46 protein-coding genes, 1 tRNA gene and 3 pseudogenes (1 of these 50 running past the window's edge) are annotated in these 57,671 nt (G+C 70.6%); 30 read left to right on the top strand and 20 right to left on the bottom strand.

The genetic code is table 11. The features are described 5' to 3' along the window. Window positions 1-827, bottom strand: the 5' portion of a protein-coding gene (locus tag GGG17_RS02355; RefSeq protein WP_154592190.1) for a glucose PTS transporter subunit IIA. It extends 1,459 nt beyond the left edge of the window; only the first 827 of its 2,286 coding nucleotides appear in the window; its start codon is at window positions 825-827; the stop codon falls past the left edge of the window. 134 nt (window positions 828-961) lie between these two features. Further along, window positions 962-2,245 (bottom strand): oligosaccharide flippase family protein, encoded by a 1,284-nt coding sequence (locus tag GGG17_RS02350; protein ID WP_154592189.1) that lies wholly within the window; start codon window positions 2,243-2,245, stop codon window positions 962-964. A 77-nt stretch (window positions 2,246-2,322) separates the two neighbouring features. Between GGG17_RS02350 and GGG17_RS02345 the strand changes: the two genes are divergently transcribed. From GGG17_RS02345 to GGG17_RS17410, 5 genes and pseudogenes are all read left to right on the top strand, one after another. Next, window positions 2,323-3,957: an MmpA family trehalose lipid delivery protein gene (locus tag GGG17_RS02345; protein WP_154592188.1), complete on the top strand. Its 1,635-nt coding sequence runs from the start codon at window positions 2,323-2,325 to the stop codon at window positions 3,955-3,957. A 167-nt stretch (window positions 3,958-4,124) separates the two neighbouring features. Continuing rightward, window positions 4,125-4,310, top strand: a complete 186-nt coding sequence (locus tag GGG17_RS02340; RefSeq protein ID WP_154592187.1) for a hypothetical protein — start codon at window positions 4,125-4,127, stop codon at window positions 4,308-4,310. A 51-nt stretch (window positions 4,311-4,361) separates the two neighbouring features. Beyond that, window positions 4,362-5,546, top strand: coding sequence for a glycosyltransferase family 4 protein (locus GGG17_RS16790; protein WP_311966369.1), 1,185 nt, complete (start codon window positions 4,362-4,364; stop codon window positions 5,544-5,546). Beyond that, window positions 5,543-6,346 (top strand): class I SAM-dependent methyltransferase, encoded by an 804-nt coding sequence (locus GGG17_RS02330; RefSeq protein ID WP_154592186.1) that lies wholly within the window; start codon window positions 5,543-5,545, stop codon window positions 6,344-6,346. The genes GGG17_RS16790 and GGG17_RS02330 overlap by 4 nt, the downstream gene beginning before the upstream one ends. After that, window positions 6,343-9,615: pseudogene (locus GGG17_RS17410) on the top strand (alpha-(1->3)-arabinofuranosyltransferase domain-containing protein); the annotation flags it as partial. The gene GGG17_RS02330 and the pseudogene GGG17_RS17410, both read left to right, overlap by 4 nt. A 919-nt stretch (window positions 9,616-10,534) precedes the next feature. On the opposite strand, the gene GGG17_RS16165 reads toward GGG17_RS17410, so the two are convergent. After that, window positions 10,535-11,845 (bottom strand): acyltransferase family protein, encoded by a 1,311-nt coding sequence (locus GGG17_RS16165; protein WP_311966368.1) that lies wholly within the window; start codon window positions 11,843-11,845, stop codon window positions 10,535-10,537. Between the two features lie 232 nt (window positions 11,846-12,077). Between GGG17_RS16165 and pgfA the strand changes: the two genes are divergently transcribed. Both pgfA and GGG17_RS16160 read left to right on the top strand, forming a co-directional pair. Beyond that, window positions 12,078-13,106 (top strand): cell envelope lipid trafficking protein PgfA, encoded by a 1,029-nt coding sequence (gene pgfA / locus GGG17_RS02315; RefSeq protein ID WP_195849087.1) that lies wholly within the window; start codon window positions 12,078-12,080, stop codon window positions 13,104-13,106. 104 nt (window positions 13,107-13,210) lie between these two features. Continuing rightward, complete coding sequence (locus GGG17_RS16160) at window positions 13,211-14,089, top strand: glycerophosphodiester phosphodiesterase (protein WP_154592182.1); 879 nt, start codon at window positions 13,211-13,213, stop codon at window positions 14,087-14,089. Window positions 14,090-14,135: 46 nt separating this feature from the next. Here the strand turns inward: GGG17_RS16160 and GGG17_RS02305 are convergent, their stop codons facing one another. The 4 genes from GGG17_RS02305 to GGG17_RS02290 form a co-directional block, all read right to left on the bottom strand. Further along, window positions 14,136-14,711 carry a cysteine hydrolase family protein gene (locus GGG17_RS02305; RefSeq protein WP_154592181.1) on the bottom strand — a complete coding sequence of 192 codons (576 nt, stop codon included), beginning with the start codon at window positions 14,709-14,711 and terminating at the stop codon, window positions 14,136-14,138. Then, window positions 14,701-16,200 carry a purine-cytosine permease family protein gene (locus GGG17_RS02300; protein ID WP_154592180.1) on the bottom strand — a complete coding sequence of 500 codons (1,500 nt, stop codon included), beginning with the start codon at window positions 16,198-16,200 and terminating at the stop codon, window positions 14,701-14,703. The genes GGG17_RS02305 and GGG17_RS02300 overlap by 11 nt, the downstream gene beginning before the upstream one ends. Window positions 16,201-16,379: 179 nt before the next feature. Continuing rightward, complete coding sequence (locus GGG17_RS02295) at window positions 16,380-17,597, bottom strand: hypothetical protein (RefSeq protein WP_154592179.1); 1,218 nt, start codon at window positions 17,595-17,597, stop codon at window positions 16,380-16,382. Between the two features lie 55 nt (window positions 17,598-17,652). Next, on the bottom strand, window positions 17,653-19,164 hold the full coding sequence (locus tag GGG17_RS02290) for an ATP-binding protein (protein WP_230082611.1): 1,512 nt from the start codon (window positions 19,162-19,164) through the stop codon (window positions 17,653-17,655). 55 nt (window positions 19,165-19,219) lie between these two features. On the opposite strand from GGG17_RS02290, the gene GGG17_RS02285 reads away from it, so the two are divergent. From GGG17_RS02285 to GGG17_RS02275, 3 genes are read left to right on the top strand one after another with little or no spacing between them, the layout of a single operon-like run. Further along, the gene (locus GGG17_RS02285; protein WP_154592178.1) at window positions 19,220-19,540 is read left to right on the top strand and encodes a hypothetical protein; all 321 of its coding nucleotides are present in this window, start codon (window positions 19,220-19,222) and stop codon (window positions 19,538-19,540) included. After that, a complete protein-coding gene (locus GGG17_RS02280) occupies window positions 19,537-20,337 on the top strand; it encodes a C39 family peptidase (RefSeq protein WP_154592177.1) in 801 nt (266 codons plus the stop codon). The genes GGG17_RS02285 and GGG17_RS02280 overlap by 4 nt, the downstream gene beginning before the upstream one ends. 11 nt (window positions 20,338-20,348) lie before the next feature. Then, entirely contained in the window at window positions 20,349-20,915 is a 567-nt protein-coding gene (locus GGG17_RS02275; RefSeq protein ID WP_154592176.1) for a hypothetical protein, read from the top strand. Here the strand turns inward: GGG17_RS02275 and GGG17_RS02270 are convergent. From GGG17_RS02270 to GGG17_RS02260, 3 genes are all read right to left on the bottom strand, one after another. After that, the gene (locus GGG17_RS02270) at window positions 20,852-21,844 is read right to left on the bottom strand and encodes a LysR family transcriptional regulator (protein ID WP_154592175.1); all 993 of its coding nucleotides are present in this window, start codon (window positions 21,842-21,844) and stop codon (window positions 20,852-20,854) included. The genes GGG17_RS02275 and GGG17_RS02270 overlap by 64 nt on opposite strands. 177 nt (window positions 21,845-22,021) lie before the next feature. Further along, entirely contained in the window at window positions 22,022-22,672 is a 651-nt protein-coding gene (locus GGG17_RS02265; RefSeq protein WP_154592174.1) for a class II aldolase/adducin family protein, read from the bottom strand. A 50-nt stretch (window positions 22,673-22,722) separates the two neighbouring features. Beyond that, a complete protein-coding gene (locus tag GGG17_RS02260) occupies window positions 22,723-23,442 on the bottom strand; it encodes a GntR family transcriptional regulator (protein WP_154592173.1) in 720 nt (239 codons plus the stop codon). Between the two features lie 149 nt (window positions 23,443-23,591). Between GGG17_RS02260 and mtnA the strand changes: the two genes are divergently transcribed. From mtnA to mtnK, 5 genes are all read left to right on the top strand, one after another. Then, window positions 23,592-24,629 carry an S-methyl-5-thioribose-1-phosphate isomerase gene (gene mtnA, locus GGG17_RS02255; RefSeq protein ID WP_154592172.1) on the top strand — a complete coding sequence of 346 codons (1,038 nt, stop codon included), beginning with the start codon at window positions 23,592-23,594 and terminating at the stop codon, window positions 24,627-24,629. Window positions 24,630-24,678: 49 nt separating this feature from the next. Next, window positions 24,679-25,785 (top strand): substrate-binding domain-containing protein, encoded by a 1,107-nt coding sequence (locus GGG17_RS02250; protein ID WP_154592171.1) that lies wholly within the window; start codon window positions 24,679-24,681, stop codon window positions 25,783-25,785. 117 nt (window positions 25,786-25,902) lie between these two features. Next, on the top strand, window positions 25,903-27,411 hold the full coding sequence (locus GGG17_RS02245; RefSeq protein ID WP_311966367.1) for a sugar ABC transporter ATP-binding protein: 1,509 nt from the start codon (window positions 25,903-25,905) through the stop codon (window positions 27,409-27,411). Then, window positions 27,408-28,436 carry an ABC transporter permease gene (locus GGG17_RS02240; RefSeq protein ID WP_154592170.1) on the top strand — a complete coding sequence of 343 codons (1,029 nt, stop codon included), beginning with the start codon at window positions 27,408-27,410 and terminating at the stop codon, window positions 28,434-28,436. Before GGG17_RS02245 ends, GGG17_RS02240 begins: the two co-directional genes overlap by 4 nt. 18 nt (window positions 28,437-28,454) lie before the next feature. Beyond that, a complete protein-coding gene (gene mtnK / locus GGG17_RS02235; RefSeq protein ID WP_154592169.1) occupies window positions 28,455-29,717 on the top strand; it encodes an S-methyl-5-thioribose kinase in 1,263 nt (420 codons plus the stop codon). A gap of 92 nt (window positions 29,718-29,809) precedes the next feature. Here mtnK and GGG17_RS02230 read toward each other — a convergent pair whose 3' ends face one another. Together GGG17_RS02230 and GGG17_RS02225 are read right to left on the bottom strand one after the other, a co-directional pair. Beyond that, window positions 29,810-30,010 (bottom strand): hypothetical protein, encoded by a 201-nt coding sequence (locus GGG17_RS02230; protein WP_154592168.1) that lies wholly within the window; start codon window positions 30,008-30,010, stop codon window positions 29,810-29,812. Window positions 30,011-30,133: 123 nt separating this feature from the next. Continuing rightward, the gene (locus tag GGG17_RS02225) at window positions 30,134-30,355 is read right to left on the bottom strand and encodes a hypothetical protein (protein ID WP_154592167.1); all 222 of its coding nucleotides are present in this window, start codon (window positions 30,353-30,355) and stop codon (window positions 30,134-30,136) included. Between the two features lie 1,593 nt (window positions 30,356-31,948). Here GGG17_RS02225 and GGG17_RS15925 point away from each other — a divergent pair. Continuing rightward, window positions 31,949-33,016, top strand: coding sequence for a hypothetical protein (locus GGG17_RS15925; RefSeq protein WP_195849086.1), 1,068 nt, complete (start codon window positions 31,949-31,951; stop codon window positions 33,014-33,016). 77 nt (window positions 33,017-33,093) lie between these two features. On the opposite strand, the pseudogene GGG17_RS17405 reads toward GGG17_RS15925, so the two are convergent. Beyond that, window positions 33,094-34,561, bottom strand: a pseudogene (locus tag GGG17_RS17405) (IS1634 family transposase); the annotation flags it as partial. Beyond that, entirely contained in the window at window positions 34,531-35,115 is a 585-nt protein-coding gene (locus GGG17_RS16155) for a transposase (protein ID WP_230082608.1), read from the bottom strand. The gene GGG17_RS16155 and the pseudogene GGG17_RS17405, both read right to left, overlap by 31 nt. Between GGG17_RS16155 and GGG17_RS16150 the strand changes: the two genes are divergently transcribed. Further along, the gene (locus GGG17_RS16150; protein WP_230082604.1) at window positions 35,109-35,369 is read left to right on the top strand and encodes a hypothetical protein; all 261 of its coding nucleotides are present in this window, start codon (window positions 35,109-35,111) and stop codon (window positions 35,367-35,369) included. The genes GGG17_RS16155 and GGG17_RS16150 overlap by 7 nt on opposite strands. A 187-nt stretch (window positions 35,370-35,556) precedes the next feature. On the opposite strand, the gene GGG17_RS02210 is transcribed toward GGG17_RS16150, so the two are convergent. The 3 genes from GGG17_RS02210 to GGG17_RS02200 all read right to left on the bottom strand — a co-directional run bounded on the left by GGG17_RS02210 (window position 35,557) and on the right by GGG17_RS02200 (window position 39,621). Further along, window positions 35,557-38,565, bottom strand: a complete 3,009-nt coding sequence (locus GGG17_RS02210) for a DEAD/DEAH box helicase (RefSeq protein ID WP_230082607.1) — start codon at window positions 38,563-38,565, stop codon at window positions 35,557-35,559. Then, window positions 38,469-39,062 carry a VOC family protein gene (locus GGG17_RS16145; RefSeq protein ID WP_230082603.1) on the bottom strand — a complete coding sequence of 198 codons (594 nt, stop codon included), beginning with the start codon at window positions 39,060-39,062 and terminating at the stop codon, window positions 38,469-38,471. Before GGG17_RS16145 ends, GGG17_RS02210 begins: the two co-directional genes overlap by 97 nt. A gap of 61 nt (window positions 39,063-39,123) precedes the next feature. Next, window positions 39,124-39,621: a lamin tail domain-containing protein gene (locus tag GGG17_RS02200; RefSeq protein WP_154592165.1), complete on the bottom strand. Its 498-nt coding sequence runs from the start codon at window positions 39,619-39,621 to the stop codon at window positions 39,124-39,126. 295 nt (window positions 39,622-39,916) lie between these two features. Between GGG17_RS02200 and GGG17_RS16140 the strand changes: the two genes are divergently transcribed. The 3 genes from GGG17_RS16140 to GGG17_RS02185 are packed head-to-tail and all read left to right on the top strand — an operon-like array spanning window position 39,917 to window position 42,884. Further along, window positions 39,917-40,873: a cyclase family protein gene (locus GGG17_RS16140; RefSeq protein WP_154592164.1), complete on the top strand. Its 957-nt coding sequence runs from the start codon at window positions 39,917-39,919 to the stop codon at window positions 40,871-40,873. Then, window positions 40,870-42,153 (top strand): hydroxyacid-oxoacid transhydrogenase, encoded by a 1,284-nt coding sequence (locus GGG17_RS02190; RefSeq protein WP_311966365.1) that lies wholly within the window; start codon window positions 40,870-40,872, stop codon window positions 42,151-42,153. The genes GGG17_RS16140 and GGG17_RS02190 overlap by 4 nt, the downstream gene beginning before the upstream one ends. Before the next feature lie 50 nt (window positions 42,154-42,203). Next, window positions 42,204-42,884 (top strand): nucleoside/nucleotide kinase family protein, encoded by a 681-nt coding sequence (locus GGG17_RS02185; protein ID WP_154592162.1) that lies wholly within the window; start codon window positions 42,204-42,206, stop codon window positions 42,882-42,884. A 67-nt stretch (window positions 42,885-42,951) separates the two neighbouring features. On the opposite strand, the gene GGG17_RS02180 is transcribed toward GGG17_RS02185, so the two are convergent. Then, window positions 42,952-43,341 carry a winged helix-turn-helix transcriptional regulator gene (locus GGG17_RS02180; protein ID WP_311966364.1) on the bottom strand — a complete coding sequence of 130 codons (390 nt, stop codon included), beginning with the start codon at window positions 43,339-43,341 and terminating at the stop codon, window positions 42,952-42,954. Between the two features lie 98 nt (window positions 43,342-43,439). On the opposite strand from GGG17_RS02180, the gene GGG17_RS02175 reads away from it, so the two are divergent. Further along, on the top strand, window positions 43,440-44,042 hold the full coding sequence (locus GGG17_RS02175) for an NAD(P)-dependent oxidoreductase (protein WP_154592161.1): 603 nt from the start codon (window positions 43,440-43,442) through the stop codon (window positions 44,040-44,042). A 304-nt stretch (window positions 44,043-44,346) separates the two neighbouring features. Here GGG17_RS02175 and GGG17_RS02170 read toward each other — a convergent pair whose 3' ends face one another. Next, window positions 44,347-45,390: a LacI family DNA-binding transcriptional regulator gene (locus GGG17_RS02170; RefSeq protein WP_154592160.1), complete on the bottom strand. Its 1,044-nt coding sequence runs from the start codon at window positions 45,388-45,390 to the stop codon at window positions 44,347-44,349. 438 nt (window positions 45,391-45,828) lie between these two features. Between GGG17_RS02170 and GGG17_RS02165 the strand changes: the two genes are divergently transcribed. From GGG17_RS02165 to GGG17_RS16785, 3 genes and pseudogenes are all read left to right on the top strand, one after another. After that, window positions 45,829-48,894: a glycoside hydrolase family 2 TIM barrel-domain containing protein gene (locus GGG17_RS02165; RefSeq protein WP_154592159.1), complete on the top strand. Its 3,066-nt coding sequence runs from the start codon at window positions 45,829-45,831 to the stop codon at window positions 48,892-48,894. A 24-nt stretch (window positions 48,895-48,918) separates the two neighbouring features. Next, window positions 48,919-50,313: an MFS transporter gene (locus tag GGG17_RS02160; RefSeq protein ID WP_154592158.1), complete on the top strand. Its 1,395-nt coding sequence runs from the start codon at window positions 48,919-48,921 to the stop codon at window positions 50,311-50,313. A 27-nt stretch (window positions 50,314-50,340) separates the two neighbouring features. Next, window positions 50,341-50,535, top strand: a pseudogene (locus tag GGG17_RS16785) (hypothetical protein); the annotation flags it as partial. Between the two features lie 173 nt (window positions 50,536-50,708). Here GGG17_RS16785 and GGG17_RS02150 read toward each other — a convergent pair. Further along, window positions 50,709-50,794, bottom strand: a tRNA-Leu gene (locus GGG17_RS02150). A 173-nt stretch (window positions 50,795-50,967) separates the two neighbouring features. Between GGG17_RS02150 and GGG17_RS02145 the strand changes: the two genes are divergently transcribed. From GGG17_RS02145 to GGG17_RS02120, 6 genes are all read left to right on the top strand, one after another. After that, the gene (locus GGG17_RS02145; RefSeq protein ID WP_311966363.1) at window positions 50,968-51,987 is read left to right on the top strand and encodes an FHA domain-containing protein; all 1,020 of its coding nucleotides are present in this window, start codon (window positions 50,968-50,970) and stop codon (window positions 51,985-51,987) included. Between the two features lies 1 nt (window position 51,988). After that, window positions 51,989-52,441, top strand: coding sequence for an FHA domain-containing protein FhaB/FipA (locus GGG17_RS02140; protein WP_029210870.1), 453 nt, complete (start codon window positions 51,989-51,991; stop codon window positions 52,439-52,441). A 3-nt stretch (window positions 52,442-52,444) separates the two neighbouring features. Next, window positions 52,445-53,836, top strand: a complete 1,392-nt coding sequence (locus GGG17_RS02135) for a Stp1/IreP family PP2C-type Ser/Thr phosphatase (RefSeq protein WP_154592157.1) — start codon at window positions 52,445-52,447, stop codon at window positions 53,834-53,836. Next, the gene (locus GGG17_RS02130; protein ID WP_311966362.1) at window positions 53,833-55,203 is read left to right on the top strand and encodes an FtsW/RodA/SpoVE family cell cycle protein; all 1,371 of its coding nucleotides are present in this window, start codon (window positions 53,833-53,835) and stop codon (window positions 55,201-55,203) included. Before GGG17_RS02135 ends, GGG17_RS02130 begins: the two co-directional genes overlap by 4 nt. Then, entirely contained in the window at window positions 55,200-56,669 is a 1,470-nt protein-coding gene (locus GGG17_RS02125; RefSeq protein WP_154592156.1) for a peptidoglycan D,D-transpeptidase FtsI family protein, read from the top strand. Before GGG17_RS02130 ends, GGG17_RS02125 begins: the two co-directional genes overlap by 4 nt. After that, a partial coding sequence (locus GGG17_RS02120; RefSeq protein WP_375804495.1) for a protein kinase domain-containing protein occupies window positions 56,666-57,671 on the top strand: 1,006 nt, incomplete at its 3' end. The genes GGG17_RS02125 and GGG17_RS02120, both read left to right, overlap by 4 nt.

The raw sequence follows: 57,671 nt of genomic DNA, 5'->3' as shown, positions 1-57,671 counted from the left end.
TTGGCCGGGATGATGCGCTTGAGCACGCGATACAGCGGCCCGAGCACGGCGGCCATGAGCAGCGGCGGGAAGACCGTGGAGCCGTAGTTGAAGATCGTCAGCGGCAGGCCGAAGACGTCGAAGATCTTGACCTCCGACCCGGCGACCGTGGCGGTGCGGGCGGCGTCACCGAGCGCGGTGAAGCCGGGCAGCATGAGCACGCCCATGATGGCGAAGCCCACCCAGGGGTCGGCGCCGAGCTTCTTGGAGGCGTTGTAGGCGACCATCAGCGGCAGGAAGGTGAACACGCCCTGCCACAGCAGGTTGATGAACGCCCAGCCGCCCTCGAGCTTGACGCGCGGGTCGGCCCAGTTGCCGATGACGCCGAGCGTCGACATCAGAGCCATGAAGGTGATGAACAGCGAGGCGCCGAGCAGCGCGCCGAGGATCGGGCGGAAGGAGTCGGAGAGGAACTCGAAGAAGTTGTCGAGCCAGGCCCGCCCGCCGCGAGGGCCGCCGGCGCGCAGCTCGGCCTTGAGCTCCTCGTCGGACTTCGCGCCCGACCCGCTTGAGCCCGCGCCGGCCGAGCCGGAGCCGGACGCCATCTCGGGCAGCGCCATGATGTCGTTGTAGACGTTCTGGACCGCGCCGCCGATGACGACCTGGTAGCGGTCGCCGGACTGCGGGACGGCGCCCATGACGCCGGGGATCTTTTCCACCCGCGCGGTATCGACGCCGGAGGCGTCCTTGAGCTGGAAGCGCAGCCGGGTCGCGCAGTGCGTGAGGCTGGTGATGTTGGAGGGGCCGCCGACGCTCGAGACGATGTCGCTGGCAGGGCTTGATGCCATGAGGTACTTCTTTCGTGGGGAGCCGCACGGGCGCGTCAAGTATTCCCTCCCGGGAGCGGGTCCGCTGACCGAGACCTCATGGTGCGCACACTCATCCCGTATGCCGGGCGCCCGCCGTCTCACTTCGGCTGCCGTCATGCGCGGCGGGCGACCACCGCCCCGGCCACCACGAGGAGCCCGAGCACGCAGGCGAGCACGGTCGTGACGACGGCGGCGACGCCCCCGTGCCACAGCGCGACCGCCGCGATCGTGACGGCCACCGCCACCCACACCAGGACCCCCACCCCGTGCCGGTGGGCGGCGAGGTCGGCGTACACGAGCACCTGGACGAGGGCGAGGGCGACGCCGAGGGCGGTGAACACCCAGGCCTGGTGGCCGAGCTCGCCGACGTAGGCCGGCCCGCCGACGACGGAGGTGAGCAGGTCGCCCGCGACCGCCGCGACCAGCACCCCCAACACGCCGACCCCGGCCGTGAGGCCGACGGCGGCCCGGACCGCGGCGGCGCGCTCGGCGGGGCGGGCCATGCGCGGGTAGTACATGGTGGCGATGAACTGCGGCCCCCAGAAGGCGACCTTCTCGAAGAGCGCGCCCATCGTGTAGACCCCCGAGCCGTCCCGGGAGAGTTGGTGACGAGCCAGGATGAGGTCCAGGCTCGACAGGACCAGCAGGCCCGCCGTGGGCATCGACCCGACGAGCCCGGCCCGGGCCCGCGCGAGCCCGTCGGTCCACCACCCGGCGTCGCCGCGGGGCGGACGACCGCGGGCCGCGAGCGCCCCGGCGACGACGGCGACCACCACCCAGCCCACGGCATACCACCCGATCACCCCGAGCACCCCCTGCCCGAGGACCGAGGCGGCGACGGCAGCGGCGATCTTGGCCACGCCCACGAGCAGCGCCGAGAGCCCGAGGGCGGCGAACCGCTCGGTCCCCTGCAGCACCCCCAGGGCCGCGAAGGCCACCGTCATGGGCACCGCGGACAGCGCGAGCACGACGAGCGGCGCGGTCGCCAGGTGCAGCAGCGGGGCGAGGACGGGCGCGGCGGCGGCGAGCACCAGCGCGGGGACGCCACCGACCAGCAGGGCGCCGACCAGCAGCCCGGCCGGTACGCGCACCACCGACTTCAGCTCCGGCTCCGGCTCCGGCTCCGGCTCCGACGAGGCGACCGCGCGCGCCGTCACGAGCTGCAGCCCGAGGCCCGGCACGGTGAGGATCGTCGAGAGGTTGATCAGCGAGCCGACCGCGCCGAGGTCGTCGGGGGTCATGGACCGTCCGAGCACCACGAAGAACGCGTAGCCCAGCAGCGCTCCGACGAAGGTGCCGGCGAACAGCAGTCCCCCCGACGACAGCGCCGACGAGACCTGTGCGAGCGCTCGGGCCACGACCGGTCGCGCGGCGGCGTCCGGGTCGGTGCGGCTCATGCTCGCTCCTTGGAGGCGGAGATCCTGGGGCTAGGCGAATGCCCGGGGCAGGGTCGTCAGCGTGCCATAGTGCCAGCATGCGACGCCGCGACGTGTGGCCGGGATCTCCCGGACGGGCCGCGCTCACCGGGTGCGCCGTCGCCGTCCTGCTCGCCCTGACGTGGACCTGGCCTGCCCTGGGCCGTGGTCAGCTGCTCTACCGCGACTTCGTGCAGGTCCCCGATCCTGTGCTCGGCCCGTCCGTGCTCGGGACCGACGGCCGGGCGCCGCGCGCCGTCCCGCTCGACGCGGTCACGGCCCTGCTCGCGCCGGTGGTCCCGTCGGGGGTCCAGCAGCAGGTCATGCTCGTGGCCTCCCTCGCGCTCGCGGGCTGCGGTCTGGCCGTGCTCCTGCGTCGACGGGGGGCTGCGGCCTGCGTGGTGGCTGCCGCCGTCGCGGTCTGGAGCCCGTATGCCGCGCAGCGGCTGCTCGTCGGGCAGCCGCCCACGCTGCTGGGGTGGGCCATGGTGCCGTGGCTGGTGGTCGCGGTGCGCCGGGACGGGTCGCCGCGGCGACGGGTCCTCGCGGTGCTGGTCGCCGCGTTGCCGGCCGCGCTGACGCCGTTCGGGGGGCTGCTGGCGCTGGGGGTAGTGGTGGTGACCGCCCTGGCGGCGAGGCACCGACCCGGGCGACGGCGCCGCGAGCCGGTGGTGCTGGGGGCGCTGGGTGTGGCCTGGTGCCTGCCCTGGGTGGTCGCGGGGCTGCGCGGGGCGACCGCGGCCGGCGAGACGTCGGGGGCCCGGGCGTTCGCGGTGCGGGCGGACGGGGTGCAGGGGGTGCTCGACGTGCTGGGGGGCGGGGGGATCTGGGCGCCCGCCGCCGCGCTCGCCTCGCGAGCGCACGCCCCGGCCCTGGTGGCCTCCACCCTCCTCGTGCTCGCCGCGGCCACCGTGCTCGTCCTGGCCCCCTCGGCCCCCTCGGACAGCATGCGGGTCTCGCCCAAGGATGATGGACCTCACCCTCACGATCTGCGGGTGCTGGGGGCCGCGCTCGTGCTCCCCACCGTCGTCGCCCTCGCCCTCGCGTCCGGCCCGGGCCTCGCGCTGTGGGCCCCGGCCCAGCACGTCCCCGGCCTGGGGATCCTCCGCGACACCCACCGGCTCCTCGGGCTGACCGTGCTCGCCACGGCCGTGCTCCTCGGTCTGGGGGTGCAGGCCCTGCGCCGCCGCCTCGGCCCCGTCGTGGCGGTCGGCGCCACCGCGACGGTGCTGGCCGTCGCCGTCCTCGGCGCCCCGGACGCCCCGGCCCGCATCCACCAGGCCTATCGGCCCACGAGCTTTCCCCCGGGCTGGTCGGCGGCGGTCGCGGTCGTCGGCGACCGGACCACGCTGGTCCTGCCGTGGCAGCCGTTCCGCCGTCAGGCCTGGGTCGGGGGCCAGCCCTTCCTGGACCCCCTGCCGCTCGCGCTGCGTGGTCGTGTGGTCGCGTCCCGCAACCTCACGGTCCCCCGTGACGGCGGCACGGTGGTGGTGGGGTCCGACGACACCACCGCGCTGCGGGCCTGGGCGCGAGGGGACCTCGCCGCGCTCCTGGATGCCGGGGTCGAGGCCGTCGTGACCTGGGCGGACACCCCCGGCGAGGCCCTGGCGCCCCCACCCGGGGCGCGCCGCGTCGAGACGTCCGGACCGCTGCGCGTCTGGCTCGTGGACGAGCCCCCGACGGTCCGTCACTGAGACCGCCATCAGGGCGATATGTGGATAAAGTGACGCAGACCACAGGACAGGCTCCCTGGCGGCACGTACCCTTACCGACCAGTAGAACTGATCAGTAGTCCCGGATCGCAACGGCGCCATCCCAGCGCGGGCCCCGCCTCCCGCCTCCTGAAGATCGAGGTCTGACCATGCCTTCCCTCAGTGGCCGCACCGCCGCCGTCCTCATCGCCGCCCTGTCCTGCCTGCTCGGCCTCGGAGCCTCCGCCCTCGCGGTCAACGCCGTGAGCTCCGCCGCCCCCGACGACGCCAAGGCCGCGACCTCCGGCCCCGCCGCCGAGGTCGCCCCGGCCGAGATCATCGGTTACGGCGGCTGACGGCTCCTCGCCGTCCGCAGCCCACCCCGTCCGACGCCTGCGCCCACCGCCGTGCGTATCGCCTTCCTCAGCTGGCGCGACCTCACCCACCCCGAGGGTGGCGGGGCCGAGCGCTACGCCCAGAACGTCTGCAGCGGGCTCGCCGCCCGCGGCCACGACATCACCCTGCTGTGCGCCGCCCACGGCGACGCCCCCGAGCAGGAGCACCTCGACGGCTATCGCATCCTCCGCCAGGGGGGACGCGCCTCCGTCTATCCCGCGACCGTCCGTCGCCTGCGCGAGCTCGAGCGCACCGAGGGCCACTTCGACGTCGTCGTCGACATCCAGAACGGCCTTCCTTTCGGCTCCCGCCTCGGGACGCTGTCACCGGTGGTCGTCCTCGTCCATCACGTGCACAAGGAGCAGTGGCCGGTCGTCTTCAACCGCGCCGTCGCCTCCGTCGGGTGGTTCCTGGAGTCACGCGTCTCGCCCTGGCTCTACCGCGGGTGCCAGTACGTCACCGTCTCGGGTCGCACCCGTGAGGAGCTCGTCGAGCTCGGCGTCGACGCGGGCGACATCTCCGTGATCCACAACGGCACCGACATCCCGTGGACGACCCGGCAGTCGCGCACGGATCACCCCAGCCTCGTGGTCCTGGGTCGGCTCGTCCCGCACAAGCGCGTGGAGCTGGCCATCGACACCGCGCAGCGGCTGCGTCACAGGTTCCCCGGCCTGCGGCTGCGGGTCGTCGGCGACGGCTGGTGGCGTGACCGGATCGAGGAGCACGCCCGTGCGGTCGGGGCCGACGACATCGTCGACGTCCTCGGCTTCGTCGACGAGGTCACCAAGCACCACGAGCTGTCCTCGGCCTGGGTGTCGCTCGCCCCGAGCCTCAAGGAGGGGTGGGGGCTCAACGTCATCGAGGCCGCCATCCACGGGGCCCCCACGGTGGCCTTCCACGACGCGGGCGGCCTGTCCGAGTCGGTGGTGGACGGGCACACCGGCACGCTGGCGCACGACCTCGACGAGTTCGTCGAGGCCACGGCCGAGATCCTCGGCGACCGACACCTGCGCCACCAGATGGATCTCGCCGCCAGGGCGCATGCCCGCCGCTTCTCGTGGGGGGCGACCGTCGACAGCTGGGAGCGCACCCTCGCCCGGGCCGCCGCGCACCGGCCGGCCGTCGCCGAGATCGACCAGGTCGTCACCGCGCCCGAGCCGGTCGGGCACCGCTCCGGCTGGCGCGCGAGCGCATGACCGCGGACCAGCAGCAGCGCGCACCCGTGCCGGACCACCCCGGCGCGGGGCGTGCGCTGCCGCCCCTGGCCCGGGTCGGCTCGCTCGCCCGATCGGTGCAGCTGTTCCGCGCGTTCACCGTGGAGCAGACCGACCCGGCCTACTTCTACGGCCTGCTCGCCCTGGACTCGGTCCGCGAGGCGAGCCGCTGGTGCGAGCTCGACGGTGCCACCATGGTCGACGTGGGTGGCGGGCCTGGCTACTTCGCGGACGCCTTCATGGCGGCCGGGGCCCGCTATGCCGGGATCGACCCCGACGCGGGGGAGCTCGAGCGCCGCGGGACGGTCGCCTCCAACACCCTGCGCGCCTCGGGCCTGTCGCTGCCGATCGCCGACGACGCCGTGGACCTCACCTACTCCAGCAACGTCCTCGAGCACGTGCCCGACCCCGAGGCGATGGCGGAGGAGATGGTCCGCATCACCCGGCGCGGCGGCACGGTCGTCCTCTCCTGGACGCCGTGGCTGTCGCCCTGGGGCGGCCACGAGACGGCCCCCTGGCACTACCTCGGCGGGCGGCGCGCGGCGGACCGCTACGCCGACCGGCACGGACACCGCCCCAAGAACGACTTCGGGCGCTCGCTCTATGCCTGCTCCATCGCCCGCATGCTCACCTGGCTCGCCGACGCGGAGCGGGCCGGCCGGGTGCAGCGGGTCGAGATCCTGCCTCGTTACCACCCGGCCTGGGCCCGGTGGTTGATCCACGTGCCGGGCGTCCGCGAGATCGTCTCGTGGAACGCCGTGCTGGTCCTGCGCGTTCGATGACCTCGGCTCCCCCCGCTCCCCGGACCGATCGGCCCCACCGGGCCGGTCGGTCCGATCGTGCGGGACGGGCCGATCGTGCGGGACGGGCCGAGCAGCACGTATGGCGGGTGCGGCTGTTCACGGCGTGCCTGCTGCTCACGGCCGCGAGCTTCCTGCAGGGCGGGGGCCGTGTCGTCCCGGACACCAAGCTCGACCTGACCCTCTCTCCGGCGGCCTTCCTCGGCCGGGCGCTGCACGTGTGGGACGCGGGCCACCTCGGGCAGCTGCAGAACCAGGCCTACGGCTACCTGTTCCCCATGGGCCCCTTCCACCTCGTGCTGCGGCTGCTGCAGGTGCCCGAGTGGGTCACACAGCGGTTGTGGTGGTCGCTGGTGCTGTGCACCGCCTTCCTCGGCTTCTGGCGGCTCGCGCGGGCGGTCGGGGTGGGCGGGCCGTGGACGCGCTACCTCGGCGCGCTGCTGTTCGCGCTGTCGCCGCGGTTCCTCGCCGAGATCGCGGTGACCTCGATCGAGGTATGGCCCATGGCGGTGGCGCCGTGGGTGCTGCTCCCGCTCGTCGACCCGGCCCCCCAGCGCACCCGCCGCCGGATCCTGCGCTCGGCCCTCGCCTTCGGCTGCATCGGCGGGGTCAATGCCATCGCGACCGGCGCGGCGCTCGTCCTGCCCACGCTGTGGTGGCTGACCCGCGAGCGCCCGGCCCGGGCCGTGCGGGGGCTGATCGCCTGGCTGGGGGCCTGCGTGCTCGCCGGTCTGTGGTGGATCGGCCCGCTCGTGGTCCTCGGGCGCTACAGCCCGCCCTTCCTCGACTGGATCGAGAACGCCGCCGCCACGACCAGCACCGCGAGCCCCTACACGGCGCTGCAGGGGACGACGCACTGGCTGTCCTACCTGCGCGTGGCGGACGGCCCGACCTGGCCGGCGGGCTGGGTGACGGTGACCGTGCCGGTCCTCGTCGTGACGACGACCGTGCCGGCGATCATCGGGCTCGTCGGTCTCACCCTGCGCGGGATGCCGGACCGGTCCTTCTGGCGTCTGGGGGCCGTCGTCGGCCTGGTGCTGCTGGTCGCCGGCTTCGGCGGTCCCGCCCACGGGCCCTTCGCCGGCGACGTGCGGGCCCTGCTGGACGGCTCCCTGGCGCCCTTCCGCAACATCCACAAGTTCGAGCTGGTCCTGCGGATCCCGTTGATGCTGGGTCTGGTCCACGCCGTCCATGCCGTCGGCGCCGTCCATGCCATGGGCGCGCCGACCCCCCGCGAGCGCAGCGCCGACGACCCCCGACCGACCAGGTGGGTCCCGCGCGAGCTGGTCGCCGCCGTCACCGGCGTGCTCGTCGTCGCCGCGGCCGCCCCCGCCGTGGCCGCGATGCTGCCGCGCGCCGGCGCCTACGAGCAGGTGGCGGACTACTGGCGGGAGGTCGCCGGGTGGCTCGACGACCAGCCGGGCCCCGGCACGGTGCTGGTCGTGCCGGCCGCCCCCGCCGCCGAGCTCACCTGGGGCTCGCCCCGCGACGAGCCGCTCCAGGCGCTCATGCGGCGCCCCTTCGCCGTGCGGGACGCCGTGCCCCTGGGGTCGGCCGGCTCCACCCGCTACCTCGACGAGGTCGAGCGCCACCTGCGCACCGGGGTCGGCGGCACCGGCCTGCGCGGCTCGCTGCGCGACGCGGGCATCCGCTACCTCGTCGTCCGCAACGACCTGCGGGTGTCCGCCCGCCGGGCCCCCGGGCTCGCGGTGCACCAGGCGCTCACGGACGCCGGCATCGCTCGCGTACGCTCCTTCGGCCCGCCCGCCGGCAGCGCCTTCGAGACCGCCGACACCACGGTCGACGAGCGCACCCTGCTGCCCTACCCGAGCCTCGAGGTCTATGACGTGGGGGACGTCGCCGACGCCCGGCTCGTCCCGGTGTCCGCCCTGCGGCAGCTCACCGGTGGGCCGGAGGACCTGCCCTCGCTGGGCCGGGTCCTGCCGGCCGGTGTCGCGGTGCTGGGGTCCGACCGGGCGGCCCTGCCCGCCTCGCCCGCGCTGCCCGAGATCCTCACCGACGGCAACCAGCGCCGCGAGACCATCTTTGGCCGGGCCTCCGACAACCGGTCGCCCGTGCTGCGCGCCGACGACCCGGGCACGACGGGCCGCCGCGTGCAGGACTACGTGGTGGACCCCACCGCTCGTCAGGTCACGCTCCGGTGGGAGGGCATCGCGGGTGCCTACGCCTCCAGCTCCGGGTCCGACGCCGGCTCCTTCGTCCGCACGTCCAGCGGTGACGGCCCCGCCGCGGCCCTCGACGGCGACCCCACCACGCGCTGGACCTCCGGCCGCTACCAGCAGGCCGTGGGCGAGTGGTTCGAGGTGCGTCTCGACGGCCCGCGCGACCTGACGGGGACCACGCTCACGCTCGCCTCGCCGTGGCCGGGCAGCGCACCCCCCGTCGCCGTCGACGTCACCACCGACGCCGGGACCGTGCCGATGTCGATCAGCGCGGACCAGGCGGCCGGGGCCACGGTCGCCGTCCCCCTCCCCGCGGGTCCCACGACGCGTCTGCGGCTGACCCTGCGCGGCGTCGGCGTCGGCACCGAGCGAGCCTTCGCCATCAGCGAGCTGACCCTGCCCGGGATCGTGCCGGTGCCGCGGCTCGTGCTGCCGCCGACTCCCTCGGGGACGCCCGACGTCGTCAGCCTCCGGCGCCAGGAGCCCGGCCGCACCGGCTGCCTGCGGCAGGGCGCTCGTCCGCTGTGCGCCGAGGGGCTCGTCGCCACGGGCGAGGAGGCCGCCGGCCTGTTCCGCTCCTTCACCACCACCACGAGCACGAGCTATGCCTGGTCCGGCCACGTGCGGGCACGCCCGACCGCGGCGGGCCGGGCGCTGCTCGACATACCGGGCAGGATCCGCGCCGGGGCCTCCACGTCGCGGGTCCCGGGACTCGCCGGGCGACCCGGAGCCGCCGTCGACGACGACCTCGGCACCGGGTGGGTCGCCTCGGAGCTGGACCGTCAGCCCACGCTGCGGCTCACCCTGCCGGCGCCGCGGGCGCTCACCGGCGTCCGCCTGCTGTCCGACGCCCACCTCGCGGCCTCGCGACCGCGCCGCGTGCAGGTCCGCACGGGCGACGGCCGCACCCGCAACGCCACCGTCGCGCCCGACGGCACCGTCGCCTTCACGGCCCGGACCGACCGGGTGGACATCACGGTCACCGGGGTCGACGAGGTGCGCTCGATCGACGCCGCCACCAAGCTCGCCCAGGCGCTCCCCGTCGGCGTCTCCGAGGTGGTGCTCCTCGGCGCCGAGGATCTCCGCGCACCGCTGGACCGGGACGCGCCCGTGGGCGGGACCTGCGGCGACGGACCGACCGTGCGCCTCGACGGGGTCACCCGGCCGTCCCGCCTGGTCGCAACGGTCGGCGACGTGCTCGACGACCGGCTGCTGCGCTGGGTCCCCTGCGGCGGCCCCACCGACCTGGGCGGTGACCGCTCCGCGCAGCCGATCCCGGTCGCCCCGGGCGAGCATCGGGTCACGGTCCTCGCGACCTCGGCCTACGTCCCGGAGAGCCTGCTGCTCACCACCCCCGAGCTCGTGCCCTCGTCCTCCCGGCCGGTCGGCACCGACGTCGTGGCCGGCGCCGACGGATATGCCGTGCCCGAGCGCGCCGCCCCCGCCGTGCTCGCGCTCCCGCACAACGCCAACGTCGGCTGGGTCGCCACGGACGACGACGGCCACGAGCTCACCCCGGTCCGGCTCGACGGCCGTCGTCAGGGCTGGGTCCTGCCGGCGGGCCCCGCCACCGTCGTGCACCCGCGCTTCGCTCCCCAGCGCCCGTATGCCGCGCTGCTCGTCGCCGGCGCCCTCGGGCTGCTTCTGGTCGCCGCGGGCGCCTGGCGCGAGGGTCGCCGTCAGCGAGCCGCGCAGCTCGCGGGGACGGTCCTCGGGTCGCCACCCCTGCGCAGCGGGGCCTGGAGCCCGTATGCCGTCACCGGCGTCGTCGCGGTGCTGCTGCCGCTGGCGACGGGACCGACCGGACTCGGCGCCGTGGGCGTGGGTCTCGTCGTGGGGCTGCTGGCGCGCCGGGCCCGCCGCCCCGACCTCGTGCGCGCGGCGGTCGTCGCGGGCGCCGCCACCGTCGCGACGGCGCTGGTCGCGGCCCGGCCCTGGGGCGGCGGAGGCGCCGCGCTGCTGTCGTGGTGGCCCCAGGCTGCCGTGCTCACCGCTGTGGCTGCGGCGACCGTGCTGCTGCCGGGGCCGCCTCGTGCGCGGCCGGGGCCGCCTCGTGCGCGGCCGGGGGCGACCCGTCCCTCTGGTCCCTCCGGGCGTCTCTGGTGGCGGTCACCCGCGCCGTGGGGACGGCCGGCGGACGGGACCGGCGCGGGTCCCGGCGACGCGCACGACGCATGATCGGCTCCTCGAGGTAGCGGTGGCTCACCCACGCCACGAGCACCGAGCCCACGACCGTCAGGGGCCACAGCACGAGGAAGTCCCCGGTGAAGGGCTTGTGGCCGATGGCCCGCTCCACCAGGGCGAGCACCACGAGGTGATAGACGAAGACGCCGTAGGACAGGTCACCGAGCAGGCGCGCCGGGCGGCTGCCGAGCGCGGCGACGACGCGCGACGAGCTCGGCTCGGCAGCGATGCAGGGCAGCACGACCAGCACCGCCAGGACCGTGTAGCCGAGGTTCTTGGTGCCGGCCTCGAGCAGCGTGGCGCGGTCCAGGCCGTAGGGCCCGGCCAGCCGGGTGGTCAGCAGCAGGTAGAGCGCGCCCGCGGCGGCCCAGAGCGTCCCCGGAGAGGCCACGAGGTCGTCCACGGCGGTGCGGGGGAGCTCTCCTGCCAGGCGGCCCTCGTGCCACACCGCGAGGGCCATGCCCCCGCCGAACCACCCGAGGTACTCCGGGAGCCAGTAGTTCGTCATACCGCTGACGTTGTCGTGGGTGAGCACGATCCAGGCCAGCGAGACGGCGGGCAGGCAGGCGAGGACGACGAGCGCCAGCTCCGACCAGGTCAGCCAGGTCGTGCGCGGGAGGCGGGCCATCCCCCACGCGGCGAGGGGCAGCACGAGGTAGAACGCGACCTCCGTCGACAGGCTCCACATCTGGGTGAGGCCGGGCACCGACGGGGAGGGGACGTAGATCTGGGACATCGTCGCCACGCGCAGGTAGTGGACGACGCCGATCCGGTCGTGCTGCAGCAGCAGGTAGGCCGCCAGCACCGCGACCCAGGCGGCCGGCAGGATGCGGAACGCCCGGTGCCGCAGGTAGGTGCGCAGGTCGGCCGCCCCCGCGGTCTGCTCCGCCGTGGCGCTCCCGAGCCTGGCACGGACGTGCGGGCGCCAGAGCAGGAAGCCCGAGACCACGAAGAACAGCGGGACGCCGGCGTCCAGGCGGGCGAGGAGCCCGGCATACGGTCCGTGGATGGCCAGGCCGCTGGAGAAGCCGACGTGGGTGGTGACCACCATGAGGGCACCGACGATGCGCAACCCGTCGAGGGCTGCGAAGCGGGTGGTGCGGGGCTCGGCCACCCCAGGAGGGTAACCAGCGGGTAACTCGGCGCGCCTGCTGGCGTGACCGGGGCGACCCGGATGGCGGATCGATCGCGCCGTCCGTGGTGAGAGGGGGCAGACAACGTCCAGATGCGCTGCTATGGTCCCAGGAACCGCGGCACTACTCATCAGTAGGCCCTCGCCGCCGACTGACCGACACACCTCGTCTCGTCAACGTCACTGTCGCCGTTCCCTGAGCAGGAGTCCTTTCATGCGTCGCATCCTTGGCGGCCTCGCCGTCTTCCTGGGCATCCTCGCCCTCGTCCTCGGCATGCGGGCCGACTCGATCTACGACCGGCTGGCGACCGTGCCGCTCGACCAGAAGGCCACGGCCATCTCCGAGGGCACCGGCGTCAGCGCCCTGCGCGTGTCCACGCAGGGCGGCACGGTCCGCTTCGACAAGCTGACCGACCAGCACGTCAAGAACACCCGCACCATCATCGGCCTGCCCGGCAAGGTGCCCGAGGACCAGCGCGACGACAACGCCTTCTGGCAGATCGGGCTGCGGACCGAGATCGTCGACGGGCAGCCGCTCGCGCTGTCCACCGACGGCGTCTCGATCAACCGGCGCACCGGCCTGGCCACCAACTGCTGCGGCGACTTCGTCGGCGTCGGCACCACGCAGGACCAGAACGCCACCGAGCAGATCACGCACGAGGGGCTGTTCTTCAAGTTCCCCTTCGACGCGCAGAAGAAGTCCTACCCCTTCTGGGACAGCGAGCTCAAGGCCGCCCGCGACGCGACCTACGTGCGCGAGGAGAAGGTCAAGGGCCTGGACACCTACGTCTACGAGCAGACCATCCCCACCACCCGCCTCCCCGGGTCCCGCACCGTGCCGCGCACGATGTTCGGCGCCGGCACGGGCGACGTCCAGGTCCAGTCGGACTACGCCAACACGCGCACCTTCTGGGTCGAGCCCAACACCGGCGCCATCATCCGCGCCCAGGAGAACATCAACCGCGAGGCGGTCTCCGAGGCCGGCACGGTGACCCTGATCAAGGGCGTCATCGGCTACAACGACGAGACCCAGCAGAGGTTCGCCGACGAGTATGGCGACAAGGCGGGCAAGCTGGCCTTCGTCCGTGACCTCCTCAGCCCGCTGGGCTTCGTCGCCGGCGCGCTGCTGACTTTGCTGGGGCTGTTCCTGCTGTTCACCCGCCGCCGGGGCGAGCACCGCGAGTCCCGGCACGACGACCTCGTGGCGCAGGACCGCGCGGCGTCCGGCGCGACCCGCGCCTGAGGCGCACCCCCGACCGACAGGCCCCGACGGACTCGCCGTCGGGGCCTGTCGGCGTCTCCGGCGCTCCTCAACGTCGACGCTGCCGCGCCATCCGCTCCCAGATCGTGACGCCGGAGGGCGTCTGCGGGTCGTTGGTGGCGTGGACGAACCACGTCGGGGGGCACGTGTGGCGGACGATCGGGATCGAGGACGCGGCATACGACCGGATGCGGCACGAGCTGGCGCTGTTGTGGGCGACGTCCCCGCTGCCCGCGATCCCGGTGCACGCGCTCGCGGCGCTGCCCGGCCCCGTCCCCGCGCGCTGGTCCTGGTGGGCGCGGCAGCAGCAGCGCCAGGCGGTGGCGCTGGGTGCCGACAACCCGCAGGCGCGGGTCACGCGCGAGGTCGTGCGGCCGGCGCGCCACATAATGATGCTGCAGCGCCCCCGCCGCGTGGCCGCCGCCATCGCCCGCACCGGCGACCGGAGCAACAGCGCGCCGCTGCCGTTCTTCGTCGAGCGCGTCTATCAGGAGGTGCGTCGCGCGGACCTGCAGGAGCAGGTCATGATCCAGTCCTTCGACTGGTCGACGCTGCGGCTCATGCACCAGCTCGACCGGCGGATCCCGCTCGTGGCGCTCGACAACTTCGAGAACCAGCAGGTCGGCAAGCCCGGCGCCTCTCCGTGGCTCGGCGGGATCGACATCGACGACTTCGGCGGCAACGTCGTGCGCGCCGCCGCCTCCATCGAGGGCGTCAAGGTCTTCTCCTCCGGCTGGGACATCGGCAACAAGCCGTCCGGCTCCTACGTCGACGCGGCCATGATCCGCCAGGCCCGCGCCGCCGGCCTCAAGGTCGTGCCGTGGACCGTCGACGACCCGGCCGTCATGCACCACCTGATCGACCTGGGGGTCGACGGTCTGATCACCAACTACCCGGACCGTGGGCGCCTGGTGATGGCCGAGCGCGGTATGCCGCTGCCCCGGGCCTACTCCCGCAAGCTCTGACAGCGGCCGCTGCGGCATACGGCGCAAGCTCCGCGGCCCCGCGGCATCAGGCCAGGAGCTCGGCGGTGGTCGTGAGGGTGATCTGCGGCTCGTAGAGGCTCAGCACCTGCAGCGCGGCCGCGTGGTTGTCCGGCGTCGAGCCGGCGCAGGCGTCGGACACCACGGTCACCGCGGCGCCTGCGTCGGCCGCGGCGAGCGCCGTCGCGATGACGCAGCAGTCCGTCGAGACGCCGGTCAGGACGAGGCGCGGTGTGGCGCCGACGATCTCGCGCAGGGCGGCACCCCACTTGCCGAACGTCGGCTCGGTGACCACGTGCGCCGCAGCCGCGAGTGACGCGAGCTCGGGCACGACGGCATACAGGGGGTCGCTGTCCTCGACCCGCGCAAAGGGCCACTGCACGTAGTAGGCCCGCCATGACCCCTGCGGCTCGGCCGGCGCGACGAACCGCGTAACCACCACCCGCCCCGCGAATGCCGTTGCGAGGGCGCGCACCCGGGGCACAATTGCCGCGAACATCGGTGAACCCCAGGGGCTCTCGGGCGACGCGAAGATCACCTGCGGGTCGATCACCACCAGCCAGGGCCGTATGCCATCGCCGGCGTCACCGGCGTCACCGCGCATCGCCCGCCTCCTGACGGCGAACCCGCCCGCGCCGCAGCACGATCCCGCCGACCAGGCCGATGAGCAGCGCGAGCAGCACCCCGATGTTGGAGTACGGCCAGGCGCCGTCCCAGCCCTCCGCGGTGCGCGTGCCCAGGCCGAGCGGCTGCAGCAGGTAGCCCTGCCAGTTGTTCCACGCGGCGTCGGCGGCGAACGTGTTGACCACGAGCCCCCAGCCGACGACGGACGCAACCGCCATCAGGGCCAACGAGATCCAGTCGACGCTGCCGTAGCGACCGTGAGCGTCGAAGAGTGCGTCCTCGTCGTAGTCGCGCCGCCGCAGGGCGATGTCGGCGATCATGACGCCGGCCCACGCGGCGAGCGGCACGCCCAGCGTGATCAGGAAGCTCTGGAACGGCCCGAGGAAGCTCTGCGCGAAGAAGACCACCCAGATCGTCCCGGCGGTGAGGATGATGCCGTCGACGAGAGCCGCTGCGGGGCGGAGGATTCGGACGCCGAGGGACAGCAGCGTGAGGCCGGAGGAGTAGATGCCGAGCACCGCCCCCGAGACGAGCGCGAGCACCGCGGACACGAGGAAGATCACGAGGAACCACGTCGGGAGGATGGTGGCGAGGGTCCCGATGGGGTCGGCGGTGATGCCCTGGGCGAGCGTGGGGTCGGAGCCGGCGAGCAGCAGGCCGTAGAGCACGAGGAGCGTCGGTGCGAGGGCGCCGCCCACCGTGTTCCACGCGACGATGGCGCCGCTCGAGGCGTCGCGACGTTGGTAGCGCGACCAGTCGGCGGCGATGTTGATCCACCCGAGGCCGAACCCGGTCATCACCATGACCAGCGCCCCGACGACGGACTGCCATGAGCCCGAAGGGAGTCCGCGCACCGCGTCCCACCGGACGTGGCCGAGCGTCAGGGCGATGTAGACGATCGTCGCGGCGCCCGTGAGCCAGGTCAGCACCGACTGCAGCCGCATGATGATGTGGTAGCCCGCGACCGAGGCCAGCACGATGATCGCGGCCACGACGACGGTGGCGACGACCTTCGTCGGTGTCCCGCCGCCCCACCCCAGGCGGCCGAAGATCGTCGACGTCGCCAGCACCGCCATGATCGCGAGGAAGGTCTCCCACCCGATCGACACCAGCCAGGACATGACGCCGGGCACCTTCTGCCCCTGCACCCCGAACGCGGCGCGGCTCAGGATCATCGTCGGCGCCGACCCGCGCTTGCCGGCGATCGCGATGATCCCGCACAGCGCGAAGCTCAGCACCACACCGACCACGGCGACCACGGCCGCCTGCGCGAACGAGATGCCGAAGCCGAGCACGTAGGCGCCGTACGAGATCCCGAAGACGCTGACGTTGGCCGCGAACCACGGCCAGAACAGGTCGTGCGGCCGCGCGGTGCGTTCCTTCTCGTCGATGATCTCGATGCCGGTGGTCTCGACGCCTCGGCGGCGGACCTCGGTGGCGGTGGTGCCTCGTGGCGTCGTCGTTGTCATGTCCTCATGCTCCCACCGGGCCGAGCGAGGTCCCTGGAGCCTCCGGTCTCGGTCGTATGACGAACCGCCCCGCACGCGGGGTCGCGCGGATCCCGGCCGCTCAGGGAGAACCTCTTGGCGTCTCACCGGCGCGGCGCCTCGCCGGTCAGATCACGTCGATCGCGGAAACCCGAGCACCGTCAGGGGCGCTCAGGTTTCCGCGATCTCGCTGCCGCCGCGCCGGCTCGACAGGGCAGGGGTGTGACGCCCTCCCGGGTCAGGGCTCGGCGCGCCCGCCCGAGCTTGCGGTCCTCGACGAAGCAGCGCCAGCGCTCGACCCACTCACCCTGCTGGTGCAGCTCGTCCCGGAAGCGGCGGAACGCCCCGCGTCCGTGGAGCGCCCGCCGCAGCAGGTCGGCGGACCGCGGGTCCTCGTCCTCCACCCACGCGGCAAAGACCTCCATGTCGCGGTAGTCGCTGCGTCCGTCCGGCTCCACGGTCACCCAGTCCGGCCCGTCGACGTCCACCAGCTCGTCGTCGATGGTCATCACCGGGTCGGTCAGGGACGCCGGAACCACTTCGCCCGTATGACGATTCACGTGAGCTCCGCCTTCCCTCTCCCCGCCAGGCGCCTGCGCCACCTCCACGAGGTCGACCGCCACGGCACCCTCCGGCAGCGCGCCGCCATCACGCACCAGGGTGAGCAGCTCGGCCAGCTCGTCGTCGCCGTGCCACCGCCGCTCCTGGGCCTGGGGGATGAGCCGAGACATCAGGTCGCCCAGCACCTCCGCCCCCGCATCACGCTCGTCGAGCCACATCGCCAGCACCCGCAGGCCGACCTGCTGCAGCGCGAACGTGAGGTCGTCCGAGCCGATGGCGGCGACCAGGTCGGCGGGCGTGGTCGCGGTACGAACCGCCCCCAGGTCGAGCCGAACCGTCACCGGACCGTCGTCCTCCGGCGCGAGCCGCGCGATCCGGTCCAGCTGGTCGTCGCGGCCAAACGGGTCGGGGACGGGCCCCCAGCCGTCGATGACGGTGGGCTCGGTGATGTCACGACCCCACTCCTGCAAGGATTCTCGCGTCATGAGCACCTGACAGGCGTGGTGCCACCCGCGCTCCGGGTCGTAGTCGAAGACGAACTCCTGGTGGTCGCTGAGCGGGCCGATCGACGTCGCCGGCGGCAGGGCCCCGGGCTGTGGCGCCGCCGCGTCGAGGGAGTGCACCACCGTGCTCCGGTCGGGCAACGTGAAGGTCCACGGCTTGTCCAGGTCCCACCGCGCGAAGGCTCCGTTGATGGCGACCGCCAGCTGCGCGTAGGGGATTCGTCGAGGCACGACGAGCAGGCGGGCCGGGCTGGGGTCGAGGCGCCGGCCGAGGCCGGACACGAGCTGGACCCTGATGAGCTTGCAGCGCGCCATGACCACATGGTGCAGGGTCGGCGGGCCCGAGCCAAGAGATCTCAGACCGGCCGCGTCATGCCAGCCTCCAGGTCGCACGAGGATCCTTGTCAGACTTCCCCTCCCAGACGATGATGCCCTGGCCTCGCAAGGCGTCCAGCTGGCGCTTGACCGTGGGGCGGCTCAGTCCGCTGAGCTCCACCAGCTGGCCGGTGCCCAGGGGCTGACGGGCGCTTCGCATGAGATCCAGCAGCGAGAGCGATCCCTGGGGGAGTGAGCGGGCGACGGCGGGGGCGATCCGGCTTTCGCTGCGCAGGATGAGGCGGACGCTGCCCTGGGTCTGCGTGTAGGCCGGGTCGGTGAGTCCGTCGAGGCGCATCTCGTCGAACATCCGCTTGATGCCCTCCCCCAGCTCTTGGCCGATCCGCAGGTCCGCACACGCTCGGGCGATGCGCGGGTTGCGGGCGAAGCGGGCGATCTCCATCGGTCTTCGGGGATCGGCAAGGCCGGGAAACCTCCCTGGGCTCTCGATCTCGACCCGATCGGGGAAGATCTCGACTCGGACGTGGTCACCGTGCACGCTGTAGCTCCGATGGATGACGGCATTGACGAGGCCCTCGAGCCACGCATCACGGGGCACGATCGGGACACCCTCGAACCGGCCGGCATCATCAAGCGCACGCCTGCGCGGCACCCATTCGTCGATGGTCGCAGCCGCGAGCTCGATCACCCGGGGGATGGAACCCTCGATGCGCACGTCTGCGGCGTCGTCGAGGGACAGGCGCCTCCCGGTCCCGCGATCCACGTCCCGATAGCGGAGCACTCGCACATGGGCGTGCGGCAGCCTCTCCTGTGGATGACGTGCAAAGAGCAGATATCCGGCGACCGTGACCTTGCATGACGACGTCAGCAGACTCCGCGCCTGCAGGAGGCGGGCGTGGGTGTCCGTCGCACCCGCAGCTCTGCGGTACTCCTCCAACGCCTGGGCGTCGAGGTCCTGGACCGTGACCCCGGCGATCGGTTGACCGTCATACGGCGCCGAGCCCCGGTCGTAGTGCAGCTCTTGCCTGGCGACGAATCCGAGCTTCCGAGACTCATCGCCGACCCGTAGGAAGCACTCTCCCTGTGCTGTCTCGTGCAGCACGTCGCCCGGGCTCACCCGAGCGATCAGCAGCGCGTCGACATCGCCGTCGTCGTTGCGACAGGTCACCTGCTCGAAGTGGGTCCGGACGGGCGGACGAGTGAAGTCCATGGGCGTCTGGAGCAGCGCGTTCACCCGGGCGGCGTGCGCCTTGATGCCCTCGACGCCGCCACCGTGCAGTCCCACCACCACCACACCGCCTTCGGCGTTGGCCAGAGCGACGAGGGGGTGGGCGAAGTCTTTTGGAGCGACCCGGACCGACTTGCGCTCCAGCCACTGATCCTCGGGAATCCGGGCGAGCGCCGCACCTCGTTCGTCCTCTGGCAAGGCGAGGGCGCGTTCCACCTCATTCGTCGACATGGAACCTACTCTAAACTTTTTAGAGTAGATTTCATGTAGCGACCCACCCGATTGACGGTGCAGGTCTCCGGCCGGGACCTGGGTCATCACGGTTCGTGATGATGCGGTCCACGGGGTTCACGGCATACCTAGCGTCCTGCTCATGAGCCAGACCATCAGACACCACTGGACCGGGCTGAAGGGCCGCCGAGCCCTCAACTTCAACTGGGACGCGATCGACCACGACTCCGTCGTGCTGGTCACCGCCTCGGAGTACGCCCTCAACGCCGGTGCGCCGGAGACGTCGCAGCGCTTCGTCGGGGCCGCCAGCATCACCGTCGCCAACGTGACCCCCCACGGTCCGCCCTACGACCCCAACCACGGCGTCACCTTCGTCGTGGACGTGGCGTGGGGGGCACCGCTCAACGTGGTCACCGACATCACGGTCCTCGACTCCAAGCCGGTCTGGATCGGGACGCCATGAGCGACGTCGCCATCCGCAAGTACTGGACCGGGCTCAAGGGTCGCGTCCCGCTCAACATCAACTGGGACCAGGTCAACGCGGACTCCGCCGTCTACGTGACGGCGTCGGAGTACGCGCCCAACCGGGCGGCTCCAGCGTCGGCGCAACGATTCGTCGGGGACGCCACCATCACGGTCCGCAACGTCACGCCGCACGGGCCGCCCTACGACCCCAACCACGGGGTCACCTTCGTCGTGGACGTGGCGTGGGGGGCACCGCTCAACGTGGTCACCGACATCGTGCTGCTGGACCGCCCGCGCGGCTCGCAGCACCCGCCGCTCGACTGGCGGCGCCTCGCCTTCACCGTGCAGCACCAGCAGCAGACCAACTGGTGCTGGTGCGCGGTGTCGGTCAGCGTGGCCAACTTCTACGGCGCATCCCTCACCCAGTGCACCTTCGCCAACACCTTCCTCAGTCGGACCGACTGCTGCACGGCGTCCGGCGGGTCGGGGCCCTGCAACCAGCAGGCCCGCCTAGGCGGCGCGCTGCAGACGGCCGGGCACCTCGCGAGCGCCTCGCCGTCGCAACCGAGCTTCGCCACCATCCAGGGCGAGATCGACGGCGGCAGACCTGCCTGCGTCCGCATCGAGTGGAGCGGCGGCGGCGGCCACTTCGTCGTCGTCGACGGCTACCTCGCGCAGGACCAGTTCGTCGGGGTCGAGGACCCCTGGTCCGGCGCCACCGACGTGCGGCTCTCCACGCTCAACAGCTCCTACCAGGGCACCGGCAGGGTGACCCACTCCTACCTGACACGCTGAGAGGTATGCCGATGAGCACCTACGTGCCCGAACCACCGCCCGGCCTCCGTGACGAGATCGCCGGCACGGTCACCGATCTCATCGCTGCCCGGGCGACCCAACCCGGGGACGACCAGGCAGGCGGTGCCCCGCCCCAGTCGTGGCCGGCCTACCACCTGGGCGCCGATGCCCTCCGGTCAGGCGACGCGCTGTCGCAGGCGATCCCGATCGGCTGGCTGTCCGTCGTGCACCGCGCCGGACTGACCGCGCTGGCCGAGCTGGACGTGCCGGGAGATGCCTCGCCCGAGGTCCGGCAGGTCTCGTATGGCGACCTCGCCCGGGGCGTCGCGAGGCTGAGCGAGGCGGCGCGGGGCCTGGACGACGAGCTCGGCGGAGGGGCTCCGCTGGAGCAACGCTTGTTGCGCGTGCCGGCGTGCCTGTTCATGGGGTTGTGGCTCCACGACGACGCCGACCCCTCACGCGACGTCGTGATCCCGAGCGAGCCGACGCCGCCGGCCTTCGAGGCGGGGCGGCCCTATCCGATGGCGGAGGCCCTCGAGACCCTCGCCGCCACCGTGGTCGAGGCGCCCGAGCCCTGACCGGGTTCGTCGGCGGTGGGACCGCTCGTCTTCGGCGTCGACCGCGTCGAGAGCATGGACGACACCGTGGCCGGAGCCAACGCGGCCACCGCCCGGACCTCCGGGCGGTGGTCGTTGGCGCGATGGGCGACCTCGAGCCAGGACTGGGCCACGCCGGTGAGTGGGCGCCAGACGTCGCCGTCCGGCGGCACCACCAACGGCGCCGAGGGAGAGATCATCACGTGCCGCGGGTCCTCCAACGGCTCCAGGCACTGCGCGAACCGGTCGACGTCACGGGCGAGCCGGGGCGGAGCGCCGCGATCGGTCCACGCGCACCAGTAGCGGTCCCACGTCAGGGGGACGCCCTCCAGGCGGTGCAGCGGCCTCCCGAGGATCGCCTCCACCGGCACGACCGCCATCGCGGCAAGGGGGCTGGCGACCGACACCCGGACCCCCACCCGCAAGGGGTGCAGCGAGCGCGTGACGAGCCGGGGGTCGTCGAGCGGGCCCGGCACCACCTGCAGGTCGGCGAGGTGGGCCAGCAGGTCGTTGCCGATCTGGGCGGGGCGCTCCAGCAGGACCAGGCTGAGCCGCACCCGCGGCAGGACCCGGGCCGCGAGGCCGGCCAGCCGCTCGGCATACGGCCGGACCGTCGAGGGGGCGAATCCGACGACGAGGTGCGGAGCCGCCCCGCCGGCTTCGCGCGCCTCCGCAAGCAGTGCGTCGTGCTCGGCGACGAGCCGCACGGCTCTCGGGAGCAGCCGCTCCCCGAGCGGGGTGAGGATGGCACCGCGCCGGCCCCGCATCATCACCGCGCTCCCGGCCTGGCGGTCGAAGGCGTTGAGGTGAGCGGTGATCGCCGGTTGGGAGTACCCGAGCTCGCGCGCCGCCGCCGTCACGGAACCCGTCCGCGCGACGGCGAGGAACGATCGCAGGAGCTGGATCTCCACAGGTCAAACGCTAGCGTCCCGGATGTGACGTGCGCCACACGATTGGCGGCCGGTCAGGGCAGCCCGCGCCACGGTGGAAACCTGAGCACCCCCGATCGCGGACACCTGAGCCCGCATGACCGTGCCCAGGTTTCCGCAGTCATGCTGGTCCTGGGGTGCACAGGCCGGCTGACGTCCTTACCCCCGGTAGGTCTGGCCGTAGGAGGCGAGCTGGGCCACCACGCCGGCGATCTCGTCGTCGGGCAGGACCCGCACGGCGCCCGCGGCCCGCGCCTGCAGGTAGACATCGCAGACCCACTCCAGCTGTAGCGCCTTCTCGTAGGCGGAGCCCAGGTCGTCCCCGACGACCACGGCGCCGTGGTTGCGCATGAGCGCCCCCGTCCGCCCCACGAGGGCGGCCTGCACGTTGGCGGCGAGCTCGGGGCTGCCGTAGCGGGCGTAGCCGGCGATGCGGACGGGACCCCCGAGCACGGCCACGTAGTAGTGGACCGAAGGGAGGGCGTCGAGATCGTCCAAGCTCGCCACGGCCGTCGCCGCAGTGCTGTGGGTGTGGACCACTGCCTGTGCCCCCGTCTCCCGCACCGCGGCGAGGTGAAGGCCCAGCTCGCTGGCCGGCTTGAGCGGGCCATCGACCATGGTGCCGGTCTCCACTTCGACGACGCAGACGAGCTCGGGCCGCAGGTCGCGGTAGGGAAGCCCGCTCGGGGTGATGGCGAGCAGGTCCCCCGAGCGCACCGACAGGTTGCCGGCCGTGCCCACCACCAGACCGTCGGGGAGCAACCGCGCGCAGGCCGCGGCGATCTGCTCACGTTCGCTCTGCAGGATCATCTCTGCCCCCTAGTTGTAAGACAACTTGAGACTAACGTCCCGCGGAGACTTCATCCAGAGCTGCGGTTGATCGTGAATGTGTAGCGGCCTTCGATGAAGTACGTCCGCGAGTAGGCCAGCAGCCGGTCCTCTGAGTCGTAGTGCAGCTGGTTGAGCAGGACGAACAGCTCGTGCGCCGCCGCCTCCTCACCCCACCCCACGTGCCGCGAGCGCACGGCGTGGACCTGCGCGATGGCATGGACCGGCCCGATCCCCAGCTCCTCCCGCATGAACGCGAAGATCGACCCCGTCAGCGACTCCGCGTCGAAGTCTGCGGGGAACAGGCTCCACGGCATGAGGTCGTAGGAGTACGCCACGACCTCGCCGTCCGCCAGGATCGAACGTCGCAGCTCGAGCACCTCCGTGCTCACGTCGACCTGCATCCGGGCCGCCTCCTCGGGAAGCACGGACCGCCGCAGCCGCCCCGCATAGACCATGCCCGGCTCCTTGCCCTGCGCCCGGATCGAGTCCGTCATCGACTCGAGGCGCTCGAGCCCGGCCTGGACGGCGGGCTGCTCGACCACGAACGTGCCGACCCCGTGCTGGGTGCGAACCAGCCCGAGCCCCTCCAGCTCGCGCAGCGCCGCTCGGACCGTGGGCCGCGACACCCCGAACGTCCCGCTGAGTGCCGCCTCCGTCGGAAGCCGGTCGCCTGCGGCGTAGGTCCCGTCCGAGAGCTTGCCCCTCAGGTCCTCGGCGATCTGCGCGGCCAGGGTGGTGCGCCGATTCATTGCTGGCCTCCCGTGATCGTCCTCGCGGGGACTGTAGTGCCCCCTGGCCGCCTCGCAGGCGAGGGGCCACCGGAACCCATTGACGCAATGCTAGGTCGTTAGTACCTTGAGTCGAGAGTTGTAAAACAACTACTCGAAGGGGAGTAGGCATGGTCAAGGCTTTGGAGTGGGTCGCGCTGCCTCAGCCTGCACTGCGGTTGCTCGACCAGACGCGACTGCCGACGCAGGAGCACTACATCGACGTGACCACGGTGGACACCCTCGTGCGGGCGATCCAGGACCTGGCCGTGCGAGGTGCACCGGCCCTCGGCGGCGTCGGCGCGCTCGGCGTGGTGGTGGCCATGGCACAGGGGGAGCGGGAGGCTTGGTCCAGCGAGCGTCTGGCCGGCGAGATCGCCCGCATCCGCAACGCCCGACCGACCGCCGTGAACCTCGCCTGGGGCGTCGACCAGGTGCTCCCGGCCATGCCGCGCGGCATCCCCGCGGTCCTCGACGCCGCCATGCGGCTCGTGGCCGAGGACGAGGCGGCCAACCGCGAGCTGTCGCGCTTGGGGGCGGACTGGATCATCGCCCGGACCGGCAAGGACCTGGTCCGCGTCCTGACCCACTGCAACACCGGTGCGCTGGCCACGACGGCGTGGGGGACGGCATACGGCATCATCCACGAGCTCCATCAGCGGCAGCGGCTCGAGGTGGTGCACGCCGACGAGACCCGCCCTCTGCTGCAGGGATCACGTCTGACCAGCTGGGAGCTCACCCAGGACGGCATCCCCCACGTGGTGCAGGCCGACTCCGCCGCCTGCTCGACGATCCTGCGGGGGCTTGTGGACGTGGCCATCATCGGTGCCGACCGGATCGTCGCCAACGGCGACACCGCCAACAAGATCGGCTCGGTGGCGCTCGCGCTGGCCTGCCAGCGGGCCCAGATCCCCTTCGTCGTCGCTGCCCCCTCGTCCACCATCGATCTCGCCACCACCACCGGCGCCGAGATCGTCATCGAGGAGAGGCCGCCGCACGAAGTCCTGGGCCTGGGCGGCCTGCAGACCTCGCCCGCGGGGGCCCGGGCCTTCAACCCGGCGTTCGACGTGACCCCGCACGACCTCATCGACGCCATCGTGACCGAGCGGGGGATCGTCGAGCCCGCCACTCACCCCGACCCCCGTCTCCTGGCCGAGATCGCCGGCTGACCCAAAAGCGGTGAGCAACGACGCTCACCGCCCACCGAGAGGAAGACCCATGCGGAACAAGCACCTCATCGCCACCGCCCTCGCGGGCAGCACGTGCCTGGCCCTGGCCGCATGCAGCCAGGGGGGCACCACGACGACGGACAACAAGAACTCCGCGGGCGGCACCGTGCAGTCGGCCACGGGCCAGGCTCCCGCGCCCTTCGCGGAGGGCGAGGTCAAGATCGCCATCGTGCAGCAGTCGGGTCAGGGCGACTACTTCCAGCAGTACCTCAACGGCACCAAGAAGCAGGCCGAGGCGCTCAAGATGAAGGTCACCGTCTATGACGCGCAGAACGACAACGCCCAGCAGGCGACCCAGCTCGACCAGGCCATCGCATCAGGCGTCAAGGGCATCATCGTGCGCCACGGCTTCCCGGACACCCTGTGCCCCGGCGTCAACAAGGCCCTGGACCAGGGCATCAAGGTCGTGATCTACGACGTCGAGATCCAGAAGTGTGCCCCAAGGGCAGTCCAGACCCAGCAGTCCGACGCCAAGATGGCGAGTCTCGTGCTCGACCAGATGGTCAAGGACGTGGGGACCGGCAAGCCCGTCGGCTACGTCAACATCTCCGGCATCGCTCCCCTCGACCGCCGCGACACGGTATGGAAGGAGTACGTCGCCAAGAACGACTGGACGCAGAAGTTCAAGACCGGGAAGTACACCAACTCCACCGCGACCGACACCGCGCCCATGGTCGACAACGCCCTGAAGTCGAACGGAGACGTCGTGGCGGTCTACGCGCCGTACGACGAGCTCTCCAAGGCGACCCTGTCGGCCCTCAACGACAACCCCGGGATGAAGGGCAAGGTCAAGGTCTACGGCGCCGACATCTCCACGGCCGACATCGAGCTGATGACGGCGGAGGGCTCGCCGTGGGTGGCCACCGGCGCGACCGACCCCAACGCCATCGGCGCGGCCGTCGTCCGGACCCTGGCCCTCAACCTCGCCGGTGAGGTCAAGGAGAGCGCCAAGGTGGAGTTCCCACCGATCCTGGTGACCGCGCAGATGCTGCGGGACAAGGGCGTCAAGAACATGGAGGACCTGCGCGCGGCCCAGCCGCAGCTCAACATCTCCTCCGTGTCGTCGGCCGCCTGGATCCCCACCGTCACGTTCTGACCACGTCGGGACGGGCGAGTGGCCCTGCCACCTGCCCGTCGGAGAGGGGGCTTCATGGGGGACCGTATGCCGGCCGGCCCGGCGCCCGGCGGGGCCGCTGGGCCGGCCGAAGGTGCCGTGCCCGCGCTCGAGCTCGACGACATCACCATGTCCTTCGGCGCCAACCAGGTCCTGCGCGGCGTCACGATGTCGTTGCTCCCCGGCAGCGTCACGGCGCTGCTCGGGGCCAACGGTGCGGGCAAGTCAACCCTGATCAAGATCCTGTCGGGTGCCTACGGCGGCAACGGTGGTCAGATCCGGGTCGACGGGGAGCCGATCACGATCGTGGGCCCGCGCGACGCCGCGCGACGCGGCATCGCGACGGTCCACCAGCGCATCAACGAGTCCATCGTCCCGGGGCTGTCGGTGGCCGAGAACCTGACCTTCGAGGAGATCGTGCAGGGCGACCTGCCCGCCGTGTCCTCGGTGCGCGGCCTCCTGCCCCGGGCTCGAGAGGTGGCGGCGGCGCTCGACCTCGGGTGGTCGGACGCGCGACTGCGTCAGGACGTCTTCGAGCTGGGCATCGCCGACGCGCAGCTCCTCCTGCTGGCGCGGGCGCTCGTGCAGCACCCCAAGGTCCTGGTGCTCGACGAGCCCACCTCGACGCTGTCGCAGGTGGAGGTGGCTCGACTGTTCGAGGTGATCGGCCGGCTGCGGTCCGAGGGCGTCGCCATCCTCTACGTCTCGCACCACCTCGACGAGATCCGTTCGCTGGCGGACCGGCTCGTCGTGCTGCGCGACGGTCGCATCCTGGAGCAGCAGGACGCGCCGTTCGACATGCGCTCGGCGATCCGCTCGATGCTGGGCGAGTCGATCCTCGGCGATGCGGCGGAGCTGGTGGAGCAGCGCGGTGAGGACGTGGCGGTCGAGCTCCGCGGCGTCACCCTGCTGCCGAGGTCCGCACCCATCGACCTCGACCTGCGATACGGCGAGGTGACCGGCGTGGTCGGCCTGATCGGCGCCGGCAAGTCCGAGCTCGCGCGGGGCCTCTTCGGGGTCGAGCAGTTCCCCACGGGCACCGCGACGCTCGACGGTCGTGCCTTTCGGCCGAGCAGCGCCAGGGACGCCATACGACGCGGCGTCTTCCTCGTCCCCGAGGACCGGGCCGCCGAGTCGATGCTCCCCGGCTGGTCCATCGCCCGGACCGCGTCGCTGCCGTTCATGCGCCAGGTGAGCCGGCACGGGGTCATGGACTCGGCTCGGGAGCGCCGCATGGGCGCCACCGCGATCGAACGGTTCGGTGTGGTCGCCACCGGCCCCGACCAGTCGCTGGACACCCTCTCGGGCGGCAATCAGCAAAAGGTCGTGGTCGCCCGGTGGTTCCAGGAGAAGCCCAAGGTCATGCTCCTGGACGAGCCGTTCCGCGGCGTCGACATCGGGGCGCGTCATGTCATCGCGACCCAGGCCCGGCAGATCGCCGCCGATGGCTCCTGCGTCGTGGTGCTGTCCAGCGACGTCGACGAGATCCGCGAGGTGGCCGACCGCATCCTCGTGCTGGTCGACGGCGAGGTGCGGCTCGACGACTACACGACCCAGATCGACGGTGAGGACATCGTCGCGAGCATGTCGGAGGTGCCCCAGAGATGAGCAGCCCCAGCACGGAGCTCACCGCTCGCATGAAGATCCAGGACGGGGTGGTCAAGTACGGCTTCATCGTCGTGACGATCGTCCTGTTCCTGTACTTCTCCGCCACCGAGCCGTCCTTTCGGACCAGTGGCGCGATCTTCTCGATGCTCAAGTACGCCTCGGTGACGGCGATCCTGGGGTTGGGGATGACCTTCGTCATGGCGGTCGGCGGCATGGATCTGTCCATCGGCTCCACCGCCGGGCTCGCGGTGCAGATGGCGGCCATGACGATGGTCTTCTACAACCTCACCGCGGCGACCGCGGTGGTCGCCGTCATCGCCGCCGGCGTCCTGGTGGGGCTGCTCAACGCCTTCCTCGTCGTCGTGTGCCGCATCCCTGACCTGCTGGCGACGTTGGGCGTCATGTTCGTCATACAAGGCGCCAAGCTCATCCCCGTCGACGGCCAGTCCGTCTCCGCCGGTATGACGCTCCGCGACGGCACACCCGCACCCGGCAAGTTCGACCCGGCGTTCCTCCAGATCGACCGGGGGTCGATCGGGCCCGTCCCCTTCCCCGTGATCCTCATGCTGGTGCTGACGGTGGCCTCGTGGTTCATCCTCGACCGCACCCGCTGGGGCCGCATGTTCTACGCCATCGGCGCCAACGCCGAGGCATCGCGGCTTGCCGGTGTGCGCGTCGACCTGTTCCGCGGGCTGGCCTACGTCCTGTGCGGGCTCTTCGCCGCCGTCGGTGGCCTCATCCTCGTGTCTCGCATCGGCCAGGGTGACGTGAATGCCGGTGCCTCGTCGCTGCTCGAGGCCGTCGCAGTGGCCCTGGTCGGGACGTCCGCCCTCGGCATCGGCAAGCCCAACGCCTGGGGCACCCTGCTCGGCGCCCTCCTCGTCGGGATCGTCCTGACCGGCCTGACGATGAAGGGCTTCCAGTACTACCACCAGGACACGGCCAAGGGGTTGGTGCTGATCCTGGCGCTGATCTTCTCGTTCACCATCTCGCGCAACAAGGCGCGGTTCATCTCAGCCGGCTAGGGCTGCCAAGGAGAAGCCATGACCGCTCAGTACGCGTTCCTCACCGCCGACACGGTGCCCGACTACGTCCGGTCGACCGCGTCATTGAGCTCGCGCATCGACGCCGACCACCTGACCCGTTGCGAGGAGATCGGCGACGGCAACCTCAACCTGGTCTTCCTGCTGCGCGACCACCAGGGTCGTGGGCTGTGCCTCAAGCAGGCACTGCCCTACGTCCGGCTGGTCGGCGACGGATGGCCGATGACGCCGGACCGTGCGCGGCACGAGGTGGAGGCCCTGCGTGCCCACCACGCGCTCGTCCCCGAGCTGGTGCCGGAGGTCTACGCCTACGATCCTGAGCGCTACATCATCGCCATGGAGGATCTTTCGGATCATGACGTATGGCGGTCCGCCCTGATCCGCGGTCAGCACCACACGGGGGCGGCGCACGAGGCTGGTCGCTACGTCGGCGCCGTGGCGTTCGGCACCTCGGCGTTCGGGCTGGAGCGGGAGGCACTGGCGAGCAGCATCGCGTCCTCGGTCAACCCCGACCTGTGCGTCATCACCGAGGACCTGGTCTTCACCGAGCCGGTGGTCGATGCCGGTCGCAACAGCTGCCTGCCCGCAAATGCGTTGGATGCCAAGGAATTTGCGGAGGATCCGGCCGTCCGGCGGGCGATGGGGCACGCCAAGTGGTTGTTCATGACCAAGGCCGAGGCGCTGATCCACGGCGACCTGCACACGGGGTCGGTGATGGTTCGGGGTGGGGATGGCAATGGGGGCGGTTCCGGCGGTGCCGTCTCGGTCAAGGCGTTCGACTCGGAGTTCGCGTTCTACGGCCCTGTGGCGTTCGACCTGGGCGCGCTGTGGGCGAACTACGTGATCGCGGCGGCCCGGGGCCTCGCGCTGGGCGACGAGGCGCACGCGGACTGGTGCCTCGACCTGCTTGCGCAGACGTGGGAGGGCTTCGAGCAGGAGTTCCGCCGCCGCTGGCCGACCCGCCTGGACCCACGCGTGTGGGACGACGCCACGCTGCAGGACCTGCTCCTCACGTGGCGCTCGGAGGCCTGGCTCTTTGCCGCGGCCAAGATGTCGCGCCGCATCGTCGGCCTGGCCAAGACGCAGGACATCGAGACCCTCCCCGAGTCGCAGCGTGAGGGCGCGGCGCGGGCCGTGCTGCACGTCGCCCGCGCGCTGGTGCGGGAGTCCGGCGCCGACTCGAACGTTGACCACATCCGCGGCGTCATCCGCCGCCAGCTCCAGACCGCCGTCCCGGCAGCACACGCCACTGTGGAAGGCTGAGCACGCCCGATCGCGGAAACCTGAGCACGCATGACGGTGCGCAGGTTTCCGCGGTGCAGGCCACCATGTCTTCGCCTGGCCCGGCGAGCGGTTCAGCGAGGGTTGCGGGGCGGGTGCTTCTCCTCGATCCGGAGCAGCACCTGGTCCAGCGCCGAGCCCGGCTCGATGTCCGGCTCGTCGTCGGGGTCGAGGTCTCGGCCGTACTGGTCGGGCAGGTCCCCCCACCCGTCGAACGGCATGACCTGCCGCACCGGGCCGCCAGGCACCGGGTGCGGGTCCTTCGTCGGCAGCACCTCGCAGTGGTGCAGCCATTTGTCGCCGAGGTCGAAGGTGTAGGTGAACGTGACGCCCCCCGTGAGCTCGGTCAGCGGCCGCTCGAGGGGCTAGTAGCGAGGCGTGCCGCTGCCGTCGTCCAGCTACTCGATCGTCTCCTCGTCCGTGACGACCAGCCGGTCGCCGAACTCGAACTGGACGAGGTGCCCCAGGTCGTAGCGCCCGAACGCCCGGTCGATGCCCTCCGCGAGCGCGGCGTAGGTGGTGCGCGGCGGGATCGCGAGGACGCGTCCGGGAGCGGGGTCGAGCTCCTCCCCGCGACCGCTGACGAGCGTGACCCTGAGGACCTTGCAGCGTGCAGCCATGCCTCCATCCCGCCGCCACCAGACGCCGCCCCCAGTCACGCCGGTGCGTCTGCACCCAGCGCATGGCACTACGAACAACGGAGATCAAAGCGGAGCGGCGACAAGGGTGGGATCAAGGTTCCCCCGAGGGCAACCACGAGAGAGGGTCGCGACGCACCACGCCCCGATTCGCAGATTGATGATGACGCCGTACTCACAGGCACCGATGCCGCGGACAGTCACGCCCCCAATCGCCGCACAGGAGGCTCCTCTTGGGCTGGCATGGCATACGGGGGACTATGCCTGTGCGCGCGCTGGATTTCAGGTACCTTGAGCAGACGCGCTGCGCCGCGTCGAGAGAGCGAGGGTCGATGAAGATCATTCCGACGAACGGCAAAGACTTTGAGGATCGTGCACGGCACTTAGCGCGATCCATTCATGATCCCCAAGGCCTGCAGGGTGCCGTCATGCACCGAGGCCGCGAGCACGACTCCGTGTTTGTAAACAGCGAGTCCATTGCCGCTTACGAGTTCACTCAGCATCGAACAAAGGAAAAAGCTCGGCAGGACGGCGAGAAACTTGCGGATATTCTCACCGACATGGGCAGGGAGAGCGCAAATCAATTTAAATCTCGTGTAGCCTATTTCGTTACCCAAGATGAGCCCACTGCAGATCAACGGACACAAATCGCGGCAATCGCTAAAGCGCGCTCAGTGCAGATGCACGCCATCAGCTTCTTGACACTTCAAAAGCGACTCATAGATTCACAGCTTTACCTGCGCCTGCGGGACGCAGCTCCCTTCGGTAGCAGTGGATTCGCCCCATCGCCGCGTCCCCAGCAGTCTCTCCCTCCAACGGAGATGTACATCCAGCAAGGACTCCTACCTGCCGATTCTGGGCAGCCCGAGATCACCACTATAGACCTTGCGAGTCGTTGCGACGCGGGGGGGCGAATCGTCGTACTCGGAGATTACGGTGCCGGAAAAAGCGAGGCTTTGCGACAAACCTACCAAAAACTTCGGAAATCATACCTCCGCAAACCGGATGAGCACCGCCTCCCCGTCCATATCAACCTGCGTGATATGTACGGTCTGCGATCCCCTACCGAGGTATTCCGACGCCACGCAGAGTCGATAGGATTCTCATCCAGCGAACAGCTTATATCAGCTTGGAGAGCTGGCGCCGTCAACCTTATACTAGACGGCTTCGACGAACTGATACCCTTGCGATGGTCAGGCGGGGCTCGAGATCTGCGCGGGGTGCGAAAGGGAGCACTAGGCTGCATTAGCGAACTCATACGCGAAACGCCAGGAGAATCCGGTATCGTTATAGCAGGGCGAGCGCAGTACTTTTCGGGACACGATGAACTGAGGAGCGCCCTCTGCCTGACGGATGCACAGATATACTCCATTCTTGACTTCGACGAGGAAGGCCTTCGCAGATTTGCGGGATCGGAACTTGCTCGGGGAGTGGATGAGTGGATTCCTCGAAGGCCCTTGCTTTTGAAGTTTGTCCTCGAATACCTCTCGCCTGTGGAGCGCGGGGGGGGGGGGGGGGGGGGGGGGGGGGGAGAGCTACAGCCGTGGAGAGCTGTGGCATCATCTACTTGAAATGGTGGGTGAACGCGAAGCTGAGCGCGTTCCTACGGTTACGGCTGAAAACATCCGACGTCTACTCTCACGCGTATCCGTGATGTGCCGCCGCGCTGAGGACATCACAGGTCCCGTCTCTCTGGAAGATATTCGCAGGGCATTCAGCGACGTCTGTGGATATCAACCGGACGAGGACGGCATTCAGGTCGTCATGCGCCTCCCAGGCCTGGGGGGAGTCGGTGACTTTTCCGACTCCAAGGTTGAATCTAGGAAGTTCATAGATGAAGAATTGGCCGAAGCCGCCTTTGGAGACGCGCTGACTGAATATATTCAAAGCCCCTACCACAGTACAGAATTCGGCATGATGGCATCCTGGCAGGTGGCTGGCGACGGTCTAGCTGCCGCAGTGGCCGCAGCAGGCCTTGAGAAAATGTCATTCGACGCCGACCAAGTCAAGCAGGCAATCAAGCACCGGGGAGACCGCCTCATTCACGATGCGGTTCTCTTGGAAGTCTTGAGAACAGCTGATGAGATGGGTACGCGAAATGATAATACGTTGGCCTTTTCAATTCAAGAAGTAATCTCACCCCGTATTGACATATCGGCCGGAGGCTATTTGGCCAACTGTTCTTATGAAGACTGCGTGATGGAGCATCTGGACCTCTCCGATTTCGAACCTGGCGATAGAATCCCGAGCTTTAACCGTTGTCTAATAACTAACGTCCACGGAATCTCCGCCGAAGCCGCGCGTCCTGTCCTCAAAGACTGCGAGGTGGGGTCCTTTGAACTCAGCACTGCGACCACCTCAGCGATCCTTGACTCGGGCTTGCCCAAGGAGGTGGCCGTCGCTATAAGCATCCTGAAGAAGGTTTACGTCCAGCGGGGTGCCGCTCGAAAGATTGGTGCACTAACCCGCGGCTTACCTCTCGGCGACCGTCCGCTAGTGCAACCGACAATCGATTCTCTGGTCTCCGCGGGCTGGCTGGCCCGCTCTTCGCGGCGTGGCCAGGAACTGATCGGCGGAAATAGCGGGAAGCGCGAAGCTGTGTTTACGATCCTCAGGAACCCACCGAGCAGCCGGTTCTGGTAGGCTAACCCGGATATTTTATCGGGGGGCGGCGCCGCCGTCGCCGGCTCCGCCCCGTTTGACCCGAGTCGTGCCGTTTTGTGTGTCGGCCAGTCGGTGCCGCTCGCGGCGAGGATGTCGCGAGCGCTGTCGTTACGCGGGTCAGCGGCGGTGTGCTCGTGGCCGGCGATGTTGACGGTCATCTGCTGGATGGGGCGTAGGGCTTGGACGATCTTGTTGACGCTCAGCCCGGTGGCGTCCTGGAGGTACCGGGCGATGGCCAGGGCGGTCATGACGACGGACAGGTGAACCTCGATCGCGTCGCGCTCGTGGTGGAACACGGGGCGGGCGCGTAGGTCGCTCTTGGTCATCCGGAAGGAGGCCTCGACCTGCCACGGCGAGTGGTAGGAGGCGATGACTTCGGCCGCGGGCATGATGGTGTGGCGGGCAGGTTAGTGACGTAACCCTTCAGTGCGCCCAGTCGCCGGGCGCGGGTTAGGGCCGCCCCGTCCAGGGCTTTGGTGCCGTTGGTGTGCTTGAAGAACCGGGGTGTGCGGGCGGCTCTCTCGCCGGCGACGACGACCTTGGCCTTGTTCTCCTGCAGGGTGAGGGTCTTGTGGTCGCGGGCGGCGCACTTGGCCGAGTAGGCCCACACCGCCCGCCAGGACCGCTCGTGGGCGGCCGGGTCCCACACCAGTTCGGCCCGCTTCCTGGCGTTTTGGCTGCCCCGGGCTCGGTCGGTCGCCACCCGTGGGGTGATGGTGTCGATGACCTGGCCGTCGGTGAACGCATCACCGTGCCAGCGGAAGTGGGAGGCCAGGTCGTTCGGTGCCTTGGTGGCCCGGGAGCCGACGATGAAGCGCAGGTTGGTCTCGTCGAGCTCCCTGAGGTTGCCGGCGGACAGCATGCCGGCGCCGGCGACGATGACCATGTCCGCCAGGGAGTGTCGCTCCTGGAACGCGGTCACGATCGGCAGGATCGTGGCGGTCTCTGCCTCGCTGGCCCGGCGCGATCATCCACACCGCCGTCGCCGGCACGGTCCACGAGCAGTCCGACGACAACCTGGGGATCGACGCGTCGTTCCTTGGAGTAGCCCACCTTGCGCAGCTCGTCCTCGTTCTCGGCCTCGAAGTAGAGGGTGGTGACGTCGTACAGCACCAGGGACAGGTCTCCGTGCGCGGCGGCGTGGGAGAAGCAGGCCGTCGCGACCTGGTCGCGGTAGCCACGCTCCTGGCAGCGGGCCAGGGAACGGAACATCGTGCGCAGCGAGGCGTGCGGGAAGCCCAGACCGTCCAGGACGCGGATCGAGTCGGCCTTGCTCGTCGGCTCCACGAGCCGGGCCAGGACCAGCTGCTTGAACGCATCGTCGCGCAGGGCGTCGAAGCCCAGCCGCGCCTAGGCCGCCGTCAGTACGTGCCACAGCAGCGCGCTGGACTTGGAGGTGATCACCGACTGGCCGGCCGGCACCGACCCGGCGCTCAGGTCCAGTTCGCCCTGCCCGGGGTAGATCCTCGTTCGAGCCGTTTCCAACAGCGTCGTCAGCTCTGCCTCGGTGTGCGCCGACCCGAGCGAGGACCTTGTCCCGACCGTCCGGTGCCACCGTTGGAGGCGCCGTCGGTGTCGAAGTACGCGAGGAGGAGTTCGGTCCACTGCTTCAGGGTCCGGCCGAGGCGTCGGATCTCGGGGATCGGCCAGTCCGGCAGGATCTGCAGCAGCCTCTGGGCCGCGGCGCGTCCCCTCACGGGTGTGTCGGCGCGGAACAGGGTTCGCACATCCTGGGCGACCTGCCAGACCACCTGCACCTCGACGTGCGCCTCGTGCTCAGTGAATGCCCTGGTCAGGCGGTCGCGCTTCTTGTCGATGAGGTTCTCGACCCCGGTGCGCAGGATGGTGGGTACCCGCACAGGGGTCGCCTTCCTGCCTCGGAGGCCCAAGGTGTCCTGCTGGACGCGGCGACGCACGTCGTAGACGCAGCTCGTGGCGAGCTTGACGACGTGAAACGCGTCGACCACGGCGGTCGCGTCGGCGAGGTGCTCGGCGATGGCGTCCTCGTACCCGTGGAAGGGTCCGCCGTGGCGACCTGCACCCCGGCACGGAAGGCCTGGCCGCGCTGGTCGTGCCAGTCCCCGAACACGCTGCCCGACCGGCCTGGGGCCAGATCGAGCAGGCGCGCTCGGACGGTGCCGTGCTGGTCGCGGGTCAGGTCGACCATCCCGGTGAGCATCTTAAGGCCGCTTATGCGCTGGTCGACGTGATGCCGCACATGCTCATCGTCACCCAGCCTCGTGACCCCACGAAGCGGGCCGGATCGCGGTCCAGTGCGGCCAGTTTGGCCTGGATCGCCCGCCACATCGTGATCCAGTTCGCGCCCAGCTGACGCGCCAGCCCAGCGATGCTCGCGTGCTCGCGCCGCAGCTGAGCCACTGCCCAGGTCACGGCCCGGGCGGGGGATGCCCGGTGTGCGGGGTGGTCGCTCACGACCGTGACGACGGGACGTTGGTGGACGTGCCGTCGTTCGGTCGGGCGGTGCGGCTGGTGTGGCTCAGTGACGAGCGAGCAAGGACCTATCCGGCCGCGCTGGCAGCGGTGAACGTGTCAGTGGGCATCGGGTGGTCAAGGCGCATCGTGATCCGGATCGGGCGCTCTCCCTCGTGATTCACGTAGCGCGCCGGCCCCAGGAAGACATAGGGAGCGGCTCCGAGCTCCCCGGCCTTCCTCTCTCGCGCGTAGAGGAAGAGTTGCGAGCCTGCCGCCTCGTGACCGAGGTAGCGCCGCCCGGTGGGCGACTCCACGGTCGTGTTCGACTGCGACTCCCAGTGAAACAGCGTGGGGCTCAACGCGTAGTCCTGGTACATCGTCGTCGGGGAGTAGTCCTTCTCCGCCTTGTGAAGCGTCACCATCAGGTTGTCGATGCGGCGCTCAGCGGCATACGCGACGCCCTGCATGACTGATCGTGGCGTGCGGCTCAAGGTTGCGTAATCCGTTGCCGCCAAAAGCTCTTCGCGCGAGTAGCGGGCGTGGACGCGCAGAGGGCACCAGGCGAGGTCGTCCCCGAGCCGATGCGTCATCTGGGCAGCGTGGTCGAAGGCCCACACGATGACCTGCTCGAGCTCTTCTCGCACCGCGTCCTCGCGCGCGAGGGCGTCAAAACCGGCCTGGTAGCTGGCAAACCCACCGCCGTTGGGCCACAACGAGAAGAAGAGCATCCGAGCGAACACCGCCCCACGCTCGCTCAGCCTGTCATAGGACACAGGCCCTGCGAGCAGCTCGCGGTACGCCTGTGCGCGGTCCGGGTCATCGACGTGCGCGAACGCCCTGGCCCGCGCGAGCAGCTCCTCCTCCCGGGGACCCCCGCCTGCCACGGGCTGATTCGATGCCCGCTGCAGCGCAGTCCAGTTGTGCCTCGAACCGCCATACACCGCCGCGAGGTCCGCTCCGCTCTCGTCCAGGAAGGTGCCGAGGTCTGCGGTCGGATGGGCACGCAGGTCTGCGACCAGGTGCCGCCACTGGAGTCGATTGAGCTGAGCACGTATGCCGCCCATCACCGTCTCCTGGGTCACCCGGTCGAGGTCGATCTGACAGCCCGAGGGCAGGAAGGGGAACCCGTCCTCCACGGCCTTCAGCAAGCCCTTCCGGGTCGCACCCGTGAGGGCGCGATACTTCGCGTCGAAGCGGTACTCCCGGTGCTGGTGTCCCACGAAGTCCAGGACGGTCAGGACCGCCTTGCCGCGCGTCCGCCGCAGGCCGCGCCCCAGCTGCTGGAGGAAGACCGTGGCGCTTTCGGTCGGCCGGAGGAAGAGCACGGTGTCGACCTCAGGGATGTCCACGCCCTCGTTGAAGAGGTCCACGGTGAAGATGACGTTGATGCGTCGGGCAATCAGATCGGTGACGGCGCGTTCCCGGGCCGCGGTGGCCGTCTGACCCGTAACGGCGACGGCTGCGATGCCCGCCCTGGAGAACGCGTCAGCCATGTACTCCGCGTGCCGCACCGACACACAGAAGCCGAGGCCCCGCATCGCGGCGAGGTCGAGCACCTTGGCGCGAAGCTCCCTCAGGATCAGCAGCACTCGGGCGTCGTTGCTGGTGTAGACGTTCTCCAGCTCGGCCAGGTCGTACTGGCCACGTTTCCAGCTCACCCCAGCGAGGTCTGTGTTGTCCGCGATCCCGAAGTAGTGGAAGGGCGTGAGTAGCTCGGCCTCCAGGGCGTGCCACAACCGCAGCTCCGTGGCCGCACGATCATCGAAGTGGCGCCGCACGTCGAAGCCGTCGGCACGTTCTGGCGTCGCGGTGAGCCCCAGGAGTTCCTGTGGCTTCAGGTGCGTCAGGACCCTGACGTATGACGAGGCCTCCGCGTGGTGGAACTCGTCCACGACCACGATGTCGAAGTGATCCGGGGCGATCCGCTCGATGCCGTAGCTCGTCAGCGACTGGATAGAGGCGAAGACGTGCTCCCAGCGCTCGGGCCGTTGGCCCGCGACATACAGCTCACCGAAGTTGCCATCCCCCAACACTTCTCGGTAGGTCCGCAGGGACTGGACCAGGATCTCCTGCCGGTGGGCGACGAAGAGCAGGCGGGGGCGCACCCCGTCAGCGGGGACAAGGCTCCGGTAGTCGAGCGCCGCCAGGACCGTCTTGCCGGTGCCGGTGGCCGCGACGACGAGATTGCGGTGACGGTCGTGGACCTCGCGAGAGGCCTGCAGGTCCTCCAGCATGCGCTGCTGATAGGCGTACGGCCGGACCTCCAACCCAGACAGCGTCAGCGTCACCCGCTCGCGCGACCCGCCACGGGCCTCTACGAGGGCATCGTCAAGACGGTCCGCGTCGCGCTCCGGGTCGTAGACCTCGAAGGTCGGGTCGTTCCAATAGGTCTCGAAGGTGGCTCGAAATTTCTCCATCAGGGCCGGGGTGGCCACCTGCGACAGACGAACGTTCCACTCGACCCCGTCGAGCAGAGCGGCGCGGGAGAGGTTGGACGATCCGACATACCCGGTGTGAAAGCCACTGTTGCGGTGGAACATCCAGGCGTTGGCGTGCAGCCGCGTGCGGAGGGTGTCGTAGTGGATGCGCACCTCGGCCCCGTACTCCTGGACGAGGCGATCCAACGCCTGACGCTCGGTGGCGCCGACGTAGGTCGTGGTGATGACCCGCAGGGGGACGCCGCGCTGGCGCGCCTCGGTGAGCGCCTCGTCGAGGAACCGCAGGCCGTGCCACTTCACGAACGCGCACAGCAGGTCGATGCGGTCCGCGGAGGCGACCTCAGCGCGGATCTCTGCACCGAGCGACGGCTCACCGGGTGCGTTGGTGAGGAGGTCGGCGTCGCTGAGAGGTGAGCTGGGTCGGACCCAGCGCCGGGGTTCGCCCAAATCCTGGCGTCGCGTAATGGCCCGCAGCTGGCGCGGTGGGTCTATGACCTGTCCGGCTGCATCATCGGCGGCGGTGAGAAGCGCGCTGACGAGTGAGACCTGCTCCTCGGGCTTCAGGCTGCCCAGGACCGGAAGCAGCCGCTGCCGGACGTGACGGGACAGGACGTTCGGGAGCTCTGCGGCATCGATCCCCGCGACGTCCGCCAACATTCCCGCATCCGCTGCCTGGGCGATGTCCTGCAGCACGTCGCCGGTGATGACGTGCTCATAGATGCCTTCAGACAGTCCCTCGGCCATGGCGTGAGCTTGCCATGTGGGACACCGCTAAGGGCACTCGAGGTGGGCCACTCGAGTGCCCCTCGGGGTGTCCCGTCTTTCGGCGCCGCACCTCTGTAGCAAGGTGGGATGCCACCACCACACACTCCGGAGTGGAATCGGCTCCCGTTGCACGCGACCTCGCCGAGAGGCCCGCACCCGGCGAGGAAGGCATTGCCCGGCGCGATCACGCACAACACGTTGCCCTTGGGGTCGACCAGCACGACGTGACGCTCCTCCGGGCGCTGACCGACGTCCAGGTGATCACCTCCGAGCCGTATGACGCGCCCCACGATCGTCCGCTGCTCCACCGCGTCGGCGCTGGTGAGGTGGAGGTGCAGCCGGTCGGGGGCGTCGGCGTCGAGGACCACCGCTGTCAGACGTGAGGACATGAGTCGGTGGTAGGCGCAGCCGGGACGCGGCGCCCACGCATTACGGCTCGCCTCGAGCAGGTCAGCAGCTGACGAACCCGGCGACGTTCTTCTTGTAGGTGCACACGTCAAGCCGGACGTTCTTGGGGGAGTGGAGGCTGGCCGTGTCGCCCGTGTTGTTCCACTTGTGGAAGCCCTGCTTCCAGTAGAACGCGGTGCCGCGGTTGGTGCCCACGCCGGTGTAGACCGTGACCGTCGTGCGCGCCCCGATCACCGACCCCCGCGGGAAGACGAACCGGTTCCCGTGGGTGTCACGGAACCAGTAGCCGGTGACGTTGATCGCCTTCGCGGAGGTGTTGCGCACCTGGAGGTACTCCCCGTTGACGTTCTTCTTGTCGTCCTTGACCTTGGTGCCACCCGCGTCGGCCTGGAACCTCGCCAGCTGCAGCGGCGGCGGGGGCGGCGCGGCTGCCGGAGCGGCCGAGGCAGCGGAGGCGGGGACGACAGAGACGGCCAGGGCCGCAGCCAGCACGGCAGAGGCGGAAACAGAGGCGGAGGCAGAGACAGAGGCAGCGGACATGCGGGGTGGGCCCTTCGGGTGGTTGGTGTCATCGCGAGGTCACGACGGGTTCATCCTGCGTGACGGGTCCACCCTCGTGCGCGCCAGGTGCCTCGATGACCTGAAAGATGGCCCGGAGTGACTAGCCCGGACGCTAGCCCACGCGCTGCCCCACGGCGCCAGCACGTCACGGGGTCGCGCGGCGGGCCCCGGCATAGGCGCCCTGATCCTGGGGTAGCGCAGTGCGGGCCGACGGGGTCTACTGGTGCGGCGGGCCGCGACGAGGCGCCCCACCCCTCAGTGCAGGAGGACGACGATGACCGATGCACCCTCGATGAACGAGCTGCTCAAGGACGCCCCCACCAACTGGGGCAAGTGGGGTCCCGACGACGAGGTGGGCGCCCTCAACTACCTCACCCCGGGCGAGGTGATGCGCGGGATCGGCAGCGTCAGGACCGGCCGCGTCTTCACGCTGCAGCGCATGATCGGCGACCCCAAGGGCGACCCGGTCTGGCCCGGCCGCACCCCCGCGGTGCGCACCCAGATCCTCGACGAGTCCAACTGGTACGACGGCGCGGGCGGCCCCGAGTACCCCGGCGGACTGCACTACGCCGACGACAAGCTCGACGCCTTCCTGCAGGGATCGACGCAGTATGACGCCCTCGGCCACCTCTGGTACGACGGCAAGATCTGGAACGGCTACGACGCCGACACCACCGTCGGCGGGCTCGACAAGGCGTCGATCATGCCGATCGCGGAGCGGGGCGTGGCCGGCCGGGGCATCCTGCTCGACATCGCGCGGTGGCGTGGCAAGGAGGCCCTGGACCCGGCCGAGACGTTCACCCACGAGGACCTCGTCGCGTGCGCGGAGGCGCAGGGCACCCCGATCGAGAAGCACGACATCCTCGTGGTGCGCACCAACTACCTCAAGCACTTCTTCGACAAGGGTGACGCCTTCTACGACGACTTCTGCGAGCCGGGCCTGACCTACTCGCTCGAGCTCGCCCAATGGTTCCAGGACATGGAGATCCCCAACCTCGCGACCGACACCATCGCCAACGAGGTCACCTACGACCCGGGCTCGGGCGTCGCGCTCCCGCTTCACTGCGCGCTCATGCGCAACCTCGGCGTCGCCCTCACCGAGATCTGCGACCTCGAGGAGCTCGCCGCGGACTGCGCCGAGGACGGCCAGTTCACCTTCTTCTACGTCGCCGCGCCGCTCAAGGTCGCCAAGGCCGCGGGCACCCCCGTCAACCCGGTGGTGATCAAGTGAGCGAGCACGCGCACCAGGAGACCGTCTTCACGTATGGCGCCCCCCAGCTCAAGTTCGGGCTCGGCGCGTCGGAGGAGATCGGCTACGACCTGTCCCTCACGGGCGCCAAGCACGTCCTCGTCGTCACCGACCCCGGCATCGCCGCCACCGGCACCCCGCAGCGCGTTGCCGAGCAGATGGCCCGGTTCGACATACGGGCCGACGTCTTTGACCAGGTGCACGTGGAGCCGACCGATGCGAGCCTGCAGGAGGCCATCGACCACGCCCGCGCCCACGGCCCCTACGACGCCTACGTCGCGGTCGGGGGCGGGTCGAGCATCGACACCGCCAAGGCGATCAACCTGCTGATGACCAACCCCGGCGAGCTGATGGACTACGTCAACGTGCCCGTCGGCGAGGGCCGCGACCCCGTCAACCCGCTCAAACCGCTCGTGGCCGTGCCCACCACCACCGGCACGGGCGCCGAGAGCACCACCATCTGCGTGCTCGACGTGCTCGCGCAGAAGGTCAAGACGGGGATCAGCCACGCGCGGCTGCGCCCCACCCTCGCCGTCGTGGACCCGCGGCTGACCCTGACCCAGCCCGCGGGGGTCACCGCGAGCGCCGGCATGGACATCCTGTGCCACGCGCTCGAGAGCTGGACCGCCAAGCAGTATGCCGCCTACCCCCGCAAGCAGCCCGAGCAGCGCGTGCCGTACTGCGGCGCCAACCCGGTCTCGGACATGTGGTGCAGCCGCGCGCTGCAGCTGCTCTCGCACGCCTTCCGCCAGGCGGTGCACCACGGCGACGACGAGGACGCGCGCTATGACATGGCGCTCGCAGCGACCTTCGCGGGGATGGGCTTCGGCAACGCCGGGGTGCACCTGCCGCACGCCAATGCCTACCCGATCGCGGGGCAGGTCAAGGACTTCCACCCCGACGACTACGCGGGGGACGAGGCGATGGTGCCGCACGGCATGTCGGTGTCGCTGACGGCGCCGGAAGCCTTCCGGTTCACCTTCGACACCAACCCGGACCGGCACGTCGAGGCCGCCCGGATGCTCGACCCGGACGCCCCGATGACCGACGACCCGGCCGACCTGCTGCCGACCGTGCTGTCCCGCCTGATGCGCGACATCGCGCTGCCCAACGGGCTCGGCGCCGTCGGCTATAGCGACGCGGATGTTGACGACCTGGTCACCGGCACCATGAAGCAGCAGCGCCTGCTCAGCGCCTGCCCCAAGGAGGTGACCGAGGACGACGCCGCCCGGGTGTTCCGCGGGTCGTTCGAGATCTGGTGAGCCGGGTTGGGGGGCGGCCGGACTCGACCCCTCACCCGGGTGGTCCCCGTATGACGACCGCCACCCTCTCGCAGCTCGTCGAGACGCTCGTCGAGGGGCCTGGCGGGCCCGGCTCGGGCGAGCGCAGCCCGGGCGGGGGCCGGCGACTCGTCCTCGGAATCACGGGGGCGCCCGGCGCCGGCAAGACCACGCTGGCGCTGGCCCTCCTGGACGCGCTGCGCGCCCGGCACGGCGAGGGCTTCGCGGCGCACCTGCCGATGGACGGCTTCCACCTCGCCGACGCGCAGCTCGACCGGCTGGGCCTGCGCGAGCGCAAGGGAGCGCCCGAGACCTTCGACCGGGACGGGTACGCCGCCACCCTCGCCCGGGTCAGCACTGCCGACGAGGACGTCTACGTGCCCGGCTTCGAGCGCGAGCTGGAGCAGCCCCTCGCAGCGGCCCTGGTCGTGGAGGCGGCGGCGCGCGTCGTCGTCTCGGAGGGCAACTACCTCCTGCTGCCGGGGTGGGAGCAGGCGCGCGCCGCGTGTGACGAGGTGTGGTGGGTCGAGCTCGACGACGCGGTGCGCCGCGAGCGGCTGGTCGCCCGGCATACGGCCTTTGGCAAGCCGGCCGCAGCGGCACGGGCCTGGGTGGACGAGGTCGACGAGGTCAACGCCGAGCTGATCCGGGCGACCCGGTCGCGCGCGGACCGGGTGATCCGCGAGACCCCCGACGGCTGGGTCCTGTCCTGATCGTGAGGGTCTGGGCGAGGAGTGATGGTCCAGACCCTCACGATCTGGGGGACGTCGCCGCGAGCGGTCAGCCGCCGTCAGGCGCCGGCTCAGGGCCCAGGTCGTAGGACGAGCGCGCCTCCAGCACCTCGTCCGCATGCTGCTCCGCCCAGCCGCGCAGCGCGTCCAGCGGCTCGACGAGCGTCAGCCCCAGCGTGGTCAGCTCGTAGTCCACCCGCGGCGGCATCGTCGGCTGGGCGCGCCGGCTCACGAGGCCGTCCCGCTCCATGGAGCGCAGCGTCTGGGTGAGCACCTTGGCGGTGACGCCGCCCACCTGGTCCCGGACCTCGCCGAAGCGCGCAGGCCCCACCGCGAGCACCCCCACCACCAGCGGCGTCCACCGGTCGGTGAGGTGGCGGAGCACGGTGCGCGAGGGGCAGCCGGGGTCGAGGACGTCGAAGCGGGGCTGGGGGTCCACGACGAATCTGCTCCTGGGGGTAGTGGTTACCTTGAGGTACTTGGTTACCTATCCATACTATCGTTGGTCCAGGCAGCACATCATCACAGGAGGCAGACATGAAGATCACCGTCATCGGGGCCACCGGCATGGTCGGTCAGCGCGTCGTCGCGGAGGCACTCTCCCGCGGCCACGAGGTCGTCGCCGGATCGCGCCGCGGCACTCCCGTCGACGGGGCCGAGGCCCTGACCATCGACCTGTCCGACACCGACGTCGTCATCGCCCAGATGGCCGCCAGCGACGCGACCGTCATCGCGGTGCCCCCGGCACGAGACGGCGGCAGCCACGAGCCGACCCTCGCCGCGCACCGCGCGCTCATCGAGGCACGTCCCGTGGGTCGCCTCCTCGTCGTCGGCGGAGCCGGTGCGCTTCAGGTCGGGGACACCCAGCTGCGCAACACCCCGGGCTTCCCCGCGGAGTACAAGCCCGAGTCCGACACCTTCGCCGCCGTGCTCGACCTCTATCGCGCGGCCGAGGGGCTGGACTGGACGATGCTCGCCCCCGCGCCGGTCATCGCGCCCGGCGAGCGTACCGGGCGCTACACCGTCGAGCTCGACGTGCCCGCCGGCGACCAGGTCAGCGCCGAGGACTTCGCGGTGGCCCTCGTCGACGAGCTCGAGCGCCCCGCCCACCGCGGCGAGCGGTTCACCGTCGCGAGCTGACGGCGGCAGGGCCTGCTCCGGGCAGGTCGTCATACCGTCTCGCCGGACCGGGAGAGCCCAGAGACGCTCGTATGCCGAGCCGCCCTACCCGCCCGGACGGGGCGAACGCACGAGATCGGGGCTGCTGCTGGTGGCTATCACCAGGAGCAGCCCCGATCTCGTGAGGACCGGTCAGGCGGGGGCGGGGACGTTGGCCAGGGGGATCGGCTGGAACATCGGCGGCTCCTCGTCGGGCGTCAGCGCCGTCGGGTGGTCCGATATGCGATCACGCTGCTCGACACCGCAAATCCCGTCCGGCCGGTCATCACCGTCGTGCGGTGCTCGCGCGGACGATCAGGCGCGGTGGGACGACGATGGCCTGGGACACCGGGATGGCGCCTTGGGCAGATGGGGTGTCGAGGCGCTCAAGCAGGAGGGTGACCAGGTGCTCGCCGATGGCGCGGAAGTCCTGCCTCACGCTGGTCAGGGGAGGCCAGAGGCACTCCGCGCTGACGTCGTCGAAACCGACCAGGGCGACGTCTTCGGGGATTCGCAGCCCGGCTTCGTGCATGGCGCGCATGACACCGCTGGCCATCTCGTCGTTCGCGACGAAGACGGCCCGGACGCCGTCCTGCGCGGCTAGGTGCCGTCCCGCCTGGTATCCCGAGGCGGGGGTCCAGTCGCCATGGAGGGGTTCGGGGATCGGGCGACCGGCTGTCTGGAGAGCTCGTCGCCACCCCTGCTGCCGCTGCTGGGACTGGATCGAGTTCTCGGGGCCCGCGACCAGGTGGACCGTGTGGGCGCCGGTGCCGAGCAGGTGCTCGACGGCCAGCTGCGCGCCACCTGCCTGGTCGAGTCCGACGGTGGGCAGCGACAGGGTGCGGGAGTCGGTCACGACCACGGGCATGTTCGCGGGGAATCGCAGTTGGTCGATCTCGGCGGTCTCCAGACCGAGGACGACCAGGCCGGCGACTCCTTGGCGCGAACGCAGCATCGCGCGGTTGAGGTCGTCGGAGGAGCCGGTGGGAGCAACGGTCAGGGACACGTCGTAGCTGCGTTCGCGGGCCGTGGCGCAGACGGCTTCGATGATCTTGGCCTCGCCGGTGCGGCTGATGTGGTGCGCGACCAAACCGAGGCTGGTGGAGCGGCCGGCGCGCAGGACGCGTGCTGCCGCGTTGGGGGTGTACCCCAGGCGGGCCATGACCTCCAGCACACGGTCGCGCGTCTCGGGAAGGACGTTGTCGGCGCCGTTGGCCACCCGGGAGACGGTCTGCGCGGACACGCCGGCGAGGGACGCGACGTCCTTGGCGGTAGGGCGCCCGATCCATCCGACGCCGCCGCGGCGCCCGGTGCTGCTCAGCTGGGTCATGGGCGGGGTCCCTTCTGGTAAGTGGTGGCCGCGGAGGCGCGGCCGATGGCGGCGGTAGGACGCGGCAACGGTACCGTCACGGGCCCGTTCGACCGGGTGTCCGGCGAGATCACAGCAGCCGCTCGGCCGGGCTGCCAGGGGCGGCCCGGTGGATGACCGGCTCGGCGAGCCATCCCCGGGAGGCACCGGAAGCACTCCCATGTTTGCGCTATCACAACCGTTTCGCAACCCTTGACAACTGCCCACGGCGTGCGGATGCTTGACGAAATAACGTCTGTGGTAACGCAAACATAGGTATGGTTCGGTCGACGCTGACCCAGTCCGTCGTGGGTCCCTCCGGGGGCCGGGGGCGGTCCTGGCGGCGACCGCGGCCTCGAAAGTCCCCTCGTGGCTCACTGTCACGAGCTCGAGCACCCCAGCGGTTCAGGAGCACCAACGATGATGGTTCCGAAGCACCACGAGGATCTGAGCGTCCTGCACGAGAACACCCTGCCGGCGCGGTCCTACTACATCCCCGGGTCTGGTCCGTTGCCCGACGTGGTCAACGCCCGTCGCGACTCCGACCGGGTGCGCCTGCTCAACGGCACCTGGGCATTCAGCTGTCACGCCAGCGTGCGCGACCTCCCGGACGACTTCTGCTCGCCCGAGCGCGACCTGGGGGCTATGGACGCGGTACAGGTTCCCGGCACCTGGCAGGCCGCCGGCTACGACGCGCACCAGTACACGAACGTGCGCTACCCCATCCCGCTGGATCCGCCGTTCGTCCCCCAGGACAATCCGTGCGGGGTGTACACCCTGGACCTCGAGCACGAGCCCCGCTCCGGTACGCCACGCTCCTACCTGGTGTTCGAGGGCGTGGACTCGTGCTTCTACGTGTGGTTGAACGGCCGCTACGTGGGTTACAGCCAGGTGACGCACGCGACCAGCGAGTTTGACGTCACGGACGTGCTCCAGCCCGGCAGCAACCGACTCGTCGTGCTCGTCGTCAAGTGGTGCGACGGGACCTATCTGGAAGACCAGGACAAGTTCCGCACGAGCGGCATCATCCGCGACGTATACCTGCTCACGCGTCCTGAGTCGGTGCTCTTCGACTACTTCGTCACCACCACCCTGGGCATCGAGGACGCGTGCGTCCTGGTGCGCGGCACCTACCGGGGGGAGCCTGTGCCCACCCGCGTCACCCTGACCGCCGCGGACGGGACGATCGTCGCGACCGGCGACATGGGGCCGGGAGGAGACGAGCAGGGGTACACCCACCGGTGCGAGCTGCGGGTGGACCAGCCGCGGCTGTGGAACCCCGAGGCCCCCTACCTGTACACGCTGCAGGTGCAGACCCCCGGTGAGGTGATCACGGACCAGGTCGGGATCCGGGAGGTCGGGATCCAGGACGTGGTACTGCAGCTCAACGGCGCCCCGGTCACCATCCGTGGCGTCAACCGCCACGACTCCGACCCCGAGACCGGCCCGGTGGTCGACCTGGAACACATGCGACACGACCTGGCGCTCATGCGACAGCACAACATCAATGCCGTCCGCAGCTCGCACTACCCGAACGACCCCCGGTTCTACCAGCTGTGCGACCAGTACGGCTTCCTGGTCATGTCCGAGGCCGACAACGAGAGCCACGGCACCCAGACGCAGTTCCTGGCCGACGACTCCTGGGACAACGTCGTCGAGCACTGGAACGACCTCATCGCCGACAACCCGGACTGGACCGACGCCACGGTCGACCGCGTGCAGCTGTGCGTCCGGCGGGAGAAGAACCGGCCCAGCATCATCTCCTGGTCTGCCGGCAACGAGTGCGCCTACGGCTGCACCCTGGAGCAGGCGCTGCAGTGGATGAAGGGCTTCGACCCGACCCGCCTCACCCACTACGAGAGCTCCTACTACCGGGACTCCAAGCGGCGCTACGACTACTCCAACATCGACCTGTACAGCCGGATGTACCCCACCCAGGCCGAGATGAAGGACTACCTGGCGACCGACCCGGACAAGCCGCTGATCCTGGTGGAGTACTGCCACGCCATGGGCAACGGGCCTGGCGACCTCGAGGACTACTGGCAGCTGATCAACGACGACCCTCGCCTGTGCGGCGGGTTCGTGTGGGAGTGGTGCGACCATGCGGTCCTTGCGGGCCGAACCGCTGACGGGCGACCGCGGTACCTGTACGGCGGCGACTCCGGAGAGACGATTCACGACGGCAACTTCTGCGTCGACGGGCTGGTCTCGCCGGACCGGCGCCCCCATCCGGGGCTGCTGGAGCTGAAGAACGTCCAACGCCCCGCACGCGTCCTCGGCTACGACCACGACAACGGTTCCTTCACCGTACGCAACGACCTCGACTTCACCGACCTGGCCGCCCACGCCACCCTGTCCTGGCGACTCGTGTGCGACGGCGAGGTCGTCGACGCCCAGGACGGCATCGTCCTCGACGGCCCTGTGGCCCCCCACCAGGTCGTGCAGGTGTCGTGCCGACCCCCGGTCCCCGCGGCCGGACGATGCCACCTGCAGGTCCGCTACCACCTGCGCCACGACGACGGGATACGCCCGGCCGGTCATGAGCTCGGGATGGACGAGGTCGAGGTGCCCACCGCCGACCCCCGCAACCAGCGCGCCCTGGCCGAGAAGCCCGCGGCGAGGGGCGCCACCCCCACCGTGGCACGCACCGACCGCAGCATCGTCGTCGCCGGTGAGGGCTTCCGGTACGTCTTCGACCCGACCACCGGCCTGCCCCAGACGCTGCGCGTGAACGGCACGGACCTGCTCGAGCGGCCCGCCGAGATGAACATCTGGCGCGCTCCCACCGACAACGACCGACGCATCCGCCTGGAGTGGGAACGAGCCCATTACCACCAGGCACAGGCACGCGCCTACACGTGCGGCGTCACCACGACCCCCGACGGGGCCGTGATCATCGACGCCGACATGTCGATGGTGGCCCCCACCGTGCAGCCCATCCTGCGGATGAGCACTCGATGGACCATCCACGCCTGCGGCACCCTCAGGGTGCGCATGGACGTGCGCCGCGCGCCGGAGTTTCCCCCTCTGCCACGCCTGGGGCTGCGCTTCTTCCTGCCCGCCCAGGTCGACCAGGTCTGCTACATCGGGCTCGGCCCCGGGGAGAACTACCCCGACAAGCGTCGCGCCAGCTGGCACGGCCGGTTCGACAGCACCGTCGACACCCTTGGCACGCCCTATCTGCGCCCGCAGGAGAACGGCAGCCGCGGCGACTGCGACTGGCTGAGGCTGACCGGCGGCGACGCGTCCCTGACCGTGACCGGCGCCGCCCCGTTCTCCTTCAACGCCTCCACCACCACCCAGGAGGCGCTCCAGGCAGCACGGCACGACACCGAGGTCCAGCCCAGCGGATCCACCGTCCTGTGCCTGGACCACGCGATGGCCGGCATCGGGTCGAACAGCTGCGGCCCCGAGCTGCTGGAGCAGTACCGCGTCGACGCCGACACGTACCTCATCGACTTCACCCTCACCCCGGTCGCCCACTGACCCCCATCGCACAAGGACACGACCATGAGCACGGCATCCCCTGCGTCCCTGACGCACAAGAAATACCTGACCTGGGGCAACAAGATCGGCTACGGCTCCGGCGACGTCGCCGGCAACGTCGTCTACGCCCTCCTGTCGGCCTTCGTCATGATCTACCTGACCGACCAGGTCGGACTGAACGCCGGCGTCATCGGCACACTGATGATGGTCGCCCAGCTGTTCAACGGTGTCACCGACATCGGCTTCGGTGCCCTGCTGGACCGGACCCACACCCGCATGGGCAAGGCCCGACCCTGGATGCTGTGGCCCTACTTCGGCTGCGCGCTGACCCTGGTGGCCTGCTTCGCCATCCCCGACAGCCTCGGCGAGACCAGCCAGTACGTCTGGTTCTTCATCGCCTACACCCTGCTCAACAGCGTCTTCTTCACTGCCAACAACATCGCCTACTCCGCGCTGACAGCACTCATCACCAAGAACCCCGCCGAGCGTGTCCAGATGGGCTCGATCCGCTTCATGTTCGCCTTCACCACGAGCATGCTCATCCAGACCCTCACGGTCCAGGGCGTGCGCGCCCTCGGAGGCGGCGCGGACGGATGGCGCTGGATCGCCGTGATCTACGCCGTCATCGGCCTGGCGGTCAACACCCTGTCGGTGCTGTCGGTCAAGGAACTGCCCGCCACCGAGCTCGACGAAGGACGCGACGTCCAGGCCACCGAGACGTACACCTTCAAGGAAGGTGCCCGCCTGCTCCTGGCGAACAAGTTCTACCTGATCATCCTGGTCGTCTACCTGGTGCAGCAGATCTTCACCGCGACGCTGAACATGGGCATCTACTTCATGACCTACGTCCTCAACGACGCGACCCTTCTGGGCATGTTCGCGTGGGCCATCAACATCCCGATCATCCTCGGCCTGCTGTTCACCCCGGTCCTGGTCGCCAGGTTCGGACAGATGTACAAGGTCAACCTGTGGGGCTACATCATCGCCGTCATCGGCCGCATCGGCGTCGTGATCGGCGGCTATCTGGGCAACATCCCCGTCATGCTCGCCTTCTCTGCGATCGCCTCGTTCGGCATGAGCCCCCTGCAAGGCACCCTGAACGCCCTCATCGCCGAGGCCTCTGAGCACACGCTGCTGCGCACGGGCAAGCGCATCGACGGGATGATGTTCTCCTGCACCACCTTGGGTGTGAAGATCGGCGGAGGCATCGGGACCGCACTCGCCGGCTGGCTGCTCGCCGCCAGCGGCTACGTCGGCAAGGCCGCTACCCAGAGCACCTCGGCGATCAACATGCTCTACTTCATGTACTTGTGGATCCCCGCCATCGCCACCGCCATCATCCTGTTCTTCCTCAGTCGTCTCGACGTCGAGAAGGCCAACAACAAGATCCGCGCCAGGTTGAGCCCCGCCGCCAGCTGAGCTGACCCTGAGGGGTGGGTCCACCGACGGGAGAGCCCGGTGGTGTGCGGCCCGTCGGGGACCGGGAAGACGTTCCTGCTCGAAGCCCTCGGTCGGCAAGCCGCCGAGGAAAGGCTCAAGGTCGCCTGGTTCACCCTGGAAGACCTCGGCGTCCAAACCAGCGGCAGCTCCGTTCGCCCCACCCAAGCACTGGCCGGCCAAGGGGTGAGCCCCTTGGGCTGAGACCCCGGTCGTTGGTGGCCGCAGCCCCGTGGGCAGATCCCATGGCCACCACCGAGCAAGGACCTGGACGCGAGCGATTGGTGACCAACGGGCGCGTGGCGCGACGGGACAGCCGGGGCGAGTGACGCGGGCTAAGAGAACGGCCCCCGGACGGCGAGATCCGGGGGCCGATCTGGTGGGCAAGGGGGGACTTGAACCCCCACGTCCTTGCGGACACTGGCACCTGAAGCCAGCGCGTCTGCCATTCCGCCACTTGCCCGTGGCTGCGCGCGATCCGGGGACCACGTGCGACGCCCTATCTTGCCCTATGCCCGCGCCAGTCACCAAACCGAGACCCCGCGCCAGGGCAGCCTCCACCGGCCGGACAGACGCCGCCGTTACGATGCCAGACGAGTCCGCGTGTCGCCGTAGGTCGCAGAGGGAGGAGCGCCGGTGGGACTGTTCGACAATCTCGAGAGCAAGCTGTCGTCCATGGTCAACGGCGCCTTCGCCAAGGCGTTCAAGTCGAGCGTGCAGCCGGTGGAGATCGCGAGCGCGATCCGCACGGCGATGGACGACAAGGCGGCGGTGGTGGGCCAGGGGCGCACGATCGTGCCCAACCTCTACACGATCGCGCTCAGCCCGAGCGACTACGACCAGCTCAGCCAGTACTCCGAGAGCCTGACGGACGAGCTCGTCGCCGCCGCCGAGGACCACGCCGACAGCCAGCGGTACCGCCCGGCGGGGCCGCTGCGGGTGATCCTCAGCGAGGACGCCGAGCTCGAGACCGGCGTCTTCAAGCTGCGCCCGGCGAGTGCCAAGGACCCGTGGGCCGTCTCGGCCGAGCGGCGGCCCATGCGCCGACCCGCCCCCGGTCCTGACGAGAGCGGGTATGCCGACCGCCGCCGCGAGGACGCCGACCCGCGAGGCGGCGGGGCGCCGGCATACGGCCCGGGCTCGGCCGCCATCCCCGGGGACGTCTCCGGCGGCGTCGGTCAAGGCCTGGGCGGCGCGGCGGCAGGAGCGGGATCCGCGGCCGCAGCGAGCACCTACCGCCCGCTCGAGCGCGCCGACCCCTACGCCGCCGACGGCTACGACGACCGGCACGACGACCTGCAGGCCACCCGCCCGCAGCAGCCCGCCCGCCCCGCGCCGGAGCCTCGCCGCCCGGACCCGACCCGCCGGCCGTGGCTGGACATCGACGGTGACCGCTACCCGCTGCTGGGGGCGATCACGGTCATCGGGCGGGACGGGGTGGCCGACATCGTGCTCGATGACCCGGGCATCTCGCGGCAGCACGCCGAGATCCGTATCACTCACGACGGCCCGCACCTCGTCGGCTCGATCCGCGACCTCGGCAGCACCAACGGAACTTTCGTCGAGGGCCACCGGATCACGAGCCAACGCCTGTCCGACGGCGATCGGGTGACCGTGGGGCGGACGTCCTTCGCCTTCCGCCTGGGCCGGGGATGACATGAGCGAGCTGACCCTCACGATCATCCGGCTGGGCCTGCTGGTCGGGCTGTGGTTCTTCGTGTTCAGCCTGGCGGGCGTGCTGCGTCGCGACCTCTACGGCACGCGCGTCTCTCCCCGCGCCGGGCGTCGTCCGGCGGTGGCACCACGGCGCCGGTCCAACGAGCCGACCCGCATCGTGGTCACCGAGGGTGGTCTGCGCGGCACGACGATCAACCTCAAGGAGTCCGGCGTGCTCGTCGGCCGCAACCCGGAGTGCGCGCTGATCCTCGACGACGACTTCGCGAGCGGGCGCCACTGCCGCGTCTACCGCGACGACCAGGGGTGGAAGGTCGAGGACCTGCGCTCCACCAACGGCACCTATCTCGGCGAGGAGCGGCTCACCGACATCACGCCGGTCGGGGTCGGCAGCCAGCTGCGGATCGGTCGCACCGTCCTCGAGCTGAGGAAGTAGCCCATGCCCATGGCCGTGCGCTATGCCGCACGATCCCACGTCGGCCTGGTCCGGGACAGCAACCAGGACAGCGGGTATGCCGGCCCCCACCTGCTCGCCGTGGCCGACGGCATGGGGGGCCACGCGGGCGGTGACGTGGCGAGCTCCACGGCGATCGGCGCCATGGTGCACCTGGACGACGACACCCACGGGTCGCGGGCCCTGCAGCACCTCGAGGACGCCATCGCGAGCGCCAACGCCGAGCTGCACGACGTCGCGCAGGAGCAGCCCGAGCTGCACGGCATGGGCACCACCGTCACGGCGCTGCTGCGCACCGACAACAAGCTGGCGCTGGCGCACATCGGCGACTCGCGGGCCTACCTGCTGCGCGGGGAGGAGCTGACCCAGCTCACGCACGACCACACCTATGTCCAGACGCTGGTCGACGACGGGCGCATCTCGGCCGACGAGGCCGAGCACCACCCGCAGCGGTCGATGGTGACGCGCGTGCTGACCGGGCAGCCGGGCGACGAGCCCGACGTGTCCTGGCGCGAGCTGCGCCACGGCGACCGCTACCTCGTCTGCTCGGACGGGGTGAGCGGGTTCGTCGCGCACGACACCATCGCCGAGATCCTCGCCACCGTGCCCGACCCGGGCCGCGCCGCCGACCGGCTCGTCGACCTCGCCCTGCGCTCCGGAGGTCAGGACAACATCACCGCGATCGTCGCCGACGTCGTCCGCCTGTCCGACGGCGAGGGCCCGTCCACGCGCCCGCAGGTCGTGGGGGCCGCCGCCGCGCGGCAGATGCCCCGCGCCATCCCCGACACCCCCGCCGCCCGCGCCGCCGCCCTGACGCGCTCCGCGAGCGGCGCCACCGCCGAGCCGCAGGTCACCCTGGCCGAGGAGGGCGGCGTGTCGCGATGGTCGCGCCTCGCCAAGGTCGTCGCCTCCGTCGTCCTGACCCTGGTCGTGCTCGCCGGCCTCGCCTACGCCGGCTGGCGCTGGACCCAGCAGCAGTACTACGTGGGCACCCAGGACGACCGCGTCACCATCTATCGGGGCCTGGACCAGACGGTCGGCCCGGTCTCGCTGTCCAGCACGGCCGAGCGCACCGACATCCCGGTCGCGGACCTCCCCGACTTCTATCGCACCCGGGTGACCGACGGCGTCACGGCCGGCAGCCTGGAGGCCGCCCGGGCGGTGGTCGCCGACCTGCGGACCCAGGCAACGGCCTGCGCCGCGGCCAAGGCCCAGGGCCGTCCCTGCGGAGGGCCCGTCACCACGACCACGTCGCCCGGCGCCACGCCCACCCCCTCCACGCCCTCCACGGCGACGACGGCCCAGACCGCTCCCGCGTCCGCCGTCACGTCGCCCCGTGCGGCGACCAGCGCCTCCAGCCCGGCGGTGACCCCGTGACCACCGTCTCGTCATACCGCCCTCGGACCGGTCGCAACGTCGAGCTGCTGCTCACCCTGCTCGCCGTCGCGCTCGTGATGCTCGCCTATGCCAACGTCGGCCTGCAGACCCAGGGCCGCCTGCCCACCGACATGGTGACCAACGGTGCCGGCCTGCTCGTGATCGGCGTCGCCTTCCACCTCGCGCTGCGCTGGCGGGCGAGCTATGCCGACCCGCTGCTCCTGCCGATCGCGCTGCTGCTCAACGGGCTCGGGCTGGTGATGATCCACCGCATCGACCTCGAGGGCACCCAGGAGGGCGTCCTCGCACCGCGCCAGCTGCTGTGGAGCGCCGTGTCGGTGGTGGCGGCGATCGCGCTGCTGCTGTGGCTGCGCGACCATCGCCGGCTGCGGCGCTACACCTACACCTTCATGGCGGCGGGCGTGATCCTGCTGCTCCTGCCGCTGCTGCCCGTGATCGGCGACGCGCAGTACGGCTCCCGCATCTGGATCCGCATCGGGCCGTTCGGCCTGCAGCCCGGCGAGATCGCCAAGATCGTCCTCGCGATCTTCTTCGCCGGCTACCTCGTCCAGACGCGGGACGTGCTCTCGCTCATCGGCCGGCGGGTGCTCGGCTTCCCGCTGCCGCGCGCCCGCGACCTCGGGCCCATCCTCGTGGCGTGGGCGTTGAGCCTGTGCATCCTCGTCTTCGAGAAGGACCTCGGGTCCTCCCTGCTGTTCTTCGGCCTGTTCGTCGCCATGCTCTACGTCGCGACCGAGCGCGTGTCCTGGATCGCGCTCGGCCTGACGATGTTCTGCGGCGGCGCCTACGTCGCGTGGCTGCTGTTCAGCCACGTGCAGACGCGCGTCGACCTGTGGATGGATCCCTTCTACAAGGGGCTGTCGCAGGTGGGGATGGGCATCATGGGTATGGCGTCCGGCGGGCTCCTCGGCACCGGTCTCGGCCAGGGCCACCCCGAGATCACGCCGTTCGCCAAGTCCGACTACATCGTCGCGAGCCTCGCGGAGGAGCTCGGGCTCTTCGGGTTGTTCGCGATCCTCGCGCTCTACGCCATCCTCGTCGAGCGCGGCCTGCGCACCGCGATCGGTGTCCGGGACGGCTTCGGCAAACTGCTCGCGGCCGGCCTGGCGTTCGGGATGGCGCTGCAGGTCTTCGTCATCGTCGGGGGCCTCACCCGCGTCATCCCCTTGACCGGCCTGACGACGCCGTTCCTGTCGGCCGGTGGGTCCAGCCTGATCGCCAACTGGAGCATCATCGCGCTGCTCCTGCGCATCAGCGACCAGGCCCGACGACCCATCGACGACGGTGACGACCCCGACCAGCCGCTCGGCTCCGACGAGGCGACCCAGGTGGTGCGGACCCGATGAACCCGCCCATCCGCCGCCTCGCCGTCGTGGCCGCCATCCTGTTCTGCAGCCTGCTGATCTCGTCGACGTCGATCATGTTCTTCCAGGCCAAGGCCCTCGGCGACCGCAGCGACAATCGCCGCAGCGTCCTGGCGTCCTACGACCGCGAGCGCGGCCAGATCCTCCTCGGCGGCACCCCGATCGCCAGATCCGTGGCCACCGACGACGAGCTCAGGTGGGAGCGCACCTATCCCTCCGGACGTCTCTACAGCCACGTGACGGGCTACTACTCGTTCACCTACGGCGCCGGGGGCGGCATCGAGGGCGCCGAGGACGAGCTGCTCTCCGGCAGATCCGACAAGCTCTTCTACCGCCGGATCAGCGACCTGGTCAGCGGACGGCAGCCCGCGGGCGCCTCCGTCGAGCTCACCATCCGCCCCGAGGTGCAGCAGGCGGCCGAGAAGGCACTCGGCGACCAGCGCGGGGCCGTGGTCGCCCTCGACCCGCGCACCGGCGCGATCCTCGCCATGGTCAGCCACCCGACCTACGACCCGGCGGCGCTGTCCAGCCACCGCTTCTCCGCCGTCACCGACGCCTGGAAGTCCCTCAACGCCGACCGCTCCAAGCCCCTGGTCAACCGGTCCATCGGGGGCGACCTCTACCCGCCCGGCTCGGTCTTCAAGCTCGTGACCACGGCCGCGGCCCTGTCCTCCGGGCAGTATGACGTCACCTCCCGCATCCCCGCCCCGGCACAGCTCAAGCTGCCGCTGTCGTCCGTCCCCCTCACCAACTGGCAGAACGGCTCGTGCACGGGCTCTGACCAGATCACCCTCCAGAAGGCGCTGGAGACGTCGTGCAACTCAGCCTTCGGCGGCATCGGGATCCAGCTCGGGGGCGACGCCCTGGCCGACCAGGCCGCCAAGTTCGGCTTCGGCGACGAGCTGCGGGTGCCGATGCGGGTGACCCCGAGCAAGGTGCCGACGGGGATGGACAAGGCCCAGTCCGCGCAGGCCGCGATCGGGCAGTACGACGTCCGCGTCACCCCGCTGCAGGTCGCCATGGTGAGTGCCGCCATCGCCAACAAGGGCGTCGTCATGCGCCCGCACCTGATCGCCTCGGTGCGCGGCGACAACCTCAGCGTCCTCGACGAGACCAAGCCGGAGCAGCTGTCCAAGGCCGTCACCTCCGAGGTCGCCGACCAGGTCGCCCAGATGATGCGCGGCGTGGTCGAGGACGGGACCGGGTCCAACGCCCGGATCCCCGGTGTCGAGGTCGGCGGCAAGACCGGCACGGCGCAGCAGGGCAACGACAAGGCGCCGCACGCCTGGTTCACCGCCATCGCCCCGCTCACCGCGTCGGCCGACCAGCCCCAGGTGGCGGTCGCCGTGGTGGTCGAGGATGGTGGGTCCGCCGGGCGCGAGACGGGTGGCAACAAGGTCGCTGCCCCCATCGCCAAGGAGGTCATGGAGGCGGTGATCCGCAAGTGAGCAGGCTGATCGGCGGCCGCTACGAGCTCGGCGAGGAGATCGGCCGCGGCGGCATGGCCACCGTCCACGAGGCGCACGACGTCCGCCTCGGCCGCCGGGTCGCCATCAAGATGCTCCACGCCGGCCGGCTCGGCGACCGGACCTTCCAGGGACGCTTCCGCCGCGAGGCGCAGGCCGCCGCCAGCCTCAACCACCCGCACATCGTCGCGGTGTTCGACTCCGGCGAGGACATCGTCACCAACAGCGTCGGCCTGCAGGAGGTCATCCCTTACATCGTCATGGAGCGGGTCCAGGGGCACACCCTCAGCCAGCTCATGCACGACCGCGGCGCCTTCTCGGCCGACGAGGCCATGCGCATCGTCATGCGGGTGCTGTCCGCCCTCGGCTACTCCCACCAGCGCGGCATCGTGCACCGGGACGTCAAGCCCGGCAACGTCATGCTGACCGACGACGGCGACGTCAAGGTGATGGACTTCGGGATCGCCCGCGGGGGCGGGGAGTCGACCGCCACCATGACCCAGACCCAGGCCGTCATCGGCACCGCGCAATACCTCTCGCCCGAGCAGGCCCGCGGCCAGGACGTCGACGGCCGCTCCGACCTCTACTCGGCCGGGTGCCTGCTCTTCGAGCTGGTGACGGGGCGGCCGCCGTTCGTCGGCGACTCACCGCTCGCCATCGCCTACCAGCACGTCGGCGAGGATCCCTCGCTGCCGTCCAGCCACGAGCACAGCATCCCCCGCGCGCTCGACACGGTGATCATGCACGCGCTGGTCAAGGACCGGGACCGCCGCTACCAGACCGCCGACGAGTTCCGTGACGACCTCGAGGCGGCGCGCGTGGGACGCCCGCTCAGCCCGGCGGCGCAGGCGACGGCCGCCGCCCTGTTCGCCCCCACCGAGAGCATCGACCGGGCCGACGTGCTGGCGGGCCCCCCGGGCGGGGCGACGTCCGCGACGGCTGGCGGTGCCGGAGCTGCCGGCGCCGGCGGCGCGCTGGCCGGTG

Origin of the sequence: Arsenicicoccus cauae, from assembly GCF_009707125.1 — a bacterium.
GTDB classification, from domain to species: domain Bacteria; phylum Actinomycetota; class Actinomycetes; order Actinomycetales; family Dermatophilaceae; genus Arsenicicoccus; species Arsenicicoccus cauae.
The sequence above is the reverse complement of the archived record's forward strand: the minus strand, read 5'-3'. Positions and strand labels throughout refer to the sequence as shown.

Excerpts from the sequence above, each read along its gene's own strand:
- GGG17_RS02285 (WP_154592178.1), top strand. The coding sequence starts at position 19,220 with ATGAGCCAGACCATCAGACACCACTGGACCGGGCTGAAGGGCCGCCGA.
- GGG17_RS02300 (WP_154592180.1), bottom strand. The coding sequence starts at position 16,200 with ATGACAACGACGACGCCACGAGGCACCACCGCCACCGAGGTCCGCCGC.
- GGG17_RS02340 (WP_154592187.1), top strand. The coding sequence starts at position 4,125 with ATGCCTTCCCTCAGTGGCCGCACCGCCGCCGTCCTCATCGCCGCCCTG.
- mtnK (WP_154592169.1), top strand. The coding sequence starts at position 28,455 with ATGACCGCTCAGTACGCGTTCCTCACCGCCGACACGGTGCCCGACTAC.
- GGG17_RS02260 (WP_154592173.1), bottom strand. The coding sequence starts at position 23,442 with ATGAATCGGCGCACCACCCTGGCCGCGCAGATCGCCGAGGACCTGAGG.
- GGG17_RS02290 (WP_230082611.1), bottom strand. The coding sequence starts at position 19,164 with ATGACCCAGGTCCCGGCCGGAGACCTGCACCGTCAATCGGGTGGGTCG.
- GGG17_RS02250 (WP_154592171.1), top strand. The coding sequence starts at position 24,679 with ATGCGGAACAAGCACCTCATCGCCACCGCCCTCGCGGGCAGCACGTGC.
- mtnA (WP_154592172.1), top strand. The coding sequence starts at position 23,592 with ATGGTCAAGGCTTTGGAGTGGGTCGCGCTGCCTCAGCCTGCACTGCGG.
- GGG17_RS02185 (WP_154592162.1), top strand. The coding sequence starts at position 42,204 with ATGACGACCGCCACCCTCTCGCAGCTCGTCGAGACGCTCGTCGAGGGG.
- GGG17_RS02265 (WP_154592174.1), bottom strand. The coding sequence starts at position 22,672 with ATGATCCTGCAGAGCGAACGTGAGCAGATCGCCGCGGCCTGCGCGCGG.
- GGG17_RS02140 (WP_029210870.1), top strand. The coding sequence starts at position 51,989 with ATGAGCGAGCTGACCCTCACGATCATCCGGCTGGGCCTGCTGGTCGGG.
- GGG17_RS02305 (WP_154592181.1), bottom strand. The coding sequence starts at position 14,711 with ATGCGCGGTGACGCCGGTGACGCCGGCGATGGCATACGGCCCTGGCTG.
- GGG17_RS02240 (WP_154592170.1), top strand. The coding sequence starts at position 27,408 with ATGAGCAGCCCCAGCACGGAGCTCACCGCTCGCATGAAGATCCAGGAC.
- GGG17_RS02345 (WP_154592188.1), top strand. The coding sequence starts at position 2,323 with ATGCGACGCCGCGACGTGTGGCCGGGATCTCCCGGACGGGCCGCGCTC.
- GGG17_RS02125 (WP_154592156.1), top strand. The coding sequence starts at position 55,200 with ATGAACCCGCCCATCCGCCGCCTCGCCGTCGTGGCCGCCATCCTGTTC.
- GGG17_RS02165 (WP_154592159.1), top strand. The coding sequence starts at position 45,829 with ATGATGGTTCCGAAGCACCACGAGGATCTGAGCGTCCTGCACGAGAAC.
- GGG17_RS02280 (WP_154592177.1), top strand. The coding sequence starts at position 19,537 with ATGAGCGACGTCGCCATCCGCAAGTACTGGACCGGGCTCAAGGGTCGC.
- GGG17_RS02275 (WP_154592176.1), top strand. The coding sequence starts at position 20,349 with ATGAGCACCTACGTGCCCGAACCACCGCCCGGCCTCCGTGACGAGATC.
- GGG17_RS16145 (WP_230082603.1), bottom strand. The coding sequence starts at position 39,062 with ATGTCCTCACGTCTGACAGCGGTGGTCCTCGACGCCGACGCCCCCGAC.
- GGG17_RS02295 (WP_154592179.1), bottom strand. The coding sequence starts at position 17,597 with ATGGCGCGCTGCAAGCTCATCAGGGTCCAGCTCGTGTCCGGCCTCGGC.
- GGG17_RS02170 (WP_154592160.1), bottom strand. The coding sequence starts at position 45,390 with ATGACCCAGCTGAGCAGCACCGGGCGCCGCGGCGGCGTCGGATGGATC.
- GGG17_RS02330 (WP_154592186.1), top strand. The coding sequence starts at position 5,543 with ATGACCGCGGACCAGCAGCAGCGCGCACCCGTGCCGGACCACCCCGGC.
- GGG17_RS02225 (WP_154592167.1), bottom strand. The coding sequence starts at position 30,355 with ATGGCTGCACGCTGCAAGGTCCTCAGGGTCACGCTCGTCAGCGGTCGC.
- GGG17_RS16140 (WP_154592164.1), top strand. The coding sequence starts at position 39,917 with ATGACCGATGCACCCTCGATGAACGAGCTGCTCAAGGACGCCCCCACC.
- GGG17_RS02175 (WP_154592161.1), top strand. The coding sequence starts at position 43,440 with ATGAAGATCACCGTCATCGGGGCCACCGGCATGGTCGGTCAGCGCGTC.
- GGG17_RS02135 (WP_154592157.1), top strand. The coding sequence starts at position 52,445 with ATGCCCATGGCCGTGCGCTATGCCGCACGATCCCACGTCGGCCTGGTC.
- GGG17_RS02210 (WP_230082607.1), bottom strand. The coding sequence starts at position 38,565 with ATGTTGGCGGACGTCGCGGGGATCGATGCCGCAGAGCTCCCGAACGTC.
- GGG17_RS02350 (WP_154592189.1), bottom strand. The coding sequence starts at position 2,245 with ATGAGCCGCACCGACCCGGACGCCGCCGCGCGACCGGTCGTGGCCCGA.
- GGG17_RS02200 (WP_154592165.1), bottom strand. The coding sequence starts at position 39,621 with ATGTCCGCTGCCTCTGTCTCTGCCTCCGCCTCTGTTTCCGCCTCTGCC.
- GGG17_RS02160 (WP_154592158.1), top strand. The coding sequence starts at position 48,919 with ATGAGCACGGCATCCCCTGCGTCCCTGACGCACAAGAAATACCTGACC.
- pgfA (WP_195849087.1), top strand. The coding sequence starts at position 12,078 with ATGCGTCGCATCCTTGGCGGCCTCGCCGTCTTCCTGGGCATCCTCGCC.